55 protein-coding genes and 1 tRNA gene (2 of these 56 cut by a window edge) are annotated in these 57,671 nt (G+C 59.0%); 23 read left to right on the top strand and 33 right to left on the bottom strand.

Features of this window, described 5'->3' with window-relative positions; translation table 11 throughout:
• The 4 genes from J5M72_RS22630 to cmoB form a co-directional block, all read left to right on the top strand.
• Positions 1 to 61: the final stretch of a protease inhibitor I42 family protein gene (locus J5M72_RS22630; protein ID WP_169431761.1), read on the top strand. It extends 332 nt beyond the left edge of the window; 61 of the gene's 393 nt are visible here — the last part of the coding sequence; its start codon lies off the left edge, out of view; the stop codon is at positions 59 to 61.
• A 2-nt stretch (positions 62 to 63) separates the two neighbouring features.
• Positions 64 to 708 (top strand): lysoplasmalogenase, encoded by a 645-nt coding sequence (locus J5M72_RS22625; RefSeq protein WP_207867150.1) that lies wholly within the window; start codon positions 64 to 66, stop codon positions 706 to 708.
• Between the two features lie 121 nt (positions 709 to 829).
• Complete coding sequence (gene cmoA, locus J5M72_RS22620) at positions 830 to 1,537, top strand: carboxy-S-adenosyl-L-methionine synthase CmoA (RefSeq protein ID WP_219737186.1); 708 nt, start codon at positions 830 to 832, stop codon at positions 1,535 to 1,537.
• Positions 1,534 to 2,490, top strand: a complete 957-nt coding sequence (gene cmoB, locus J5M72_RS22615; protein ID WP_007956659.1) for a tRNA 5-methoxyuridine(34)/uridine 5-oxyacetic acid(34) synthase CmoB — start codon at positions 1,534 to 1,536, stop codon at positions 2,488 to 2,490. Before cmoA ends, cmoB begins: the two co-directional genes overlap by 4 nt.
• Positions 2,491 to 2,619: 129 nt before the next feature.
• Here the strand turns inward: cmoB and tadA are convergent, their stop codons facing one another.
• Positions 2,620 to 3,117, bottom strand: coding sequence for a tRNA adenosine(34) deaminase TadA (gene tadA, locus J5M72_RS22610; protein ID WP_207867149.1), 498 nt, complete (start codon positions 3,115 to 3,117; stop codon positions 2,620 to 2,622).
• Positions 3,117 to 4,499, bottom strand: coding sequence for a multicopper oxidase family protein (locus tag J5M72_RS22605; RefSeq protein ID WP_207867148.1), 1,383 nt, complete (start codon positions 4,497 to 4,499; stop codon positions 3,117 to 3,119). Before J5M72_RS22605 ends, tadA begins: the two co-directional genes overlap by 1 nt.
• Before the next feature lie 193 nt (positions 4,500 to 4,692).
• On the opposite strand from J5M72_RS22605, the gene J5M72_RS22600 reads away from it, so the two are divergent.
• Both J5M72_RS22600 and J5M72_RS22590 read left to right on the top strand, forming a co-directional pair.
• On the top strand, positions 4,693 to 7,788 hold the full coding sequence (locus tag J5M72_RS22600) for a membrane-targeted effector domain-containing toxin (protein WP_207867147.1): 3,096 nt from the start codon (positions 4,693 to 4,695) through the stop codon (positions 7,786 to 7,788).
• Between the two features lie 396 nt (positions 7,789 to 8,184).
• The gene (locus J5M72_RS22590; RefSeq protein ID WP_207867146.1) at positions 8,185 to 10,257 is read left to right on the top strand and encodes a TerD family protein; all 2,073 of its coding nucleotides are present in this window, start codon (positions 8,185 to 8,187) and stop codon (positions 10,255 to 10,257) included.
• Positions 10,258 to 10,385: 128 nt separating this feature from the next.
• On the opposite strand, the gene guaA is transcribed toward J5M72_RS22590, so the two are convergent.
• From guaA to J5M72_RS22570, 4 genes are all read right to left on the bottom strand, one after another.
• Positions 10,386 to 11,963 (bottom strand): glutamine-hydrolyzing GMP synthase, encoded by a 1,578-nt coding sequence (gene guaA / locus J5M72_RS22585; RefSeq protein WP_207867145.1) that lies wholly within the window; start codon positions 11,961 to 11,963, stop codon positions 10,386 to 10,388.
• 99 nt (positions 11,964 to 12,062) lie between these two features.
• Entirely contained in the window at positions 12,063 to 13,532 is a 1,470-nt protein-coding gene (guaB, locus tag J5M72_RS22580) for an IMP dehydrogenase (RefSeq protein WP_034156270.1), read from the bottom strand.
• A 115-nt stretch (positions 13,533 to 13,647) separates the two neighbouring features.
• Positions 13,648 to 14,196, bottom strand: a complete 549-nt coding sequence (locus J5M72_RS22575) for a sugar ABC transporter ATPase (protein WP_207867144.1) — start codon at positions 14,194 to 14,196, stop codon at positions 13,648 to 13,650.
• Positions 14,197 to 14,269: 73 nt separating this feature from the next.
• On the bottom strand, positions 14,270 to 15,037 hold the full coding sequence (locus tag J5M72_RS22570; protein ID WP_207867143.1) for a sulfite exporter TauE/SafE family protein: 768 nt from the start codon (positions 15,035 to 15,037) through the stop codon (positions 14,270 to 14,272).
• Positions 15,038 to 15,137: 100 nt separating this feature from the next.
• Here J5M72_RS22570 and J5M72_RS22565 point away from each other — a divergent pair, with 100 nt between their 5' ends.
• The 4 genes from J5M72_RS22565 to leuA all read left to right on the top strand — a co-directional run bounded on the left by J5M72_RS22565 (position 15,138) and on the right by leuA (position 20,262).
• Positions 15,138 to 16,025, top strand: a complete 888-nt coding sequence (locus J5M72_RS22565) for a LysR substrate-binding domain-containing protein (RefSeq protein ID WP_207867142.1) — start codon at positions 15,138 to 15,140, stop codon at positions 16,023 to 16,025.
• A 10-nt stretch (positions 16,026 to 16,035) separates the two neighbouring features.
• On the top strand, positions 16,036 to 17,415 hold the full coding sequence (gene xseA / locus J5M72_RS22560) for an exodeoxyribonuclease VII large subunit (RefSeq protein ID WP_207867141.1): 1,380 nt from the start codon (positions 16,036 to 16,038) through the stop codon (positions 17,413 to 17,415).
• A gap of 3 nt (positions 17,416 to 17,418) precedes the next feature.
• Entirely contained in the window at positions 17,419 to 18,240 is an 822-nt protein-coding gene (locus tag J5M72_RS22555) for a peptidoglycan DD-metalloendopeptidase family protein (protein ID WP_169431770.1), read from the top strand.
• A gap of 342 nt (positions 18,241 to 18,582) precedes the next feature.
• Positions 18,583 to 20,262, top strand: coding sequence for a 2-isopropylmalate synthase (gene leuA / locus J5M72_RS22550; RefSeq protein ID WP_169431771.1), 1,680 nt, complete (start codon positions 18,583 to 18,585; stop codon positions 20,260 to 20,262).
• 202 nt (positions 20,263 to 20,464) lie between these two features.
• Here leuA and J5M72_RS22545 read toward each other — a convergent pair whose 3' ends face one another.
• Both J5M72_RS22545 and J5M72_RS22540 read right to left on the bottom strand, forming a co-directional pair.
• Positions 20,465 to 21,256 carry an amidohydrolase gene (locus J5M72_RS22545; RefSeq protein WP_169431772.1) on the bottom strand — a complete coding sequence of 264 codons (792 nt, stop codon included), beginning with the start codon at positions 21,254 to 21,256 and terminating at the stop codon, positions 20,465 to 20,467.
• Complete coding sequence (locus tag J5M72_RS22540; protein ID WP_169431773.1) at positions 21,244 to 22,392, bottom strand: pyridoxal phosphate-dependent aminotransferase; 1,149 nt, start codon at positions 22,390 to 22,392, stop codon at positions 21,244 to 21,246. Before J5M72_RS22540 ends, J5M72_RS22545 begins: the two co-directional genes overlap by 13 nt.
• A gap of 249 nt (positions 22,393 to 22,641) precedes the next feature.
• Between J5M72_RS22540 and J5M72_RS22535 the strand changes: the two genes are divergently transcribed.
• Positions 22,642 to 23,862 carry a hypothetical protein gene (locus tag J5M72_RS22535; RefSeq protein WP_207867140.1) on the top strand — a complete coding sequence of 407 codons (1,221 nt, stop codon included), beginning with the start codon at positions 22,642 to 22,644 and terminating at the stop codon, positions 23,860 to 23,862.
• Between the two features lie 48 nt (positions 23,863 to 23,910).
• On the opposite strand, the gene der is transcribed toward J5M72_RS22535, so the two are convergent.
• The 19 genes from der to trmJ form a co-directional block, all read right to left on the bottom strand.
• Positions 23,911 to 25,383, bottom strand: coding sequence for a ribosome biogenesis GTPase Der (der, locus tag J5M72_RS22530; protein ID WP_207867139.1), 1,473 nt, complete (start codon positions 25,381 to 25,383; stop codon positions 23,911 to 23,913).
• Positions 25,384 to 25,643: 260 nt separating this feature from the next.
• Complete coding sequence (gene bamB / locus J5M72_RS22525) at positions 25,644 to 26,795, bottom strand: outer membrane protein assembly factor BamB (protein WP_169431776.1); 1,152 nt, start codon at positions 26,793 to 26,795, stop codon at positions 25,644 to 25,646.
• A complete protein-coding gene (locus tag J5M72_RS22520; protein ID WP_085734102.1) occupies positions 26,788 to 27,429 on the bottom strand; it encodes a tetratricopeptide repeat protein in 642 nt (213 codons plus the stop codon). Before J5M72_RS22520 ends, bamB begins: the two co-directional genes overlap by 8 nt.
• Positions 27,430 to 27,470: 41 nt before the next feature.
• Positions 27,471 to 28,760, bottom strand: a complete 1,290-nt coding sequence (hisS, locus tag J5M72_RS22515) for a histidine--tRNA ligase (protein ID WP_169431777.1) — start codon at positions 28,758 to 28,760, stop codon at positions 27,471 to 27,473.
• A gap of 22 nt (positions 28,761 to 28,782) precedes the next feature.
• On the bottom strand, positions 28,783 to 29,892 hold the full coding sequence (gene ispG / locus J5M72_RS22510; protein ID WP_207867138.1) for a flavodoxin-dependent (E)-4-hydroxy-3-methylbut-2-enyl-diphosphate synthase: 1,110 nt from the start codon (positions 29,890 to 29,892) through the stop codon (positions 28,783 to 28,785).
• A gap of 3 nt (positions 29,893 to 29,895) precedes the next feature.
• Complete coding sequence (locus J5M72_RS22505) at positions 29,896 to 30,939, bottom strand: RodZ family helix-turn-helix domain-containing protein (RefSeq protein ID WP_207867137.1); 1,044 nt, start codon at positions 30,937 to 30,939, stop codon at positions 29,896 to 29,898.
• Positions 30,939 to 31,697: a type IV pilus biogenesis/stability protein PilW gene (pilW, locus tag J5M72_RS22500; RefSeq protein WP_169431780.1), complete on the bottom strand. Its 759-nt coding sequence runs from the start codon at positions 31,695 to 31,697 to the stop codon at positions 30,939 to 30,941. Before pilW ends, J5M72_RS22505 begins: the two co-directional genes overlap by 1 nt.
• A 12-nt stretch (positions 31,698 to 31,709) precedes the next feature.
• Positions 31,710 to 32,858, bottom strand: coding sequence for a 23S rRNA (adenine(2503)-C(2))-methyltransferase RlmN (rlmN, locus tag J5M72_RS22495; RefSeq protein ID WP_169431781.1), 1,149 nt, complete (start codon positions 32,856 to 32,858; stop codon positions 31,710 to 31,712).
• Positions 32,859 to 32,886: 28 nt separating this feature from the next.
• Positions 32,887 to 33,312: a nucleoside-diphosphate kinase gene (ndk, locus tag J5M72_RS22490; RefSeq protein WP_039765715.1), complete on the bottom strand. Its 426-nt coding sequence runs from the start codon at positions 33,310 to 33,312 to the stop codon at positions 32,887 to 32,889.
• 88 nt (positions 33,313 to 33,400) lie between these two features.
• Positions 33,401 to 33,601 (bottom strand): Fe-S cluster assembly protein IscX, encoded by a 201-nt coding sequence (gene iscX / locus J5M72_RS22485; protein ID WP_027619659.1) that lies wholly within the window; start codon positions 33,599 to 33,601, stop codon positions 33,401 to 33,403.
• A 14-nt stretch (positions 33,602 to 33,615) separates the two neighbouring features.
• Positions 33,616 to 33,957, bottom strand: coding sequence for an ISC system 2Fe-2S type ferredoxin (gene fdx / locus J5M72_RS22480; protein ID WP_169431782.1), 342 nt, complete (start codon positions 33,955 to 33,957; stop codon positions 33,616 to 33,618).
• On the bottom strand, positions 33,957 to 35,822 hold the full coding sequence (gene hscA / locus J5M72_RS22475; protein ID WP_207867136.1) for a Fe-S protein assembly chaperone HscA: 1,866 nt from the start codon (positions 35,820 to 35,822) through the stop codon (positions 33,957 to 33,959). The genes fdx and hscA overlap by 1 nt, the downstream gene beginning before the upstream one ends.
• Before the next feature lie 51 nt (positions 35,823 to 35,873).
• Entirely contained in the window at positions 35,874 to 36,395 is a 522-nt protein-coding gene (hscB, locus tag J5M72_RS22470; RefSeq protein WP_169431784.1) for a co-chaperone HscB, read from the bottom strand.
• Between the two features lie 8 nt (positions 36,396 to 36,403).
• Positions 36,404 to 36,727 (bottom strand): iron-sulfur cluster assembly protein IscA, encoded by a 324-nt coding sequence (gene iscA / locus J5M72_RS22465; RefSeq protein ID WP_003227904.1) that lies wholly within the window; start codon positions 36,725 to 36,727, stop codon positions 36,404 to 36,406.
• A gap of 28 nt (positions 36,728 to 36,755) precedes the next feature.
• On the bottom strand, positions 36,756 to 37,142 hold the full coding sequence (iscU, locus tag J5M72_RS22460) for a Fe-S cluster assembly scaffold IscU (protein ID WP_027619655.1): 387 nt from the start codon (positions 37,140 to 37,142) through the stop codon (positions 36,756 to 36,758).
• 101 nt (positions 37,143 to 37,243) lie between these two features.
• Positions 37,244 to 38,458, bottom strand: a complete 1,215-nt coding sequence (locus tag J5M72_RS22455) for an IscS subfamily cysteine desulfurase (protein WP_169431785.1) — start codon at positions 38,456 to 38,458, stop codon at positions 37,244 to 37,246.
• 50 nt (positions 38,459 to 38,508) lie between these two features.
• A complete protein-coding gene (gene iscR, locus J5M72_RS22450) occupies positions 38,509 to 39,000 on the bottom strand; it encodes a Fe-S cluster assembly transcriptional regulator IscR (RefSeq protein ID WP_007956690.1) in 492 nt (163 codons plus the stop codon).
• A gap of 168 nt (positions 39,001 to 39,168) precedes the next feature.
• Positions 39,169 to 39,945 (bottom strand): serine O-acetyltransferase, encoded by a 777-nt coding sequence (cysE, locus tag J5M72_RS22445; RefSeq protein WP_085699842.1) that lies wholly within the window; start codon positions 39,943 to 39,945, stop codon positions 39,169 to 39,171.
• 2 nt (positions 39,946 to 39,947) lie between these two features.
• Positions 39,948 to 40,718, bottom strand: coding sequence for a tRNA (cytosine(32)/uridine(32)-2'-O)-methyltransferase TrmJ (trmJ, locus tag J5M72_RS22440; protein WP_207867135.1), 771 nt, complete (start codon positions 40,716 to 40,718; stop codon positions 39,948 to 39,950).
• Between the two features lie 145 nt (positions 40,719 to 40,863).
• Here trmJ and suhB point away from each other — a divergent pair, with 145 nt between their 5' ends.
• Entirely contained in the window at positions 40,864 to 41,682 is an 819-nt protein-coding gene (gene suhB / locus J5M72_RS22435; RefSeq protein WP_085709393.1) for an inositol-phosphate phosphatase, read from the top strand.
• A gap of 95 nt (positions 41,683 to 41,777) precedes the next feature.
• Here the strand turns inward: suhB and J5M72_RS22430 are convergent, their stop codons facing one another.
• The 6 genes from J5M72_RS22430 to queA all read right to left on the bottom strand — a co-directional run bounded on the left by J5M72_RS22430 (position 41,778) and on the right by queA (position 47,863).
• Positions 41,778 to 42,326, bottom strand: coding sequence for a glycine zipper 2TM domain-containing protein (locus J5M72_RS22430; protein ID WP_169431787.1), 549 nt, complete (start codon positions 42,324 to 42,326; stop codon positions 41,778 to 41,780).
• Positions 42,327 to 42,447: 121 nt separating this feature from the next.
• Entirely contained in the window at positions 42,448 to 43,362 is a 915-nt protein-coding gene (secF, locus tag J5M72_RS22425) for a protein translocase subunit SecF (RefSeq protein ID WP_085709391.1), read from the bottom strand.
• A 9-nt stretch (positions 43,363 to 43,371) separates the two neighbouring features.
• On the bottom strand, positions 43,372 to 45,240 hold the full coding sequence (gene secD / locus J5M72_RS22420) for a protein translocase subunit SecD (protein WP_169431789.1): 1,869 nt from the start codon (positions 45,238 to 45,240) through the stop codon (positions 43,372 to 43,374).
• Positions 45,241 to 45,304: 64 nt separating this feature from the next.
• A complete protein-coding gene (yajC, locus tag J5M72_RS22415) occupies positions 45,305 to 45,640 on the bottom strand; it encodes a preprotein translocase subunit YajC (protein WP_007956696.1) in 336 nt (111 codons plus the stop codon).
• 43 nt (positions 45,641 to 45,683) lie between these two features.
• Complete coding sequence (tgt, locus tag J5M72_RS22410) at positions 45,684 to 46,799, bottom strand: tRNA guanosine(34) transglycosylase Tgt (protein ID WP_161794909.1); 1,116 nt, start codon at positions 46,797 to 46,799, stop codon at positions 45,684 to 45,686.
• Between the two features lie 14 nt (positions 46,800 to 46,813).
• On the bottom strand, positions 46,814 to 47,863 hold the full coding sequence (gene queA, locus J5M72_RS22405; RefSeq protein ID WP_169431790.1) for a tRNA preQ1(34) S-adenosylmethionine ribosyltransferase-isomerase QueA: 1,050 nt from the start codon (positions 47,861 to 47,863) through the stop codon (positions 46,814 to 46,816).
• Between the two features lie 108 nt (positions 47,864 to 47,971).
• Between queA and J5M72_RS22400 the strand changes: the two genes are divergently transcribed.
• The 11 genes from J5M72_RS22400 to J5M72_RS22345 form a co-directional block, all read left to right on the top strand.
• Positions 47,972 to 48,056, top strand: a tRNA-Leu gene (locus J5M72_RS22400).
• A gap of 164 nt (positions 48,057 to 48,220) precedes the next feature.
• Positions 48,221 to 49,462 carry a tyrosine-type recombinase/integrase gene (locus J5M72_RS22395; protein ID WP_207867134.1) on the top strand — a complete coding sequence of 414 codons (1,242 nt, stop codon included), beginning with the start codon at positions 48,221 to 48,223 and terminating at the stop codon, positions 49,460 to 49,462.
• Positions 49,463 to 49,733: 271 nt separating this feature from the next.
• Complete coding sequence (locus J5M72_RS22390) at positions 49,734 to 50,606, top strand: hypothetical protein (protein ID WP_207867133.1); 873 nt, start codon at positions 49,734 to 49,736, stop codon at positions 50,604 to 50,606.
• A gap of 166 nt (positions 50,607 to 50,772) precedes the next feature.
• On the top strand, positions 50,773 to 52,125 hold the full coding sequence (locus J5M72_RS22385) for a DUF6161 domain-containing protein (protein WP_207867132.1): 1,353 nt from the start codon (positions 50,773 to 50,775) through the stop codon (positions 52,123 to 52,125).
• A 183-nt stretch (positions 52,126 to 52,308) separates the two neighbouring features.
• Positions 52,309 to 52,557, top strand: a complete 249-nt coding sequence (locus tag J5M72_RS22380; protein WP_207867131.1) for a helix-turn-helix domain-containing protein — start codon at positions 52,309 to 52,311, stop codon at positions 52,555 to 52,557.
• Complete coding sequence (locus J5M72_RS22375) at positions 52,554 to 52,823, top strand: AlpA family phage regulatory protein (protein WP_207867130.1); 270 nt, start codon at positions 52,554 to 52,556, stop codon at positions 52,821 to 52,823. The genes J5M72_RS22380 and J5M72_RS22375 overlap by 4 nt, the downstream gene beginning before the upstream one ends.
• Positions 52,820 to 53,428, top strand: a complete 609-nt coding sequence (locus J5M72_RS22370) for a hypothetical protein (protein ID WP_207867129.1) — start codon at positions 52,820 to 52,822, stop codon at positions 53,426 to 53,428. The genes J5M72_RS22375 and J5M72_RS22370 overlap by 4 nt, the downstream gene beginning before the upstream one ends.
• Positions 53,425 to 53,730 (top strand): hypothetical protein, encoded by a 306-nt coding sequence (locus J5M72_RS22365; RefSeq protein ID WP_207867128.1) that lies wholly within the window; start codon positions 53,425 to 53,427, stop codon positions 53,728 to 53,730. Before J5M72_RS22370 ends, J5M72_RS22365 begins: the two co-directional genes overlap by 4 nt.
• Before the next feature lie 530 nt (positions 53,731 to 54,260).
• Entirely contained in the window at positions 54,261 to 54,545 is a 285-nt protein-coding gene (locus tag J5M72_RS22355; protein WP_207867126.1) for a hypothetical protein, read from the top strand.
• Positions 54,542 to 54,814: a DUF3077 domain-containing protein gene (locus tag J5M72_RS22350; RefSeq protein WP_207867125.1), complete on the top strand. Its 273-nt coding sequence runs from the start codon at positions 54,542 to 54,544 to the stop codon at positions 54,812 to 54,814. Before J5M72_RS22355 ends, J5M72_RS22350 begins: the two co-directional genes overlap by 4 nt.
• Positions 54,811 to 57,671 carry the 5' portion of a DUF927 domain-containing protein gene (locus tag J5M72_RS22345; RefSeq protein WP_207867124.1) on the top strand. It continues 22 nt past the right edge of the window, so only the first 2,861 of its 2,883 coding nucleotides appear in the window; the start codon lies at positions 54,811 to 54,813; the stop codon falls past the right edge of the window. The genes J5M72_RS22350 and J5M72_RS22345 overlap by 4 nt, the downstream gene beginning before the upstream one ends.

The following is a 57,671-nucleotide window of genomic DNA, read 5'->3' as shown; positions in this document are numbered from 1 at the left end:
ACCGTGGGCACCGGAAGTGCTGCCGGTGGAAACCTTTGACTGCGCCATTTCGGTGAACTGACCGTGGGCTGGCTGATCCTCGCACTGATGGGCGCCGTGACCTTCCTCTATGGCGTCAGCACCCATGCGGCGTTGCTTTGTCTGCTGGTCAAACCGCTGCCGGTGTTGGCCTTGCTTGGCTGGCTGCACGATGCGCCGCCCAGTGACTATCGCCGCTGGATCAGTCTCGGTCTGATTTTCTCGTTGATCGGCGATGTGTTGCTGGCGTGGCCGGGAGATCTTTTCGTGTTTGGCCTGGGTGCGTTTCTGGTGGCGCATCTGGCGTATCTCAAGGCTTACCTCAGCGATTGCCGACGCCTGGCCCTGCTGCCGCTGATCCTGGCGCTCAGCGTCGGCGCCGTGCTGTTGGCCATATTGATCGGCAGCGGACTCGGCCCGTTGACCGTGCCAGTGATCGTCTACGGCACAGCCATCAGCGCCATGCTCTGGCGCGCTCTCGCCCGCCTCGGCAGCGACGTACCGCAACATTCGGCACTGCTGGCGGCGGGCGGCGCAGTGGCGTTCGTGTTTTCCGACAGCGTGATCGGCATCAACCGGTTTGTCTCACCGTTCAATGCAGCGCCCTACATCATCATTCTCAGTTACTGGCTGGGGCAGTGGGGGATTGCGGCGTCGGCGTTTTCACAGAGCAAACGTCCGGAGCTTTGAACCAGCGGTTTATCAGACAACCCGCGCATCTGCGCGCCAGTTTGGCTAAAATGCCGGCCTTTTCATCGACACCGCCGGAACCGCCGTGAGCAAAGAACCCGATCGCATTTTCGCCCAGCCGATGGCCCAGGTGCCTGACTTCGCCTTCAACGAAGACGTGGTGCGGGTGTTCCCGGACATGATCAAGCGTTCGGTGCCGGGTTACCCGACCATCGTCGAGAACCTCGGCGTGCTCGCGGCGCAGTTCGCCCAGCCGAACAGCGTGCTCTATGACCTTGGCGCTTCGTTGGGTGCTGTGACCCAGGCCCTGCGCCGCCACGTGCGCACCGACGGTTGCCGGGTGATCGCGGTGGATAACTCGGCGGCGATGGTCGAGCGCTGCCGTGAATACCTCAACGGTCAGGATTCGATGTTCCAGGAGTTGCTGCCGGTCGAGGTGATCGAAGGCGACATCCTCGCCCTCGATTTCAAACCGGCCTCGGTGGTGGCGCTGAACTTCACTCTGCAATTCATCGCCCCGGAGCAGCGCACGGCGCTGCTGTCGCGTATTCGCCAATCGTTGCTGCCGGGCGGCGCACTGATTCTGTCGGAAAAGCTGCGCTTCAACGATGCCGAAGAACACGCGCTGCTGACCGACCTGCACGTCGCGTTCAAACGCGCCAACGGTTACAGCGAACTGGAAATCGCCCAGAAGCGCAGCGCCATCGAAAACGTCATGAAGCCCGACAGCCTCGAAGAACACCGCGAACGCCTGCTGGCCGCCGGGTTCTCGAAAGTCGTGCCGTGGTTCCAGTGTCTTAACTTTGCCTCGTTGATTGCCTTGCCATGATTGATCTGTCCCCCCTCGCCCGCCGTCTGGCCGGCACGCCGCTGGCCGAATGGGCCAACACCCTGCAAGTGCAGCTCGACAAGAAAATGGAGAAGGGTCACGGCGATCTGGAGCGCTGGCAAAGTGCGCTGGACGCCTTGCCGAAGATCCAGCCGACTGAAGTCGACCTGCTCGACGGCCTGAAACTCGACACCGATTGCGACGACGAAACCCGCGCACAAATGCGCACCGCGCTGATGGGTCTGTCGCCGTGGCGCAAGGGGCCGTTCGATCTGTTCGGCGTGCACGTCGACACCGAATGGCGTTCGGACTGGAAGTGGTCGCGGGTCGCTCCGCATCTGGACCTGAAGGGCAAACGCATTCTCGATGTCGGTTGCGGCAACGGTTACTACATGTGGCGCATGCTCGGTGCCGGCGCCGACAGCGTGATCGGCGTCGATCCGAATTGGCTGTTCTTCTGCCAGTTCCAGGCAGTGCAGCGTTATCTGTCAGAGCCGAATGCCTGGCACCTGCCGTTCCCGTTCGAAGACCTGCCGCCGAATCTGGAAGGTTTCGACACGGTGTTTTCCATGGGTGTGTTCTACCACCGTCGCTCGCCGATCGAGCATTTGCTGGCGCTCAAGGATTGCCTGGTGAAGGGTGGCGAGCTGGTGCTGGAGACGCTGGTGGTCGAGGGTGACAAGCACCAAGTGCTGGTGCCGGAAGACCGTTATGCGCAGATGCGTAACGTGTGGTTCCTGCCGTCTGTGCCGGCGCTGGAGCTGTGGCTGCGTCGTGCGGGTTTCACGGATGTGAAATGCGTGGATGTGAGCACCACCACTGTTGAAGAACAGCGCGGGACTGAATGGATGAAGTATCAGTCGTTGAGCGACTTCCTCGATCCGGAAGATCACAGCAAGACGATCGAAGGGTTGCCGGCGCCGATGCGGGCGGTGATTGTCGCGAAGAAATAACCCCGATCTCCAGAAAAAGGAGATCCCCTGTGGGAGCGGGCTTGCTCGCGAAGGCGGTGTGTAAGGTACATCAATATCGACTGACACTCCCTCTTCGCGAGCAAGCCCGCTCCCACATTTGTTTTGTTTTTATTCAGTGGGTTTGGCGCGTCTCGCCCTGAAGAACTCGGTCAACACCGCCCCACACTCCTGCGCCAACACCCCGCCTTCATACAACACTCGATGGTTGAGAAAACCCTGAGTGAAGAACTGCCCCTGACTCTGCACAATTCCGGCCTTGGGCTCCAGCGCGCCGTACACCACGCGAGCAACCCGCGAATGCACGATCAGCCCGGCGCACATGCTGCACGGCTCTAGCGTCACATACAGCGTGCTGCCCGGCAGACGATAGTTATCCACCGCCTGCGCCGCCGCACGGATCGCGACCATTTCCGCGTGGGCACTGGGGTCGCTGGTACTGATCGGGCAATTGAAGCCGCGACCGATGATCTCGCCGTCCTGCACCAGCACCGCGCCTACCGGCACCTCGCCGAGGGCTGCGCCTTGCGCCGCCAATGTCAGGGCTTCGCGCATGAAGTCGCGATCACGGCTGCGGTCGATGATCGCCGCGGGGCGAATCTGGCGCATCACTTCACCTCGATGGCGGCCATCAGGCCGGTTTCCATGTGGTCGATCACGTGACAGTGGAACATCCATACCCCCGGGTTATCCGCCACCAGCGCCACTTGCGCGCGCTCGTTCTTGCCCAGCAGATAAGTGTCGGTGAAGTACGGCACGATCTTGTGCCGATTCGATGCAATCACCTTGAAGCTCATGCCGTGCAGGTGGATCGGGTGCTGGTACTGGGTCATGTTCTTGAGTTCGAAGATATAACTCTGTCCCAGTTTCAGGCTGGCGATCGGCCGGTCGGCGCAGGTCTTGTCGGTGATGTCCCAGGCCTTGCCGTTGATCTGCCACAGGCTCGGCGGCTTGCCGTTGTCGACATTCACCGACACCGAACCGACCCATTCGAAATTGAAGTTGAGTTTCTCGGCATTGGCCAGGTCCGGCTCGGCCACCGGGTTGGCCGGCAGTGCTTTCGGCCAGTCGGTCGGCGCCTCATTGTTGGCCACCGAACGTAAGGTACCGAGGCGAACCGGGCCGTTGCGCAGCGACAGTTCCTCACCGGCCGGCGGTGCCTTGATCGCCAGGCAGATGCGCATGCCCGGGCCGAGCCAGTATTCCTTGCCCAACGGGCGCGGTTCGACCGGATTGCCGTCCAGCGCATAGATCTGCGCTTCGACGCCGGGAATGTTGATGCGATAGGTCAGGGTGTTGTCGAGGTTGAGCAGGCGTACGCGGGTGATCTGGCCGGCGGGCAATTCGATGACCGGCGAAGGCACGCCGTTGATGGTCGACAATCGCCCCGCGGTACCGCCACGGGCCGCTTCGCGTGGAATGCTGAACTCGACGAAGTTACCCTCGTCGTCGATATGCCAGTTTTTCAGGCTCAGGGTCTTTTCGTACCTGAACCCGGTCGGCTCGCGCTCCTCGACAATCAACGGCCCGACCAGGCCGCGACCGAGTTCTTCGCTGCTGCTGACGTGCGGGTGATACCAGTAGCTGCCGGCGTCCGGCACGCGGAATTTGTAATCGAAGTATTCGCCTGGCAGTACCGGCAGTTGCGATACGTAAGGCACGCCGTCCATTTCCAGCGGCAGGCGAATGCCGTGCCAGTGAATGGTCGTTGCGACCGGCAGATGGTTGATGAACCGCACCCGCAGCCACTCGCCCTGACGCACGCGCAATTCAGTGCCCGGCGCCGACGGGCCGAACGCCCAGGCCTGGGTCTTGTGGCCTGGCACAAGTTCTACGTCCAGCGGTGCAGCGATCAGCTCGTAGTCGTGCCCCGCGTTGGCATCCGCCACCTTGCCCAACCAGTAACGCGTCGCACCACCGGCTCCCGCACCAACCACTGCAAGACCGGCCAGACCACCGAGTATCTGTCGACGGGTAAAGGATTTGGACACAACTACCTCACGTATCTGCCGCAGGCCTGGGTGCCCGCAAAAGGCGAATACGATACACCTGCGCCTGCGAAACGGTAAGGGCGGAGCGGCGGATGGCCGCACATCCGGGACAATATCGGGCGGTAATCATGTACCGCACGTCCCTTGAGCGAGTGGATCACCCTTCCCTCCTCTCTCTCAAGGAATAGAGCGAATGAACCCAACAGAACAACGCCCGCTGCCCAACGACACCGACAGAGCTGCACTTCAGGTCATGGCCACACAGGTGGTCACGGCGTGTCCGAGCCTGAACGATACGGCCCGTCAGGTTGCCATCGAAGTGCTCGCCAGACATGGCATTACCGGTCTCGACCCCGATCACGTCTATTACCATCGATTCAGAACAGCTCAGAGTCAGTCCATATCATTCACCGGTTGGCAGCATTATGGTGAGAAGCCCTATGAAAGCCTGACCCTGACGCAATTGGTGATACACCGGTTCCGCGCCACGGATCAGGACAACGCCGACTTGCTCGACGTATACGGCGGGTTTTACAGCGCAGGGCCGGACACCGAAAACTTCGATGCAACCAACGAAGTCCGGCTGCACGGTAACGAGGTACTCAACGACTTCTGGAACATCAACTTCAGCGAGCGTTACCGCAACGAGCTGCACTCGTTCTGGGACCAGCACTCCAGCCAATTCCGCACGCTGGCCAAATGCAACTTCCTCGGCAAAGCCGTTGAAGCCCGGGAGCTCGGCCACCTGAACGACGAGGACTTCCAGACTGCAATCAGCGCGGTCATCGGCCCGCTGACCTGGCCTGTGAGCCTGCACAGTCTGCAAACCGAGTTCATCCCCGGCCATGGCCTGAGGGTTTGCGCGCTGGATATCGACGGTCGCACGGCCACCGATATCCTGCGCATCATCGACTCGTCAGGCCGCCAGATCCTTTACGTGCCCGGCGACAACCAGCCATTTCATGTGCTGGACACTCCCACTGACATGCACTGGTGGGCCTTGCAACAGTTGAACGAGAAAGCGCCGCGCGAACTGTTTCTCAACCATTTCTCGCTGGCAGACCGGCACTGGATGAGCGAACACATCAGCGACCTGATGAACCGATTGGTCAGCACCTGGGGGCATTCGGATCATCATCTGATCAACCGCAACGATCACACCGTCACGGTAGATGCATTCAGCTGGCTGCGTGACTGCACCCACAACGCGATGTTCGACGAAGCAGATCTTTCCCTGATCTCGAACGGTGATCTGCGCAAGAAACTCTGGATCGGCTATCTGAGCGCTGGACTGAAAGTCTTCGGCCCGATGGCCATGGTCGGCTGGCCCGTCGCATTGCCGGTGATTGGCGCCAGCCTCGCCAACATGGGGTTGAATATCGACAAGGCCGTCAACGGCAAAACCTCCGCGCAGCGCAAGGAAGGTGTCCTGGGGGCCATTTTCAGCGGTATCGATGCGCTGTTTAACATTCCGTTTCTCAAGGGCTTCGGTGCACTGGCCGAGTTTGACGTGCCTCCAGAGATCTACGAGGCAGACGAACTGGCAGAAACCGAAACAACAGCGGAGCTGGAACCAGAAGAACCGAACGAGATTCTGCCTGTTCTGCAGGAGCGGCCCTCGCCCTCCTCCGAAACCGTACAAGCCGGACAGATTCCGCAACGCTTTCAATCCAACGAAATACTCGAGGGCCTGAATCCGGTTACCGAGCCAGGCAAATACCAGGGAATCTACAGGCTGAACACCCATCCGCCCCATGCCATCCTGATGAACGACACGGCCTATTGCGTCCGTTACTTCAACGATTCAGAGGGCGGCGGATTCTGGGCAATCATCGATCCGATAAAACCCAACCAGCTGATCCACGCAATACCCGTGCGTTTGAACAGCGAAGGCCTATGGGAGCGTATGACCCAACTGGGACTCAAGGGGGGTGGTCAGTGTCTGGGCAAGCAATGCACTTTAGATGTGGCACTTGAGCTTGATGCGCGCGAGCCTTCGGCCGCAGAGCCAGAGCAGTCCGTAACACCACCTGCCCCATCCAACCCTGCACCCATCGAGCCCCAGCCATCGACCTCGAACAACATCCGGCTGCTCAAGACCCCATACGCGGTAGACCCGCAGCATGAGTTCGAACTGAGGCGGTGGGCCCTGCAACTGCGCGAAACCCACATTCAATTGCGCATTGGCCCTGATGGCGGGTTAGTCGCTCCAAACCGCTATGCGCTGTATTTCGCCGAAAAAGCCCGGGCACTTCAGATCTCCGCCAGACGCTTCTACAAGAACCTTCCTTGGGCGAACTTGCCGCCACGTCCGCCGATACCCGCTATGACCTCTTCAATGACCTTCACGGACTTCGTTGCGCAGGCACTCGAGGAAGCGTCCGGCCTGGTTATCGGCGAAACCCCGGGTCGTATCACAAGCATGCGACTGATCATTGAAAACATGCCTGCTCTGGCGCGCGCAGGGGTCAAGACCCTTTATGTGCGCCGACTGCTCAGCGACTTTGCCCAGGCCGACCTGAATGCATACTTCAAGTCCGGCGTCATGACCGATGACCTGCAGCAGTACCTGAGCCGACTCGGTACCGATCCGGCAGAGCAGTTCGACGAACTGGCACTGGTGAAGAGCGCCCGGGAAAACGGTATTCGAGTCCAGGCGACCGATTGCGCGGCGACTTACAACAAGCCCGTTTCGCTCACACTGCCTGAGGAGCAAATCATGACCAATCACCTGACAGCCGACATCATGTTCATGGACAAAACCCTGAATGACGTGGGTAAGTGGGTGGTTCTGACAGGGGTGGAAAACACCAATACGTTCAGGGGCGTTGCCGGTATCAGCGAACTGGAAGGCGGTATTGGTCTACGGATTGAAGAGGTCGATCCGGGACTGGGGGAACGTGTCTCTCTGGATCCGGGCATCGATATAGAACGGGGTCCACATTCAGGGACGCTGGTACAAGGCGGCACTGTCGATACGCATTACGTCGATGTGCTTTTGCAATTGGAAGCGGCGCCGGTCAGCCGAAGCGAACTGCAAATACACCGACTGCTTTATCGCTCGGGCATGTATGTTTTCGAACGTTCACAAGGCGCCTATCGGTTGTTCCACAGAAGTGTGAGCGGCGAGCTTGTTCAAACCCCTGTCCAGACCTTCGCGGACGGGCGCTATTTCATTGATCGCCCGTCCTGGGGCTCGGTACACCGCGTGCCCTACGATAATCTTGAGCAGTTATCCAACGCACTGAAACAGATGGGGCTGCAACTGCAAAGCCGCCTTCCCCACTGACCTGTCCATGGCGACAGACGAAAAAAACCCTGGCCATAGCCAGGGTTTCTCCTTGCATCAATGCAGCCGGTGTCGCGGGATCATTCCCACTCAATCGTCGCCGGCGGCTTGCTCGACACGTCGTAAGTGACGCGGGAGATGCCTTCGATTTCATTGATGATGTGTGCCTAACGCGCGGTGAAGTAGCTTGTTACGTGTGTAAGACATAACAACCTGACAAAAAGCGAAAACCTTCCGTAGAATGTCGGCGTGGCTATGGAACACCTTCCTTCTAAACCCTATGAACTAGGGGTTCCGCTCTCCACTCAACGCCTGCTCCTAGCAGGCGTTTTCATATCGGCTGTAGACATGACGCTGCAGCTCGCTCACGACGGTGACTCAGGGAGAAAATCAAGCATGAATCAGGAGCTGTTCCTGCGTCGCCGTAGCAAAGTTCACGTCCCGATGGGCACTGGCGGTGCCACGCGCGCTCAGGTCGCGTCGGCTGTCCGGGAAATCGCGGCGTTCCGATGCGTACTGTCAGAAGCTCTGATTGAGCAAATCGGCCTGTTGTCACCGACAGAACTCAAGTACTGGTTGCGTGACATTGTCGGAGTTCTTCGGCGCAGGAGTGGCGCTCATGTGCACCACCGGCCGTTCTATCCTGACTTTCCTGAGCAGGTTCTGACGGCCTCGGAAGCCGAGTTGTACCTCAACGCCGTCGTGCATTACCTCACGCTTCGACGTTTACCCGCGACTGAAGAATCTCGACCTCCACTGCTTGAAGGCAACTTCATCCCCTGTGTTATCGAACCGGGAAGCATCCCTGAGTTCGAGTCACTGCTCGAACCACTGGTTTCATCACGCACCTCGCTCTCCGAAGAGGAAGCGGCCGATGTCATCCGGTTTATCCGCGACTACAAAAATGATGTGTTCCGCCTGCTGCCTGAGGTCGTCCCGTTCCGGGAGATCCGCGCACAGGTTGGCGGCGCACTGATCCTGCATGTAGCTGGCGATGCACGGGTGAATGCATTTCTGGAGCAAAACGTCGAAACGGCGACTGACGTGCTACGACTTGCGATCGCGCTGAATGGTGGAGACGTGTCACTGGCGACCGCTACGACACGTTTCAAAGCGATGAAGCGATCGATGCGCCGTCTGTTGTTGAGTCTGCTCGATCGTATACCCGACGCTACGGAAGACGTGATGCGACAAACCGAGCGATGGAAACGCTTGGCTGAAGTACTTCATCCGGGCGATTACGCCGATAAATACCCAAGAGCGCTGGCCGCCATCAACGCAGCGCGTCGCAACGAAGCGCCTGCCTCATTCGGTTCACGTGTCGAAACATTATTCGCCCAGCGTGATATTACCGAGCTTGTACACGTGCTACAGAGTCGTCCCGGTGAGTTCGCCCGACGGCTGGACGCTACCCTGCGGCGCGCGACGGAACCAGAGCCGGTTCTCGATGCGTTCGAGGCTGTTGCACCACAAGTGTCCTCACCTGTCCTGCTGCAGTTGCTGGCCCAGTCACGTGCACCGCGCCCCCTGCCACTTCGGGCGTTCACACCCAAAGGTTCATTCGCCAAAGTCTATGGCATCAAGGATGACCGAGAGCTTCTCGCACCCGAGGTGCTGGCTCGTGCAGCCCGAATCTGCGAGGTCGCTCTGGTTACGCGTTTTGCGACACTACCGCCATTGGGGCGCTGCTACATCGATCCAGAATTACGCGAATACAGGGTACCGCTGGCACAACGCGCTTCTTCGAAATCGCTACGGACACTGGTGCGGGGCAGTCGATTGCCGATGCCCGACACACGTTTTATTCGCCTTTTTCTGTGGTGGAAAAACGGTCGATCACGCACTGACATCGATTTGTCCTCCGCATTTTTCGATGCCAACTTCGTGTTCAGAGAAACGGTTGCGTACTACAACCTGAGAGATTACGGCGGCTGCCACAGCGGCGACATCGTCGACGCACCCGAAGGGGCTTCGGAGTTCATCGACCTCGATCTTGAAGTCCTCGTCGAGAAAGGCATCCGTTACGTCGTCACGTCTATCAACTCGTTCACCGAACAGCCGTACTGCGATCTTCCAGAATGCTTTGCTGGCTGGATGGCCCGCACCGATACGGCATCGGGCGAAGTATTCGAACCGCGAACCGTGTTCGATCGTATCGATATCGCATCCGATACACAGATCTGCCTGCCATTCGTGATGGACTTGCAGGAGCGGCGCGTGATCTGGGCCGACCTGGGACTGACCTCAGCTCCCCGATGGAACAATGTCGGGAACAACCTCAGCGGAATATCGTTGATGCTGCGGGCTTTGGTACATACGCCGCGGCCTGATCTGGAGACATTATTCGATTTGCATGTACGAGCACGAGGCGAACGAGTGGCTTCGCCGCAGCAGGCACAAGCGGTGTTTGCACCTGATCAAGGGATAACACCGTTCGATACGGATTTGATTCGGTCACAGTTCCTCTAATACCTGCGCCCGCCTCCACACTTTCCGCCCAAAAAAAATGCCAGTCAGATTAACTGACTGGCATTTTCTATAACCCCTTTTATGCCTCTGCGAATCCAACCTTGAATTCTAGAGGGCGCGACGCGGGATCATTCCCACTCAATCGTCGCCGGCGGCTTGCTCGACACGTCGTAAGTGACGCGGGAGATGCCTTCGATTTCATTGATGATGCGGCCGGAAACGGTTTCCAGCAATTCGTAAGGCAGGTGTGCCCAACGTGCGGTCATGAAGTCGATGGTTTCCACGGCACGCAGGGCCACGACCCAGGCGTAACGACGGCCATCTCCCACCACACCCACCGATTTCACCGGCTGGAACACGACGAAGGCCTGGCTGACCTTGTGGTACCAGTCGGCCTTGCGCAGTTCTTCGATGAAGATGTGGTCGGCGCGACGCAGCAGGTCGGCGTATTCCTTCTTCACTTCACCAAGGATCCGCACGCCCAGGCCCGGGCCCGGGAACGGGTGACGGTAGACCATGTCGTACGGCAGGCCCAGTTCCAGCCCCAGACGACGGACTTCGTCCTTGAACAGTTCGCGCAGTGGCTCGACCAGTTTCAGGTTCATCTCTTCCGGCAGGCCGCCCACGTTGTGGTGCGACTTGATCACGTGGGCCTTGCCGCTTTTCGCGCCAGCCGACTCGATCACGTCCGGGTAAATGGTGCCCTGGGCCAGGTACTTGATGTTGTCCAGTTTGCAGGATTCGGCATCGAACACGTCGATGAAGGTACGGCCGATGATCTTGCGCTTCTTCTCCGGATCGGCTTCGCCGGCCAGATTGTTCAGGAACTGGTCTTCGGCGTTGGCACGGATCACCTTGACGCCCATGTTCTCGGCGAACATGGCCATCACTTGCTCGCCTTCGTGCAGACGCAGCAGGCCGTTGTCGACGAAGACGCAGGTCAGCTGATCGCCGATGGCCTTGTGCAGCAGCGCCGCAACTACCGAGGAGTCCACACCACCGGACAGCCCCAGCAGCACGTTATCGGTACCGACCTGCGCGCGAATGTTGGCGATGGCGTCTTCGGCAATCTTCGACGGAGTCCACAGGGCTTCACAGCCGCAGATGTCGAGAACGAAACGCGACAGGATGCGACCGCCCTGCTTGGTGTGGGTCACTTCCGGGTGGAACTGCACGCCGTAGTAAGCGCGCTCGTCGTTGAACATGCCGGCGATCGGGCAGCTCGGGGTGCTGGCCAGGATGTGGAAATCGGTCGGCATTTTGGTGACCTTGTCACCGTGGCTCATCCATACGTCGAGGCCGAACAGGCCGTCGGCGTCGATGTGGTCTTCGATACCGTCGAGCAGACGGCTCTTGCCGACCACGTCAACACGGGCATAACCGAACTCACGCAGCTCGGAGCCTTCAACCTTGCCGCCCAGTTGTTCGGCCATGGTCTGCATGCCGTAGCAGATGCCGAAGACCGGTACGCCCAGATCGAACACCGCTTGCGGGCAGCGTGGGCTGTTGGCTTCGTGCACAGACTCGGGACCGCCAGCGAGGATCACGCCTTTCGGAGCGAATTCGCGGATCGCATCTTCGTCCATGTCGAACGGATGCAGTTCGCAGTACACACCGATCTCGCGCACGCGGCGAGCGATCAATTGGGTGTATTGCGAACCGAAGTCGAGGATCAGGATGCGGTGAGCGTGAATGTCGAGGGCCATGATTCAGTCTCGTCTAAGTAATTCAGAAACAGTCTTGATTCAGAAACGACTCGGGGCTGAATAAAACAGCCCCGGTCATTTAACGTTTTGCTTGAAGCCTCAACCTACGCGGTAGTTTGGCGCTTCCTTGGTGATCTGCACGTCGTGGACGTGGGATTCGGCCATGCCGGCACCGGTGATCCGCACGAACTCAGGCTTGGTGCGCATTTCTTCGATGTTGGCGCTGCCGGTGTAACCCATCGAGGAACGCAGACCGCCCATCAACTGGTGAATGATCGCGCTCAGGGTGCCCTTGTAAGGAACACGGCCTTCGATGCCTTCCGGAACGAGTTTCTCGGCACCTGCCGAGGAGTCCTGGAAGTAACGGTCGGAGGAACCTTGAGCCTGGGACATGGCGCCCAGCGAACCCATGCCGCGATAAGCCTTGTACGAACGGCCCTGGAACAGTTCGATCTCGCCCGGTGCTTCTTCGGTACCGGCGAACATCGAGCCCATCATCACGCAGGACGCACCGGCCACGATGGCCTTGGACAGGTCACCGGAGAAACGGATGCCGCCGTCGGCGATCAACGGAACACCGGTGCCTTCAAGGGCAGCGGCAACGTTGGCGATGGCACTGATTTGCGGAACGCCGACACCGGCGACGATACGGGTGGTGCAGATCGAGCCAGGGCCGATACCGACCTTGACTGCGTCGGCGCCAGCTTCGGCCAGGGCCTTGGCGGCTGCGCCGGTGGCGATGTTGCCGCCGATCACCTGCACTTCAGGGAAGTTCTCTTTGACCCAGCGAACGCGGTCGATCACGCCTTTGGAGTGACCGTGTGCGGTGTCGACCACCACCACGTCCACACCGGCATTGACCAGGGCTGCAACGCGGTCACCGGTGTCTTTACCGGTACCGACCGCTGCGCCGACGCGCAGACGACCTTGGTCATCTTTGCTGGCCAGCGGGTAGGCCTTGGCTTTTTCGATGTCTTTGACGGTCATCATGCCTTTGAGGGCAAACTTGTCGTCGACGATCAGGACTTTTTCCAGACGGTGCTTGTGCAGCAGCTCGCGGACTTCGTTCTTGTCGGCGCCTTCGCGAACAGTGACCAGACGCTCTTTGGGCGTCATCACTTCACGAACGGTGGCTTCCAGACGGGTTTCGAAACGCACGTCACGGGAGGTGACGATGCCGACCAGGTCGCCATCGTGCAGGACCGGAACGCCGGAAATATTGTGCATGCGGGTCAGTTCGAACAAATCACGAACCGTGGCGTCAGCCTCGATGGTGATCGGATCCTTGACCACACCGGCTTCGAACTTCTTGACCTTGCGAACTTCGGCAGCTTGCTGCTCGATGGTCATGTTCTTGTGGATAATGCCGATGCCACCTTCCTGAGCCATGGCGATTGCCAGACGGGCTTCGGTGACGGTGTCCATGGCGGCAGAAACCAGAGGAATGTTCAGCTCGATGCCACGGGTAAGGCGGGTCTTCAGACTGACTTCGTTAGGAAGCACCTCGGAATAACCGGGCACTAGGAGAATGTCGTCGAATGTCAGAGCTTCTTGGCTGATACGCAGCATCGCGGGGGCTCCCGAGCGGGAAAATGGAAGCGCGCCATTATAGTCAGACACCCCTTCGGGTTCAATGTAAAACTTGTCTTATATCAATGTTGCTGATGTACGGAAAAAGCGGCCCCTAAAGCTCGACCTTGACCCAGCTCACCGGTTGATCCAGCCAGTCCGCGAATTCGTCGATGAAACTCTGCTTGAACCCCGCCTCCAGCCAGTTGTTGAAGATGAACCCGAGGTTGGAAAACGCGCACTCCTGCAAATACAGAAATCCATTGATGTCATCTTCATGCCCGCACTCGGGGCAGGTGAAGTTGTCGGTGCGCCCCGGCATCCAGTCTTCCAGGCTTTCGAACAGCGCTTCGCCGATCTCCTGGCGGCACTCGGCACATCCGGCCTCCTCGAGAAAGCCTTTGGCCGGGGTGAAGATGCAGCGCTTGGTGACAATTTCCAGACCATTGATCGGTTCACCGAACGGCAGCGCCTCGGGGTGCAGCACCACTGCGCGGGCGCCATCGGCGATGGCGTAGGCCATGCGGTTGCCGGTACGTCCGCAGGTGCTCAGCTCTTCCTTGACGATGTTCTTGCGCACCAGCCAGCGCAGGATCGCCCGGGCCCGGGGTTCGTGCACCGGCAGGTTGGAGATTTTCGGGACGATGATGCTTTGGGAATTCATGGTGCAAGCCTGCTGCGTCAAAGGATGTTCGGCGACGAACGCGGCCGGCAGCTTAATCCCTGACAAAATCCGGTCAAGTGCTTAAATAGCGGCCGATCAGCGCCAGACCGCTGGCCAGCACCAGCCAGGTCACCAGCCGCACGAAGGCCTCGCGGGACAGGCGCATGGTCAAACGCCGCCCGATCCACAAGCCCAGCGCCATGGCCGGCAACAGGCACAGCGCAAGCATCAACAAGGGTAGCTCGGCATACACCCCGGCGATGGCGAACAGACTCAAACGCACCACCGTGCTGCAACTGATCAGCGCACTTTGCGTGGCCCGCGCCGCGTCTTTGGGGAGTCGGCTGTTGAGGTAGATCGCATAAAGAAAGCCGCCACTGCCGAACAACGCTCCGAACAGCCCGCCCACGGTGCCCATCGGCAACGCCCACACGGCGGATAACTGCGCCGGCCGGGCCTTGATCCACAAGCTGTAAACCGCATAGGCACTGATGAACAACCCCATCAGCAGCAACAGCAGATCGGACTTGAGGTTAAGCAGAAAAATCACCCCCAGCGTGCACCCCACCGCCATGCATGGCAGCAGCCGCAGCAATTCCGGTTTCGCCACGTCGCGCCGCGATGGCAGCAGGTTGCCGAACGCCGCGACGAAATCCAGCAGCACCAGCAACGGCACGATCTTCGACAGCGGCATGAACAGAATCAGGATCGGCCCGGCCACCAGCGCAGTGCCGAAACCGGCAATCCCGAACACGATGTAGGCCAGCGCGATGGCCAGTCCGATCACCACCCAGCCCTGCGCGCCCCACGACCATTCGCTCAACAACCCCGCCACACTCATTCGCTCGCTTCCTTTATAAGCCTGCGATGACTTTAGCCAGCGCCGAGGGTTGCGACTAATATCATCGAAACCGCCAAGTCATCTCGAAAAGGCATGTCTCGTGCTTTCAACCCGTCAATTGCGCTACTTCGTGGAAATCGCCGAGTGCGGCAGCTTCAGCGCCGCGGCCGAACGGCTGTTCATCGCTCAATCGGCGTTAAGCCGGCAGATCAAGGACATGGAAACCCGCCTGCAAACGCCGCTGTTCGAACGCACCGCGCGCCAGCCCCGGCTCACCGCCGCTGGCGAAGCGTTCCTGCCCCGGGCGAGAAACCTGCTGAATGAATTGAACAAGGCCAGCACTTTGGCCACGGAAATTGGCCAAGGGCAGCGCGGTACTTTGCGCGTGTGTCACTCCAGCACCGTACCGATCAGCGGCCGACTGTTGCGCGACATGAGTACTTACCTGGAGCAACAACCCGGGGTTTCGCTGGACATCGGCACGCTCTCCTCGGAGGCACAGCTCGAAGAACTGGCAGAGGGCCGGCTCGACATCGGCTTGCTGCGCCTTCCAGTTCTGCGCCAGCGCGAGGATGTTCAGGTTGTGCCGCTCTATACCGAACGTTTGCTGCTTGCCGTGCCGGAGGATCATCGACTGGGGTTGGCGGAGGTCGTCGATTTGGCGCAATTGAAGGGCGAAGCCTTCATCTCCATCCCCCACCCGCAACGCGGCGGGCTGAGTTATTTGTGCGCCGACCTGTGCATGCGCCACGGCTTTTTCCCCCAGGCTGCGCGGGTGATGTCACGCAAGACCACGCAGTTGCAATTGATCCAGGCCGGATTCGGCATCGCTTTGCTGCCGGAATCGATGCAGGACATCGCTCCGCCCGGTGTGCGATTTCTGCCGCTGACCGGCGATTGCCGAAGTACCGTCGCCCTCGCTTCTCGGCAAAATCCCACACCTCTGGTGCAACACTTCCTCCAGACATTCATCGGCGAAAGCCTTTAAACTGCGCCCCATGATTAAAGATCCCTTTGCAAGACTCGGCCTGGACCGCGAAGTCCTGACCGTCAGCCAGCTCAACGGCCGCGCGCGGGTGTTGCTCGAAGACGTGTTCAGCAACATCTGGGTCGAAGGCGAAATCTCCAACCTCGCCCGCCCGGCGTCCGGCCACGTGTATTTCACGCTCAAGGACAGCGGCGCGCAGGTGCGTTGCGCACTGTTCCGCCAGAATGCTGCGCGGGTGCGTCAGGCGCTGAAGGATGGCCTGGCGGTGAAGGTGCGCGGCAAGGTCTCGCTGTTCGAAGGGCGTGGCGACTATCAGCTGATCCTCGATACCGTGGAGCCGGCCGGTGACGGTGCGCTGCGCCTGGCCTTCGATTCCTTGAAGGAAAAGCTCAGCGCCGAAGGCCTGTTCAGTGCCGAGCGCAAGGTGCCGCTGCCGGCGCATCCGCAGCGCATCGGCATCATCAGTTCACCGACCGGTGCGGTGATCCGCGACATCATCAGCGTGTTCCGCCGCCGCGCGCCGCAAGTGCAACTGACGCTGATTCCGACCGCCGTTCAGGGCCGCGAAGCCACCGCGCAGATCGTCCGCGCCCTGAAGCTGGCGGATGCCCGTGGCTTCGACGCGCTGATCCTGGCCCGTGGCGGCGGCTCGCTGGAAGACCTCTGGTGCTTCAACGAAGAGGCCGTGGCCCGGGCGGTCGATGCCTGTGTTACGCCAATTGTCAGCGCAGTCGGCCATGAAACCGACGTGTCGATCAGCGACTTCGTGGCGGACGTGCGCGCACCGACACCGTCCGCTGCTGCTGAACTGCTTGCCCCGGATTCCAGCCACCTGATCCGTCAGGTCGAAAGCCTGCATCGCCGACTGGTGATGCGCATGCGTGACCGCCTGATGCGTGATCGGCTGCGTCTTGAGGGCATGGCCCGTCGTCTGCGTCATCCCGGCGAACGTCTGCGCCAGCAGGCACAGCGTCTGGATGACCTGGACATGCGCATGCGCCGTGCCTTCGAGCGCCAGCTCAACACCCGTCGCGAACGCCTGATCCGCCTGGAAACCCGTCTCGCCGGGCAACATCCGGGACGCCAGTTGGCCCTGTTGCGCCAGCGCCTCGACAGTCTCGCCGAGCGCCTGCCCCGCGCCATGAACGAAGGCCTGAAACGACGCCGTTTACAGTTGCAGAGCCAGATGCAGACCCTGCACGTGGTCAGCCCCCTGGCGACCCTCGGCCGTGGCTACAGCATCCTGCTGGATGAGCGCGGCAACGCAATCCGCAACGCCGCGCAGACCCACACCGGCCAGCGTCTGAAGGCCAGACTGGGCGAAGGCGAACTGCAAGTGCGCGTCGAGGACAATCACCTGACGCCTGTCACACTCTCTCTACTGGACTGATCCATGCCGCGTTTTCTTGCTCCGCTGCTGTTGCTGTGCCTGACCTTCAACGCCCATGCCGACAGTTACATCACCCGCCTGCTGAACAAACCGGTGCCGGGCGGCGTGGCTGTCGTCGATCTGGGGACCGCTGCGCAAGCGCCGAAAGCCACGTATCAGGGCAAACCGGTGCTGGTGGTCAAGGAACAGAACAACTGGCTGGCGATTGTCGGCGTTCCGTTGACCGTCAAACCCGGTGCGCAACAGATCAGCAGTGGCGGCCGTAACCTCAGCTTCAGTGTCGGCAACAAGAAATACCCGGAACAACACATCACCCTGAAGAACACCCAGCAGGTCAATCCGAACCCGGCGAATCTGAAGCGCATCGAGGGCGAACTGGCCGAACAGATCAAAGCCTATCGCAGCTTCAGCCCGAACACGCCGAGCAATCTGCTGCTGGACAAACCGGTCAACGGACCGCTGTCGAGCAAGTTCGGCGTGCGCCGTTTCTTCAACGGTGAAGAGCGTAATCCGCACGCAGGCCTCGACTTTGCGGTGCCGGCCGGCACACCGATCAAGACTCCGGCGGCGGGCAAAGTGATCCTGATCGGTAATTACTTCTTCAATGGCAACACCGTGTTCGTCGACCACGGCCAGGGCTTCATCAGCATGTTCTGCCACATGTCGAAGATCGATGTGCAGAACGGTCAGCAACTGGCGCGCGGTGCAGTGGTGGGCAAGGTGGGCGCTACAGGTCGGGCGACCGGGCCGCACATGCACTGGAACGTCAGCCTGAACGATGCGCGGGTCGATCCGGCGATTTTCATTGGCGCATTCCAGCCTTGATTCCAGGCTGAACACCCTCCAGCAGGGATTGCGCACGACGAATGGTCCGCGCAATCCCCGCCAACAATTACCGCCATATCGAGAATAAAATCTCGGAAAAAACCGCTTTCCGGGTATTCCTCTCAATTTTTTTCGACTGCTTGCCATCCTCATCCCCCGCGGTTAGGGTTGAAGGCATGAAAACCTCTCACACCCTCATTCAGCTTCGCCAGCACCGCAGCCTGTGCCTCGTCAGCGCACGACTGCCGGGCTGAATCGCTGCGCCTCGTCCCACGCTTTTCCAAGAACGTTCGTCCACCGGCAGGCCGCCTCTTTTCGGCCCAGACAATAAGGAATTTCCCGATGAGCATGCTCAAAGACCCGTCTTCGAAATACCGCGCGTTTCCTGTGATCAATCTGCCGGATCGTACCTGGCCATCGAAAACCATCGATGCCGCGCCGATCTGGTGCAGCTCCGACCTGCGTGACGGCAACCAGTCGCTGATCGAGCCGATGGACGCGGTGAAAAAGCTGCGCTTCTGGAAAACCCTGGTGCAGGTAGGTGTGAAAGAAATCGAGGCGTCGTTCCCGGCCGCTTCGCAAACCGACTTCGACTTCGTGCGTACCCTGATCGAAGACGGCCACATCCCGGACGACACCACCATTCAGGTGTTGACTCAAGGCCGTGAAGACCTGATCGAGCGCACCTTCGAATCCCTGCGTGGGGCAAAGAAAGCGATTGTTCACCTGTACAACGCGACCTCCCCTTCTTTCCGTCGCATCGTGTTCAACCAGGACAAGGACGGGATCAAGGCCATCGCCGTGAACGCCGCCAAGCTGTTCGTCAAATATGCTGCCATGCAGCCGGACACCGAGTGGACCTTCGAATACTCGCCGGAAACCTTCAGCGCCACCGAGCTGGAATTCGCCAAGGAAGTCTGTGACGCGGTAATCGAGGTCTGGAACCCGACCCCCGAGCACAAGATCATCCTCAACCTGCCGGCCACCGTTGAATGCGCGACCCCGAACGTCTACGCCGACCAGATCGAGTGGTTCCACCGCAACATCAACCGTCGTGACAGCGTGATCATCAGCCTGCACACCCACAACGACCGTGGCACTGGCGTGGCCGCCACCGAGCTGGGCCTGATGGCCGGCGCCGACCGCGTCGAAGGTTGCCTGTTCGGCAATGGCGAGCGCACCGGTAACGTCGATCTCGTCACCGTGGCACTGAACATGTACACCCAGGGTCTCGACCCGCAACTGGACTTCTCCGACATCGACGGCGTGCGCAAAGTCGTCGAAGAGTGCAACCAGATCCAGGTTCACCCGCGTCACCCGTACGTCGGCGATCTGGTGCACACCGCGTTCTCCGGCTCCCACCAGGACGCGATCCGCAAGGGCTTCGCCCAGCAGAAACCGGACACCCTGTGGGAAGTGCCGTATCTGCCGATCGACCCGGCCGACATCGGCCGCAGCTACGAGGCGGTGATCCGCGTCAACAGCCAGTCGGGCAAGGGCGGCATCGCCTACCTGCTGGAGCAGGAATACGGCATCAGCCTGCCGCGTCGCATGCAGATCGAATTCAGCCAGGTGGTGCAGCGTGAAACCGATCGGCTGGGCCTGGAGATGACCGCGCAGCAAATCCACGCGCTGCTGCACAGCGAGTACCTGCAAGCCAACACCCCGTACGCGCTGGTCAGCCATCGCCTGCAGGAAGAAAACGGCAACAGCGCCGTCGAAGTGGAAGTGGCGAGCAAGGGTCAGGGCGAAACCAACCTGCACTGGCGCGGCAAGGGCAACGGCGCGCTGGAAGCACTGGTGGCCGGCCTGCCGATTCCGGTGGAGATCATGGACTACAACGAACACGCCATCGGCGCGGGCACCAACGCCAAGGCTGCGGCGTACATCGAATTGCGTGTGAACGGTGAACGTGCGGTACACGGCGTGGGCATCGATGAAAACATCACCACCGCCAGCTTCAAGGCCCTGTTCAGCGCGCTGAACCGCTCGCTGAGCCAGCCGGAAGCGAAAGCGGCGTAACTTCACCGCTGAAATGCAAAAGGCCCCGGAGTGCGAACTCCGGGGCCTTTTTTACCTGCCATTCTGGTGCTGTCTGTAATGACCCCTTCGCGGGCAAGCCCGCTCCCACAGGGGACGCTGGTGCACCCCAGACTCATGTACACCATAGAACACTGTGGGAGCGGGCTTGCCCGCGAAAAGGCCCTTGTAGACGCTGCAGATGTCAGGTGAACTCGAAGGTGTCCGCATCCAGATTCGCCGGGAACCGCTCCCGGTAAGCCGCCAGCGAAGCCGCTTCCAGAACCACCTTGAACACCCCGTCAGCCTCCCCTGCCGCCAGCAAGGTCTCGCCCTGGAAATCCAGCACCTGACTGTCGCCGGTATAAGCGAAGCCCTTGCCATCGGTGCCAATCCGGTTGACCGCCGCCACATAGCAAAGATTTTCGATCGCCCGGGCCGGCAACAACCGGTTCCAATGCTGACGCCGCGCCCCCGGCCAGTTGGCGGTGTACAGCAGCAAATCAGTGTCCTGTGCGTCGCGGCTCCACACCGGGAAGCGCAGGTCGTAACAGATCAGCGGACGAACCCGCCAACCCTTGAGTTCGAACTGCACCTGGCGTTCGCCGGGCGTGTAGTGATTGTGTTCGCCAGCCATGCGGAACAGATGGCGCTTGTCGTAATGCAGCACTTCGCCGTCCGGCCGTGCCCACAACAAGCGATTGCGGTGGCTGCCATCGGCGGCCTGGATAATCACGCTGCCTGTGACGACTGCATTCAGTTTCGCTGCCTGGGCCCGAAGCCACTTGCTGGTCGGACCGTTTTCGGCTTCGGCCAGGGTTTTGGACTCCATGGAAAATCCGGTGGTGAACATCTCCGGCAGAATGATCAGATCCGCACCACGCGCCTGCTCCAGCAACGCGTCGAAATGCTCGAGGTTGGCCTGACGGTCATGCCAGACCAGGCTGGTCTGGATCAGCGCCAGGTTGAGATCGGGCAACGCACTCAGATCACGCATAGTTTCCCCGCCGCTTCCCGCAGCGTCTCCTCGCGCTTGGCAAAGCACAGGCGCACCAGGCGCTGGCCTTCAGGTGGGTTCTGGTAGAACACCGACACCGGGATGCTCGCCACACCATGTTCGCGAGTCATCCACATCGCCATCTCGACGTCGTTCAGGTCGGGACGGATCTGCGAGTAATCGACCAGTTGGAAATAGGTGCCGGTGACCCGGGTGAAGCTGAATCGGGACGGCGCCAGCAGATCACAGAACAGATCACGCTTGGCCTGATAGAAGCCCGGCAGTTCTTCGACGTGTTCCGGATGCTCGGCCATGTAGTCGGCTAGCGCATATTGCAGCGGCGTCACGCCGCAGAAACTGACGTATTGATGCACCTTGCGCAGTTCGGCGGTCAGCGCCGGCGGCGCCACCACGTAGCCGGTTTTCCAGCCTGTGACGTGATAGGTCTTGCCGAACGAGCTGACCACGAATGCACGCTGATACAGCTCTTCATGGGCCAGTACGCTGACATGTGAAACGCCGTCGAACACCAGGTGTTCGTAGACTTCGTCGCTGATCACATAGATGTCGCGATCACGGATCAGCGCCGCCAACTGATCAAGCTCTGCGCGACTGATCAGGGCGCCGCTCGGGTTGTGCGGGGTGTTGAGGATGATCATCCGCGTGCGCGGGCTCAGGGCTGCACTGAGCTTGTCGAAGTCGATGGAGAAATCCTTCAGCCCCAACTGCACATGCACGCAACGCCCGCCAGCCAGTTCCACCGATGGCTCGTAGCTGTCGTAGGCCGGATCGAACACGATGACTTCATCGCCGCTGTGGATAACCGCCTGGATTGCACAGAAGATCGCCTGGGTCGCACCCGGGGTGACAGTCACCTCATGATCTGCATCGACGTTCACGCCATAGCTGCGGGCGATTTTTGCCGCGATCTGCTGGCGCAGGACCGGCAGGCCGGTCATCGGCGAATACTGGTTATGGCCGCTGGCGATGTGCCGACCGACCGCATCGCGCAGTGCCTGCGGGCCGTCGAAATCGGGAAAACCCTGGGACAGGTTGATGGCTCCGGTCTGCGCCGCGAGCTGAGACATCTGCGTGAAAATAGTGATGCCGACATTCGGCAGCTTGCTGTTGATCATCGGGGTTCCCTGCTCTGCCCCGGCACTGACGACGGCGCGGGAGAGCCCGAGGATAGCCCATCCGGCGCCCATAAAAAAAGGGATTGGCGCAACACAGAATGCCGCGTCACGCCTTTGATTAGACCGATCGGGCCGTATCTCGGATGCCGGCCAACAGTAGAATAATGACGAGCTACCTGTTACTTCTGACAGTTGTCGAAATACCCATCGAGGCGTTCACTGTCCGGACTCCGATCAGAGGTCAAAATCATGAGAAAACTCAAGGCGGGTGAACTCGATCCCGGGTTTGGTAATGATGGTATTCATCCATTGGAACCACACGGAGACTTTTTTCAGGCCTTTGGCCTGAGCCGATCAGACAATGGAGAATTGTTCGTTGCCGGCAGCAGTGACGGTTCAGAACGCAACTTTACGAACTTCGTATTGATCAAATTTGATCCGCGGGGAGAACGAGAAAAATCCTTCGCTACGAATGGAGTCCTGGAGGCTCGATTTTCCCCCGATGCCAGTCTTTCCTCCGTCGGACTGAAGGCGTTCCCCCTCGAAAACTCAAATATTGTTCTGATCGGTCAGTTCAACAATGGCACCAATGCGCCCTTGCCCGGTCTAGCACAAGTTCGTCCCGACGGGACGTTCGATACGGACTTTGCTGACCAGGGAACCCACGTTGTTCGCACTTCCCTGATACCGGAATACGGCGCACCGAGCGGAACGGTCATTGACGGCAGCCGTCAATCCAGCGGCGCATGGGTGACGATAAATCCTCACGTTGCGGGTCCTGAACTGACCATGACGCTGATCGTAATGACCCGCGCCAACGGCACGCCAGCCACCGAATTCAATGACGGCAAAGGCTATGTCGAACTCCCGCTCAGGGGTGGCGAGGAAACAAGGCTGAACGCCATCGCAGTAGACCAACGGGATGCAATACTGGTGTGTGGTCATACCACGGATGTTCGAGGCATAAAGACAGGCATTGTCATGCGCTTTCAGCCAGACGGGATGGAAGACAAGAGCTTTGCAAATAACGGAGCACTGCAAAGTACAGAACTGTACTTTGATAATTTGCTTCCTTGCGATGACCGAATTTTGTGTTGTGGCTCAACCCGCTCAGGTGAGGCCCTGATTGCGCAACTGGACCGGGACGGTAATCCACTGCACTCCCCCAGCATTTCGCCTGCTGAAGTGAGTACTCGCTGGATCAAGGTCGCATGGCACGACAACCATATTCTTGCACTCGGCGAGCAGCAATTTCCTTTCGGAACCGGAACGGTGGTTGCCCGTTTCAACGAGCGTGGAATTCTCGACCCTTCATTTGGCAGAGATGAGGGCTGGACTTCCATTCTTTTCAACGGACAACCCGCAGAACCTCGGGATATCGTGATCGACTCGTCGGGGATTTTAGTACTGGCATCAGCGAAAGATCTGACCGGATCGCAAACACACTTTCTGGCCCGACTACTGAACTGATCTGACAGCCACAAAAAAGGGCGTCATGGACGCCCTTTCCCGATTGCATCAGCGCTTGTCGCGGCGCTTCTTCTCGCTCTTCTTGTGGTGCGACATCAAGCGGCGCTTCTTGTTGACCTGGCGGTCGGTCAGCGTGTTCTTGTTGCCTTCGTACGGGTTCTCGCCGCCCTTGAACTCGATACGGATCGGCGTACCGACCAGTTTGAGCACGCGGCGGTAAGTGTTTTCCAGATAGCGCACGTACGACTTCGGCACTTTCTCGACCTGGTTGCCGTGGATCACGATGATCGGCGGGTTCGCCCCCCCCAGGTGAGCGTATCGCAGCTTGATCCGGCGGCTGTTGACCATCGGCGGCTGGTGCTCGCTGACCGCGTCTTCGAGAATCTGCGTCAGGCGGCTGGTCGGCCAGCGGGTGACCGCGGACTTGAACGAGTTCTGCACCGAAGCGTAGAGGTTGCCCACGCCAGTGCCGTGCAGTGCCGAGATGAAGTGGATATCGGCGAAGTCAACGAAGAACAACCGACGCTGCAACTCGACCTTCACGAAGTCGCGCTCGCTCGGCGTCATTCCGTCCCACTTGTTGATCGCGATCACCAGCGCGCGACCCGCCTCAAGGGCGAAGCCCAGCAGGTTGAGGTCGTGATCGACCACACCTTCGCGGGCGTCCATCACAAAGATCACCACGTTGGCGTCTTTGATCGCCTGCAGGGTTTTGACCACGGAGAACTTTTCGACTTCTTCGTGGATCTTGCCGCGCTTGCGCACACCGGCGGTGTCGATCAGCGTGTACTTCTCGTCGTTACGCTCGAACGGGATGTAGATACTGTCGCGGGTGGTGCCGGGCTGGTCGTAGACGATTACCCGGTCTTCACCGAGCATGCGGTTGACCAGGGTCGACTTGCCGACGTTCGGACGGCCGATGATGGCGATCTTGATCCCGTCTTTTTCGCTCGGACCAGGAATGCGCTTTGCTTCCTCGCCTTCGGCGACCACTTCTTCCTCTTCACCTTCCGCCGGCTCGTCATCATCACGCGGGAAGTCGCTCAGGGCGGCTTCCAGCAGTTGAGTGATGCCGCGACCGTGGGCACCGGCGATCGGGATCGCGTGGCCCATGCCCAGCGGGGCGAATTCGGCGCGGGCCATTTCCGGGTCGATGTTGTCGACCTTGTTGGCGACCACGTGAGAACGCTTGTTACGTTTGCGCAAGTGTTCGGCGATCATCTGGTCGGCGGCGGTGAAACCGGCCTTGGCATCTACCAGGAACAGAACGACATCCGCTTCTTCGATGGCCAGCAGCGACTGCTCGGCCATTTTTTCGTCCATACCATGCTCGTCACCGGAGATACCGCCGGTGTCGATCAGAATGTAGGAACGCCCTTGCCACTTGGCCTCACCGTACTGGCGATCACGGGTCAGACCGGACAAGTCGCCGACGATGGCGTCGCGAGTCCTGGTCAGGCGGTTGAACAAGGTGGACTTGCCGACGTTCGGTCGGCCCACCAGGGCGATTACGGGAACCATGCGGCTCTCCACTTCGTTATTTCAGAAAATACAAAAGCCGCTGCGAGGCAGCGGCTGGTGCTCGGGGCAACGCCCAAAAGCGCTGCAAGCCCCGGTATACCGGGGCCGCCTGGGGGTTTAACCCCAAGCATAGCTAAAGGGCCTGCGTTCGATCATGCGGCGTTAAAAATCAGCTCGGGATGCTCATTGACTGAAGTCAACTCCGCGCCCTCGCTGATTTTTGCCTTGCCTGATCTTCGCTCGGCTCCTTCAGTGAATTGTTACTTGATGGTCAGGGCTTCCAGTTTGCCGCTGTTGCCATACACATAAATCGTGTCACCCACCACCAGCGGACGGGCACGCAGGCCGTCGCTGTCGATGCGCTCGCGGCCGACGAAACGACCGTCCACCTGACTCAGCAGATGCAGGTAACCTTCCAGGTCACCGACTGCAACGTAGCTGGAGAACACTTCCGGTGCCGACAGTTGACGGCGGGCCAGCGAATCGTTGCTCCACAGTGCAGTGGTGGAACGCTCGTCGACGCCTTCAACGGTACCCGAAGACAGGCTCACATAGACGTTGCCGAAACCCTGTGCGATACCGGCGTAGCTGGACGCATCGCGCTGCCAGAGTTGACGGCCGCTTTCCAGGTCCAGTGCCGCAACGCGACCCTGATAGCTGGCAACGTACAGCGTACCGCCGGACAGCAGCAGCCCGCCGTCGATGTCAACCACACGTTCCAGTTCCGAACGACCCTGTGGAATCGCGATCCGCTGTTCCCAGACCGGCACGCCGTTGGAAATGTCCAGAGCGACCACTTTACCGGTCGACAGTCCGGCCACCGCAAGGCGGTTGGTCGCGAGCGGCGCACTGGTACCACGCAGGGTCAGTACGGCAGGGGTGCTGTCATACACCCAGCGCTGGTGACCGGTGGATGCATCCAGACCGATCAGACGATCGTCCTGGGTCTGTACAACCACGATGTCGCCGTTGCTGGCAGGTGGCGCCAGCACTTCGCTGGTCACCCGGGCGCGCCATTTCTCTTCACCATTGATGGTGTCGAGGGCGATGACATCACCACGCAGAGTACCGATCAGAACCAGACCGTAGCCTACGCCGACGGCACCGGAGACAGGCACATCCAGTTCTTTCTTCCACTTCACGTCGCCGTTGCTGCGATCCATGGCCATCACGATGCCAGTAACGTCGGCGGCGTAGATGGTGTCACCATCAATCGCCGGCACCAGCATGTTGTAGGTTTCGCCCTGACCGTCACCGATCGAACGACTCCACACTTTGTGCAGAACCACTTCTTCCTTGAAGGAAGTCAGTTCGGCCGGTGGCAGTTCCTTGGTGCTGTTGCTGCTGCAACCCGTGGCCAGAATGGCCAGAGCCAGCAATGCTGCATGCTTCCAACCGATCACGTCACGCATCCCCTTTGGCCAGGTCGTCCAGCTTGATTTGAAGGCCACCGACCGCCGCTTCATCCGACAGTGCCGCCTTGGCTTTTTGATACGCCGCGTTCGCTTCGTCAGTGCGGCCCAGCTGTACCAGCAGGTCGCCCTTGAGTTCTTCGCGAGTGGCCAGGAACGACTTGTCGGCATCGCCTTCAAGCAGTTTCAGGGCCTCGTCAGCCTTGTTCTGTGCACCCAGCACCTGCGCCAGACGCTGACGGGCGATTTCGCCCAACGCCGCGTTGGCCGGTTTGGCAACGATTGCCTTGAGCTCGGTCGCCGCGTCGTCCAGCTTGCCGCTGTCGACCGCAACCTTGGCCACGAACAGGCTGCCGTACTGCGCGTAGGCAGTACCGCCGAATTCGCTGTTGAGCTTGCCGGCCAGATCCGCAACGCGCGCGGCGTCAGGCTTGCCATCCGGAGTCAGCGTGGTTTCCAGCAATTGCTGATAGAGCACCGAGGCGCCTTGCGACTGGTTGCTCTGATACTTGTGAAATGCCTGCCAGCCGAACACGATGACCAGCGCCAACAGGCCGCCAGTGACCAGAGGTTTGCCGTTGCGTGTCCACCAGTCTTTCAAATCCGCCAACTGTTCGTCTTCGGTACTCGACACCCCAATACTCCTTAATCGCTAAATCGGCTGTTTGGACAGCTTCAACCCTGCACGACGCAGGTGGCCAGGTGAGCGGCAAGCGCATCCCAGGCAATGCTTTGTTGTTCGCCCTGGCCACGCAGGGGTTTGAAACCTACCACTTGCTGGGCCATTTCGTCGTCACCCAGGATCAGTGCGTACAACGCACCGCTCTTGTCGGCTTTCTTGAACTGGCTCTTGAAGCTGCCGGCACCGGCATTGACTTGCAGACGCAGGTTAGGCAACTGGTCGCGTACACGCTCGGCCAGGGCCAGACCGGCCAGCTCCGCCTCTTCGCCGAAGGCGCAGAGGTAGACGTCAACCTGACGGGAAAGCTCTTGCGGGATCTGCTCCAGGGTTTCCAGCATCAGCACCAGACGCTCGATGCCCATGGCGAATCCGACGCCCGGCGTCGGCTTGCCGCCCATCTGCTCGACCAGACCGTCGTAACGGCCGCCCGCACAAACAGTGCCCTGGGCGCCGAGCTTGTCGGTGACCCATTCGAATACGGTTTTGCTGTAGTAATCGAGACCGCGTACCAGTTTCGGGTTGAGCACGTAAGGAATGCCGACAGCATCCAGACGGGCCTTCAGACCTTCGAAGTGGGCACGGGACTCGTCGTCCAGGTAGTCAGCCATCTTCGGCGCATCGACCAGGACGGCTTGCGTGTCGGCGTTCTTGGTATCGAGCACGCGCAGCGGGTTGGTCTTCAGGCGACGCTGGCTGTCTTCGTCCAGTTTGTCGTGGTGCGCCGAGAGGTACTCGACCAGCGCTTCACGATAACGGCCTCGGGACTCGCTGGTGCCCAGGCTGTTGAGTTCGAGCTTGACGGCATCACGGATACCCAGCTCGCCCCACAGGCGCCAGGTCATGATGATCAACTCGGCGTCGATGTCCGGACCGTCGAGGTTGAAGACTTCCAGACCGATCTGGTGAAACTGGCGATAACGGCCTTTCTGCGGACGCTCGTGACGGAACATCGGACCGATGTACCAGAGCTTCTGTACCTGGCCACCGCCGGTGATGCCATGCTCGAGCACGGCACGCACGCACGCAGCGGTGCCTTCCGGACGCAGGGTCAGGGAGTCGCCGTTGCGGTCGTCGAAGGTGTACATCTCTTTTTCGACGATGTCGGTCACTTCACCGATCGAGCGCTTGAACAGCTCGGTGAATTCGACGATCGGCATGCGGATCTGCTTGTAACCGTAGTTATCCAGCAAACGCGAAACGGTGCCTTCGAAGTAGCGCCATACCGGGGTCTGTTCCGGCAGGATGTCGTTCATGCCACGAATGGCTTGCAGGGACTTGCTCACAGAAATTCCTTAATTCGTTCGATCAGCCGCGCGCGATGACCGCTGCGTCGGCTTCGACCTTCTCGGCCGCCTTCTCGCGGATCAGCTTTTCCAGCTCGTCCACCAGATTGTCATTCGTCAGCTTATGCGACGGCTTGCCGTCGATGTAAATCAGGTTTGGCGAGCCGCCGGTCAAGCCGATATGGGCTTCCTTGGCTTCACCCGGGCCATTGACCACACAACCGATCACCGCGACATCCAGCGGCACCAGCAGGTCTTCAAGGCGCCCTTCCAGCTCGTTCATGGTCTTGACCACATCGAAGTTCTGCCGCGAGCAGCTCGGGCAGGCGATGAAGTTGATGCCACGGGAACGCAAATGCAAAGACTTGAGAATGTCGTAACCGACCTTCACTTCCTCGACCGGGTCGGCGGCCAGCGAGATGCGGATGGTATCGCCAATCCCCTCGGCGAGCAGCATACCTAGGCCCACGGCGGATTTCACTGTACCGGAGCGCAATCCACCGGCTTCGGTGATGCCCAGGTGCAGCGGCTGAACGATTTCCCTGGCGAGCAGGCGATAGGCTTCGACGGCCATGAACACGTCGGAGGCCTTCACACTGACCTTGTAGTCCTGGAAATTCAGGCGCTCAAGGTGCTCGACATGACGCAATGCCGACTCGACCAGCGCAGCCGGTGTCGGCTCGCCGTATTTTTTCTGCAGGTCTTTTTCCAGTGAACCGGCGTTGACGCCGATGCGGATCGGAATCCCGCGATCACGGGCGGCATCGACCACGGCGCGTACGCGATCCGGGCTACCGATGTTGCCCGGATTGATGCGCAGGCAGTCCACACCCAGTTCGGCCACGCGCAAGGCGATCTTGTGGTCGAAGTGGATGTCGGCAACCAGCGGCACTTTGACCAGTTGCTTGATCTTGCCGAACGCCTCGGCGGCGTCCATGTCCGGCACCGAAACGCGGACGATGTCGACGCCGGCAGCTTCCAGACGGTTGATCTGTGCGACGGTGGCCGCGACGTCGTTGGTGTCGCTGTTGGTCATGCTCTGCACCGCGATAGGTGCATCGCCGCCCACAGGCACGTTACCGACCCAGATCTTGCGTGATTCGCGACGTTTGATTGGAGATTCGCCGTGCATGACTTATTGACCCAACTTCAGGCGAGCAGTCTCGCCACTGGTGAACGGAGCCACATCGACCGATTGGCCGTTGTAGCTGACCTGGGCGCCACGGGCATAACCCAGGCGCACGGCAAACGGTGGCTTGCCGGCGACGGACAGGCTGTCGCCCTTGCGCTTCAGACCACTGAACAGCACTTTGCCGCTGCCATCGGTCACTTGTGTCCAGCAATCGGCGATGAACTGAACCTGCACCTGGCCTTGACCGGCAACCGGGGCAGCCGCAACGGCAGGGGCTGGAGTCGGTGCAGCAACGCTTGGCGTTACCGGCGCGGTAACAACGGGTGCAGGCGCGGCTGGAACGGTTGCCGGCACAGTCGCCGCCGGAGCCGCAACCACTGGCGCCGGGACGTGGGCCGTCGCGGCCGGGGCCGGTGCCACGGGTGCAACGGCTGCCGGAGCGGCAGTTTCGGCAACCGTCGATTCAGCGGTGGATTGCGATTGAGGCAGTGCCAGGGCCGTTGCGCCCTCAGCCTCGCCTTCCGCAACAGCCTGGTCTTCCGGCTCGTCCAGCGGGTGGATCTGGGTAGTGCCGTCCGCGCCTTCGACTTCCACGTGCTCGGGAGCCAGCGTGGTCAGGTCCTTGGTGCGCAACGAGGTCTGATCCTGCCACCAGACGAAACCGCCGCCGATGACCCCGATCAGTAACAGCAGGCTGACGATCCGCAAAATGGTGTGGGAAACCCGAACCGGTTCTTCGATGCGCCCCAGCGCGTGCACATTGCTGCCCTGGGAGTCGGTGCCGGTGGACTGATCGAACTGCTGGACCAGAACAGCCTGATCCATGCCGAGCAATTTGGCATAGGCGCGAATATAGCCGCGAGCAAAGGTATGCCCCGGCAGCTTGTCGAACGCACCGGCTTCGAGGTTGGACAGGGAAGTCACGGTGAGGTTGAGCTTGAGGGCCACTTCGGCCAGCGACCAGCCATTGCTTTCGCGGGCCTGGCGCAAGGTTTCACCGGGGTTAACGCGATTCGCTGCTACAACTTCGGGATGCGCCGCTTTCATCATTGCTCCGACAGGTATTGCTGATATTCCGGCGTACCGGGATAGAGTCGTTTTAATTGCAGGCCCGCACTGGCGGCCTTGTCGCGATCTTCAAATACTTTTGCCAATCGAACGGCGAGCAACAGACTACGTGCATTTTGCTCGGAGAGCTGGCTGAAACGGTCGTAATAGTCACGCGCGGGCACATAATGCCTGTCTTCGAATGACAACTCAGCCATTTCCAGCAAGGCCCGTGGTTGTTGCTGGTTCAAACGCAGCGCCTTTTCCAGTTGCTGCTGCGCCAGCTCACGCTGACCAAGCTTCGATGCCGTCATGCCGAGATTCTCGAACACGCGTGAACGCTCAGGATACAGGGTATCGGCGGCGGCCTGCTCAAAACGCTCGTAGGCCTCCTTGTAACGCTTCTCTTCGTAGAGAAAACTGCCGTAATTGTTGAGGATGCGGGCATCGGCGGGACGGGAGGACAGCGCCTTGCGAAAGTGTTCGTCGGCCAGCTTCGGCTCCATTTCCGCCTGGAACACCAGCCCGAGGGCGGCGTTCGCATCAGGATCCGAGCTATCCAGCTCGAGGGCCTTTTTCAACGGCACCTTGGCCCGTTCGGTCATGCCTTGCTGCAAGTATCCCAGCCCCAGCTGCACATAGGCAGCCCGCGCCTCGTCGCGGCCCTTGCTGGTCTTCATCGGGTTGTAATCACCCGACAGGACACAGCCAGCACACAGGCTGGCCAACAGCAACAGCAGCGCAAAGCGCAGGGACATAGAGATCCTCTCTTAATTAGTGTTCGCGGCGTTCTGTGCCAGATCGCTGTCGGCGCTCAATTCGCGCACGGCGATGTAACGTTCACTGCGACGGGTGCGATCCAGCACCTGCCCTACCAATTGACCGCAAGCCGCGTCGATGTCTTCACCACGGGTGGTGCGGACGGTGACGTTGAAGCCTGCCTGATGAAGCTGATCCTGGAATCGGCGAATCGCGTTGTTGCTTGGCCGCTCGTAACCGGAGTGCGGGAACGGGTTGAACGGAATCAGGTTGATCTTGCAGGGAATATCCTTGAGCAACTCGATCATTTCCACAGCGTGCTCAAGCTTGTCGTTGATGTCCTTGAGCAAGGTGTACTCGATGGTCAGCACACGTTTCTCGCCCAGGGCGGACATATAGCGCACGCACGAATCGAGGAGCATCTTAAGCGGATATTTCTTGTTGATCGGCACCAATTGGTTACGCAATGCGTCATTCGGTGCGTGCAGGGACAACGCCAGGGATACGTCGATGTGCTTGGCCAGCTCATCGATCATCGGCACCACACCCGACGTGGACAGGGTCACGCGGCGCTTGGAGATCCCGTAGCCCAGATCATCCATCATCAGATGCATGGCGGCCACGACGTTGTCGAAGTTCAGCAGCGGTTCGCCCATGCCCATCATCACCACGTTGGTGATGGCGCGGTCGATGGTTGCCGGAACACTGCCGAAGGATTTGTTGGCAATCCACACCTGGCCGATGACTTCGGCGGCGGTGAGGTTGCTGTTGAAGCCTTGCTTGCCGGTGGAGCAGAAACTGCAGTCCAGGGCACAGCCTGCCTGGGACGAAACGCACAGAGTGCCGCGTTTGCCCTGGGGAATGTAAACGGTCTCGACGCAGCTGCCGGACGCCACGCGCACCACCCATTTACGGGTGCCGTCGCTGGAGATGTCCTCGCTGACCACTTCGGGACCACGGACCTCGGCAACCGCCTTGAGCTTTTCGCGCAAGGCCTTGCTGACGTTCGTCATGGCGTCGAAATCATCGACGCCAAAGTGGTGAATCCATTTCATTACCTGACCGGCACGGAAACGCTTCTCCCCGATTGAGTCGAAGAATTTTTCCATTTCCGGCTGGGTCAGACCCAGCAGGTTGGTTTTAACAGTCGATGTCGTCATGGATTCACCTTCACTCTTAAGCCAATGCTTAGCGAGTGGTTACTTCAGTAGCTGCGAAGAAGTAAGCGATTTCGCGAGCAGCAGCGGCTTCGGAGTCCGAACCGTGAACGGCGTTGGCGTCGATCGATTCAGCGAAGTCAGCACGGATGGTGCCTGGAGCAGCTTCTTTAGGGTTGGTAGCGCCCATCAGCTCACGGTTGCGAGCGATGGCGTTTTCGCCTTCCAGAACCTGAACGACAACTGGACCCGAAGTCATGAAGGCAACCAGGTCGCCGAAGAAACCACGAGCGCTGTGCTCAGCGTAGAAGCCTTCGGCTTCGGCTTTGGACAGTTGCTTCAGTTTCGAAGCTACAACGCGCAGGCCAGCGTCTTCGAAGCGAGTGGTGATCTTGCCGATCACGTTTTTAGCAACGGCGTCAGGCTTGATGATGGAGAAAGTACGTTGAACAGCCATGGTGTAACTCCAGAAACAGTAATTTGCGAAAAATTAAACCCGCGAATTATACGCGGGTTCTTGGGTATTGCCTAACCTGCAAGGACGATCAGTCTACTTCTTCGATCCAGAGCGCCTGAACCGCTTCCAACACCTTCTCACCGACTCGGCCAGAGGTATTGTCGAAATCAGGCAGTTCCATGATCCATCGCTGCAAGTCGACGAAATTGACAGAGAGCGGATCGACGTCCGGCTTGGCTTCGGCCAGCTCTTCTGCAATACGTTGAACATCATTCCAACCGTAGCTCATGACAGTCTTACCAGTCAGTGCGGCGCTTCGGCCGCATGGTTAAGCGAATATTTCGGAATTTCGACGGTGATGTCTTCTTCACCGACGATGGCCTGACAGGCCAGGCGCGAATGCGCTTCAAGACCCCATGCGCGATCAAGGAAATCTTCCTCCAACTCGTCGGCTTCTTCCAGCGAGTCAAAACCCTCGCGAATGATGCAGTGACAGGTGGTGCAGGCGCAGACGCCGCCGCAGGCGCTTTCCATCTCGATGTGGTGTTCGTGGGCCAGATCGAGAATCGATGTGCCGGGCTCAGCCTCGACCACCATGCCCTCAGGGCAGAACTTCTCGTGGGGCAGAAAAATGACCTGCGGCATCAGATATCCTCGATTTCATTCAGATTGCGCCCGGACAGAGCGGCTTTCACCGTCTGATCCATACGACGGGCAGCAAAGGCGTCGGTCACTTGCGACAGACGTTTGGTCTGCTGCTCGATGGCGTAACCATCGGTACCTTTCATCAGTTCGGTCAGTTCCTGCACCTGCAGATCGATGACCATGCGCTCTTCGGCGTCGAGCAAACGCTCGCCATCCGCCTCCAGAGCCCCCTGCACCGCCTCGATCAGGCGCTGGGCATCGACTTGCTGCTCACGCAGAACGCGGGCGACCTTGTCGTCATTGGCATGCTGGAACGAATCCTTGAGCATTTTGGCGATCTCGCCATCGGTCAGACCATACGATGGCTTGACCTGAATGCTGGCCTCAACGCCCGAACCCAGTTCGCGGGCAGAAACGCTGAGCAGACCGTCGGCATCGACCTGGAAGGTGACGCGAATCTTGGCTGCACCGGCGACCATTGCCGGTATGCCGCGCAATTCGAAGCGAGCCAGGGAGCGGCAGTCGCTGATCAGCTCGCGCTCGCCCTGCAACACGTGAATGGCCATGGCCGACTGGCCATCTTTATAAGTGGTGAAGTCCTGGGCGCGGGCAACCGGAATGGTGGTGTTGCGCGGAATCACCTTCTCCATCAGGCCGCCCATGGTTTCCAGCCCCAGGGACAGCGGAATCACGTCGAGCAGCAGCAGCTCGCCACCATCGCGCTTGTTGCCGGCCAGTGTATCGGCCTGGATCGCAGCCCCGATGGCCACCACCTGATCCGGGTCGATTTCAGTCAGCGGTTGGCGACCGAAGGCTTCGGCGACAGCTTCGCGAACACGTGGAACGCGGGTAGAACCACCCACCATCACCACGGCGTGCACGTCTTCCAGCTCGACGCCGGAATCGCGAACGGCACGGCGACAGGCTTTCAGGCTGCGAGCAACCATCGGCTCAATCAGCGCATCAAAGGCTTCGCGGGTCAGCTGTGCTTTCCAGTTACCATAAGCAACTTCAACACTGTCGGCATTCGTCAGGGCTTCTTTGGCCGCACAGGCGGTTTGCAGCAGATTGCGCTGCGCACCCGGATCGAGATCGGCGGACAGGCCCGCGCTCTCGATGATCCAGCCGGCAATCGCGTGGTCGAAGTCATCGCCACCCAGCGCGCTGTCGCCGCCGGTTGCCAGAACTTCGAAGACACCGCCGGTCAGGCGCAGAATCGAAATATCGAAAGTACCGCCGCCCAGGTCATAAATGGCGACCAGGCCTTCGGCATGCTGATCCAGACCATAAGCCACGGCAGCAGCAGTCGGCTCGTTAAGCAGACGCAGCACGTTCAGGCCTGCGAGTTTCGCTGCATCTTTAGTGGCCTGACGCTGAGCGTCGTCGAAATATGCAGGAACGGTGATCACTGCGCCAACCAGCTCGCCGCCCAAGGTCGCTTCAGCGCGCTGGCGCAGCACTTTCAGGATATCGGCGGAGACTTCGACCGGGCTTTTCGGACCCTGCACGGTGTCGATGAACGGCATGTGCGATTCGCCGCCGACAAAGCGGTACGGCAGTTGCTCGCCCAATTGCTTGACGTCGGACAGACCACGGCCCATCAGGCGCTTGACCGACAGCACGGTATTCAGGGGATCGGAGGACGCGGCCAGCTTGGCCGACTCGCCGACTTCGACGCGATCGGCGTGATAACGCACGGCGGAAGGCAGGATGACCCGCCCTTCAGCATCGGCCAGCGGCTCGGAAAGACCACTGCGCAACGCAGCGACCAGCGAATTGGTAGTGCCCAAGTCGATCCCCACAGCCAGACGACGCTGGTGCGGTTGAGGACTTTGGCCGGGTTCGGCGATCTGCAGTAGGGCCATCGTGATCAGGACTTATCTGTATATCAGGCGTGCGACCGGAGCGGCACTGGGTTAATCGTCGAGGCGCTCTTCTAACTGGCGCACTTCGTAGGTGAGCTTGTCGAGGAACTGCATGCGCCGCATCAGGCGTTCGGCCTGTTCGCGCTGCGCCGCATCATCCCAACAGGCTGCGAAGCTTTCGTTCAGCTGTTCCTGGGCAGTTTTCAGGCGACGCTTGAAGGCTGCAACGCCCGCCAGGTCGGCACTGTCCTGCAGATCTTCGAGTTCTTCGCGCCATTGCATCTGCTGCAACAGAAACTCGGGATCATGGACCGTGACTTCCATCGGCACTTCATGACCGCTGATCGTCAGCAGGTAACGCGCACGCTGGGCCGGACTCTTGAGCGTCTGGTAAGCATCGTTGAGCCGAGCGGACTGTTCGAGCGCCGAGCGCTGCTCACGCTCGGAAGCGTCGGCAAAACGATCGGGATGAACGCCGCGCGCCAACTCGCGATAGCGCGTGGCCAACTGCTCGAGATCCAGACGAAAGCCCGGTTGCAGCTCGAATAAAGCGAAATGACAAGGAGTTCCCACGACCAGCCTCAGATGTTGAAGCTTTCGCCGCAGCCACACTCACCGCGCACGTTGGGATTGTTGAACTTGAAGCCTTCGTTCAACCCTTCCTTGACGAAATCGAGCTCGGTGCCGTCAAGGTAGGCCAGGCTCTTGGGGTCGATAATCACTTTTTCGCCGTGACTCTCGAACACCTGATCTTCTGCAACCACCTCGTCGACAAACTCCAGCACGTAGGCAAGGCCGGAACAGCCCGTGGTGCGAACACCCAGACGAATCCCTTCACCCTTGCCGCGCCCGTCGAGGGAGCGTCGCACGTGTCGAGCAGCCGCTTCTGTCATGCTGATAGCCATCGTTGACTCCTTACTCGTCGCCCAATGCTTAGATCAAGCCTTTCTTCTGCTTGTAGTCGCGAACGGCCGCCTTGATGGCGTCTTCAGCGAGAACCGAGCAGTGGATTTTCACCGGCGGCAGGGCCAGTTCTTCGGCCAGCTGAGTGTTCTTGATGGTTTCCGCTTCGTCCAGGGTCTTGCCCTTCATCCACTCAGTGGCGAGGGAGCTGGAAGCGATAGCCGAACCGCAGCCGTAGGTCTTGAACTTGGCGTCTTCGATAACGCCCTGCTCGTTGACCTTGATTTGCAGACGCATCACGTCGCCGCACGCCGGAGCGCCGACCATACCAGTGCCGACATCTGGATCTTCCGCGTCCATCTTGCCGACGTTACGCGGGTTTTCGTAGTGGTCGATGACCTTTTCGCTGTAAGCCATGATTCTCAATCCTCACTCATCAGGGCCGCTCTTGAGACCCTGCAACTGCGCTGCGCAAACCGCCGCGTCGCTACAGGATCTGTATCCGGCGGCTTCTATATTTAGTGTGCCGCCCACTCGATCTTCGAGATATCGACGCCGTCTTTGTACATGTCCCACAGCGGCGACAGAGCGCGCAGCTTGGTAACGGCCTCGCAGACTTTCTGCGCGGCGTAATCGATTTCTTCTTCGGTGGTGAAGCGGCCGAAGGTGAAGCGAATCGAGCTGTGTGCCAGTTCGTCGTTGCGGCCCAGGGCGCGCAGTACGTACGAAGGCTCAAGCGACGCCGAGGTGCAGGCCGAACCGGACGAAACCGCCAGATCCTTGAGCGCCATGATCAGCGACTCGCCTTCAACGTAGTTGAAGCTCAGGTTCAGGTTGTGCGGAACGCGGGCGGTCAGGCTACCGTTGACGTACAGCTCTTCCAGATGCTCGACCTGCTTGTAGAAACGGTCGCTCAACGCCTTGATACGCACGTTTTCGGCAGCCATGTCTTCCTTGGCCACACGGAACGCTTCGCCCATGCCGACGATCTGGTGAGTCGCCAGGGTGCCGGAACGCATGCCACGCTCGTGACCGCCGCCGTGCATGGTCGCTTCGATGCGCACACGCGGCTTGCGGCTGACGTACAGCGCACCGATGCCTTTAGGGCCGTAGGTCTTGTGGGCAGAGAACGACATCATGTCGACTTTCAGCTTCTGCAGATCGATATCGACCTTGCCAGTGGACTGAGCGGCGTCGACGTGGAACAGGATGCCTTTGGAACGAGTCAGCTCGCCGATGGCGGCGATGTCGTTGACCGTGCCGATTTCGTTGTTCACGTGCATCACCGACACCAGGATGGTGTCTTCGCGCAGTGCGGCTTCGATCATGGCCGGCGTGATCAGACCGTCTTCGGTCGGCTCGAGGTAGGTCACTTCGAAACCTTCACGCTCCAGCTGGCGCATGGTGTCGAGGACAGCCTTGTGCTCGATCTTGGAGGTGATCAGGTGCTTGCCCTTGGAGGCGTAGAAATGTGCCGCACCCTTGATTGCCAGGTTGTCGGACTCGGTGGCACCGGAGGTCCAGACGATTTCGCGCGGGTCGGCGTTGACCAGGTCGGCCACCTGACGACGGGCGTTTTCGACGGACTCTTCGGCCTTCCAGCCGAACACGTGGGAACGGGACGCCGGGTTACCGAAGTTTCCGTCGACCAGCAGGCATTCACTCATCTTTTGCGCAACGCGCGGATCGACCGGGGTGGTCGCAGAGTAATCAAGGTAAATCGGCAATTTCATGGACTATCTCCTAAATCAGGCTGGCTGGCGTGCCGCTAGCTCTCTGGCTGTCATTCGACGGCGGACGCTTCAATCTTGTCCAGGCGCGGCGCCTTGCCATTGCAACGACGCTGATCCTGACGCTGGGCCACTTCCTGTACCTCACGGCGAGTTACGAGGTCGGCCAAGCTGATACCGCTGAGAAATTCGTGAATCTGCAGGCTCAGGTCGCACCACAGGTGATGGGTCAGACAGGTGTCGCCGGAATGGCAATCGCCCTGGCCCTGGCATTTGGTGGCATCGACCGATTCGTTCACCGCATCGATCACCTGGGCGACCTGAATGCCCTGCATGTCGCGGGACAACTGGTAACCACCGCCCGGACCGCGAACACTGGAAACCAGGTTACTGCGGCGCAGCTTGGCGAAAAGCTGTTCGAGATAGGACAGGGAGATGCCTTGGCGCTCGGAGATATCGGCCAGGGACACCGGCCCGTGTTGCGCGTGCAACGCCAGGTCAAGCATGGCGGTCACGGCGTATCGGCCTTTTGTAGTCAGTCGCATGGACAATTACCACGGAGTTCGGAATGGACGGGAGTATGCAATTCCCGAGCATTTAAGTCAACTATAAGACCTAGTGCTTTAGTCGGGTTTACCCGCAAAAGAGCGCGCGAATGATAGCAGGGTCTGCGGCCTAATGGCACACCGGTCGGCAGCAGCCCTGCAGGGGCATCAGTGGAGCTTGGATTCGTCCTTGCCCTTGACGCAGGCGAAGTCTTCTTCACGCAGCTCGGGCAGGTCTTTCGCACAGTAATTACTGCCCAGATCCTTAAGCGCGCCGCACATTCCTTCCAGACGTCCGTCCACCGCTTGCAGGTGATCGAGCAACTGGCCAATGGCACGCGCCACCGGATCGGGCATGTCTTCGCTGACGCCGTAGGCATCGAAGCCGATCTTCTCGGCCATCGCCTTGCGCTTGGCGTCGACCTCATCATCGGACTTGACGATGATCCGGCCCGGGATCCCGACCACTGTGGCGCCCGGAGGCACTTCCTTGGTGACCACGGCGTTAGAACCGACCTTGGCGCCAGCGCCGACAGTGAACGGACCGAGCACCTTCGCGCCCGCCCCCACCACCACGCCATCGCCGAGCGTCGGGTGACGCTTGCCCTTGTTCCAGCTGGTACCCCCCAGGGTCACGCCCTGATAGATCGTCACGTCGTCGCCGATTTCAGCGGTTTCGCCGATCACGATACCCATGCCATGGTCGATGAAGAAGCGTCGACCGACCTTGGCACCCGGATGAATCTCGATTCCGGTCAGCCAGCGACCGAAGTTCGACACCAGCCGCGCCAGCCATTTCAGATCATTGCGCCAGAGCATGCCGGCCAGTCGATGAATCCAGATTGCATGCATGCCGGGGTAGCAGGTCAGGACTTCAAAAGCGTTACGCGCCGCCGGGTCTCGGTGGAATACGCTCTGGATATCTTCACGCAAACGCTCGAACATCATTAATCCTTCCGCTTAAGGAGCTCGCCACGGGCCGCTTTTTGGGTTTCCGTGAGGATGCCACGCAAAATATTCATTTCCGCTCGGCTGACCGAGCTGCGTCCGTACAACCGGCGCAGGCGCGCCATCAAGTGCCGAGGCTTTTCCGGATCGAGGAATTCGATCGCAACCAGCGTCTGTTCCAGGTGCTCATAGAAGCGCTCCAGCTCATCCATGGTCGCAAGCTCTGCGCTTTTCACGGAGGCCACTTCTTCCTTCTCGATCTTGGTCGGCCGTCCCTGTGCGGCCAGCCAGGCCATGCGCACTTCATAACTCAACACCTGCACCGCCGCCCCGAGGTTCAGCGAACTGAACTCAGGATCGGAGGGGATGTGCACGTGATAGTGACATCGCTGCAGCTCTTCATTGGTCAGCCCGGAATCTTCACGACCGAACACCAGCGCGATTTCCGCGCCCTGCCCGGCCTCCTCGACCACTTTGGTCCCGCACTCGCGCGGATCCAGCAATGGCCAGGGAATGCGCCGGTCACGGGCACTGGTGCCGAGCACCAGATTGCAACCGACCAGGGCGTCTTCCAAGGTGGCGACGACTTGCGCGTTTTCAAGGATGTCACCGGCACCGGAAGCACGGGCATCGGCTTCGTGATGCGGAAAGACTCGCGGATCAACCAGCACCAGACGCGACAGGCCCATGTTTTTCATGGCGCGCGCGGTCCCGCCGATGTTTCCCGGATGGCTGGTGTTGACCAGGACGACACGAATATTCTGCAGCACGGCGGGCGCTCTCGGACTCGGCAAAGGGGTGCAAATCTTACAGAACAGCCTACCGTTAAGCTATGAAAGCGAACAGCGACCTTCACCTGAAGAAAAGTTCTGATAGAATGCGCGGCTTTCTTTAACAACCTTAGGTGACACATCCATGCAGCCCATGCTGAATATCGCGCTGCGCGCCGCCCGCAGCGCCAGTGAACTGATCTTCCGCTCCATCGAGCGCCTGGATACCATCAAGGTCGACGAAAAAGACGCCAAGGATTATGTATCCGAGGTGGATCGCGCCGCCGAACAGAAAATCATCGACGCTCTGCGCAAGGCTTACCCGAATCACTCGATCATGGGTGAAGAGACCGGCATGCACGCCGGTAGCGGTATCGAAGGTGAAGAATACCTGTGGATCATTGATCCGCTGGACGGCACCACCAACTTCCTGCGCGGCATTCCTCACTTCGCTGTCAGCATTGCCTGCAAATACCGTGGTCGCCTGGAACACGCCGTTGTTCTGGATCCGGTTCGCCAGGAAGAATTCACCGCCAGCCGTGGTCGCGGCGCTCAACTGAACGGTCGCCGTCTGCGTGTCAGCGGTCGCACCAGCCTGGACGGCGCTCTGCTGGGTACCGGTTTCCCGTTCCGTGACGACCAGATGGACAACCTCGACAACTACCTGGGCATGTTCCGCGCCCTGGTTGGCCAGACTGCCGGCATCCGCCGCGCCGGTTCGGCGAGCCTGGATCTGGCTTACGTTGCTGCCGGTCGTTTCGATGCTTTCTGGGAGTCGGGTCTGTCCGAGTGGGACATGGCGGCTGGCGCCCTGCTGATTCAGGAAGCCGGCGGCCTGGTGAGCGACTTCACCGGCGGTCACGACTTCCTTGAAAAAGGCCACGTTGTCGCCGGCAACACCAAATGCTTCAAGGCAGTTCTGACGGCGATCCAGCCGCACCTGCCAGCCTCGCTGAAGCGCTAAGCGTTCCGCGAAATCAAAAAACACCCTTCGGGGTGTTTTTTTATGGGCATGAAAAAGCACCCCGAAGGGTGCTTTTCTTATAAGCCTTCAGCCAGTTACTGGCCTGGCGCGTTCTGCGACAGGATCAGCTTGCCTTCCTTGTCGACCGGAATCTGGTTGCCCGGATCACGATCCATCCGCACCTTGCCTTCCTTGCCGTCCAGCGAATACCGGACGTCATAGCCCACGACCTTGTCGCTGATGTCATTCACCGTGTTACAGCGAGTCTGAGTCGTGGTGTAGGTATCACGCTCCTGCATACCCTCCTGAACCTTGTTACCGGCGTAACCACCACCGACCGCACCGGCCACCGTGGCAATCTTCTTGCCGGTGCCGCCGCCGATCTGGTTACCCAGCAGACCACCCGCCAGCGCACCGACCACGGTGCCGGCGATCTGGTGCTGATCTTTCACCGGCGCCTGCCGGGTCACCGTCACATCCTTGCACACTTCACGTGGAGTCTTGATTTGTGTCTTGACCGGCTCGACGGCCAATACCTGCGCATACTCAGGGCCGCTTTTCACCAGGCTGTAGGTGGCAACAGCGCCCCCGGCAGTCACACCGACAGCACCCAGTACCGCACCAACCAGCAACGACTTGTTCACATGAACCTCCTGACCATCACATGCGGGACGCGCCCGCGCTTCTCCCAGCCTTGGAGCAATAAAAAAGGCGCGAGTTCAACTCGCGCCTTTTTTTGGCTGACAACCGGGGTAACGATGGCCGTTATGGACGGTCGTCGACTTCCTTCTCGGTATTGGCCGGCGGAATCAGGTCTTCCGAAGACAGGTTCAGCCAGATCAGCACCACGTTGGCGATGTAAATCGACGAGTAGGTACCCGCCAGAACACCGATGAACAGGGCGATGGAGAAGCCGAACAGGTTGTCGCCACCGAAGAACAGCAGCGCCGCGATCGCCAGCAAGGTGGAGATCGAAGTCGCCATGGTGCGCAGCAGGGTCTGAGTGGTCGAGATGTTGATGTTCTCGATCAGCGAAGCCTTGCGCAGCACGCGGAAGTTCTCACGCACCCGGTCGAACACGACGATGGTGTCGTTCAGCGAGTAACCGATGATCGCCAGCACCGCCGCCAGCACCGTCAGGTCGAAGGTGATCTGGAAGAACGACAGGATCCCCACGGTCACGATCACGTCGTGAATCAGCGAAACGATGGCACCGACCGCGAATTTCCACTGAAAGCGGAAAGCCAGATAGATCAGGATACCGCCGAGCGCCAGCAGCATGCCGAGGCCGCCCTGGTCGCGCAGCTCTTCACCGACCTGCGGGCCGACGAACTCGACGCGCTTGACCGTCGCCGGGTTCTCACCGCCGACCTTCTGCAGCGCTTCCGCTACCTGATGGCCCAGCTGCGGGTCTTCACCCGGCATGCGCACCAGCAGGTCGGTGGTCGCACCGAAGTTCTGCACGACCGCTTCGTGATAACCGGCGGTAACCAGTTGCTCACGCACCTTGGTGACGTCGGCCGGACGCTCGTAGGTCAGCTCGATGAGCGTACCGCCGGTGAAGTCCAGGCCCCAGTTCATGCCCTTGTGGAACACGCTGAACAAGGCCAGCACGGTAAGGAACAATGTGACGCCGAACGCGAAGTTGCGAACGCCCATGAAGTTGATTGTACGTAACATGGCAGCCCCTTAAATCCACAACTTCTTGAAGTCACGACCGCCGAAGATCAGGTTGACCATCGCGCGGGTCACCATGATGGCCGTGAACATCGAGGTAAAGATCCCGAGGGACATGGTCACTGCGAAACCCTTCACCGGGCCGGTGCCCATGGCGAAGAGGATGCCGCCGACCAGCAAGGTGGTCAGGTTGGCGTCGAGAATCGCAGTGAATGCCCGGCCGAAGCCTTCGTTGATTGCACGCTGCACGGTCATGCCGGCGGCGATCTCTTCGCGGATCCGCGAGAAGATCAGCACGTTGGCGTCGACCGCCATACCCATGGTCAACACGATACCGGCGATACCTGGCAGGGTCAGCGTTGCACCCAGCAGCGACATCAACGCCAGCAGCAGCACCATGTTCACCGCCAGTGCGACAGTGGCGATCAGACCGAAGAAGCGGTAGATGGCGATGATGAACAGCGAGACAAACAGCATGCCCCACAGCGATGCATCGATACCCTTGGTGATGTTGTCCGCACCCAGGCTCGGGCCAATAGTACGTTCTTCAGCGAAGTACATCGGAGCCGCCAGACCACCGGCACGCAGCAGCAGCGCCAGCTCGGACGACTCGCCCTGGCCGTTCAGGCCGGTGATACGGAATTGCGCACCCAGCGGCGACTGAATGGTCGCCAGGCTGATGATTTTCTTCTCTTCCTTGAAGGTCTGCACGGCAACGTCTTTCTCGACGCCGTCGACCATCTGCTTGACGTAGGTGGTCACCGGACGCTGCTCGATGAAGATCACCGCCATGCTGCGACCGACGTTGCTGCGGGTCGCACGACTCATCAGCTCGCCACCGTGGCCATCCAGACGGATGTTCACTTCAGGCGTGCCGTGCTCGCCGAAACCGGCCTTGGCGTCAGTCACCTGGTCACCGGTGATGATCAGGCCACGCTCGATCTGGGCAGGAGGACGCTTGCCTTCGCGGAATTCGAAGGTTTCGGAAGTGGCTTTCGAAGCGCCCGGCTCTGCAGCCAGACGGAACTCCAGGTTGGCCGTCTTGCCGAGGATACGCTTGGCTTCGGCAGTGTCCTGCACGCCCGGCAGCTCAACCACGATACGGTTGGCGCCCTGACGCTGGACGATCGGCTCGGCAACACCCAGCTCGTTGACGCGGTTACGTACCGTGGTCAAGTTCTGCTTGATGGAATATTCACGGATTTCCGCCAGCTTGGCCGGGGTCATCGCCAGACGCAGCACCGGTTGCCCGTTGAGGTCAGCCGGAACAATGTCGAAATCGTTGAAGTTCTTGCGGATCAGCACGCGGGCCTGTTCGCGGGAGTCAGCATCGCTGAAGCCCAGCTGAATGGCACCATTGAGCTGCGGCAGGCTGCGATAGCGCAGTTTCTCTTTGCGCAGCAGGCTCTTGACGTCGCCTTCGTAGACTTTCAGGCGTGCGTCGAGGGCTTTGTCCATGTCCACTTCCAGCAGGAAGTGCACACCACCGGACAAGTCCAGACCCAGCTTCATCGGGTGCGCGCCCAGGCTGCGCAGCCATTGCGGAGTGGTCTGTGCCAGGTTCAGCGCGACGACGTAGTCATCACCCAATGCCTTGCGTACAACGTCCTTGGCCGGCAACTGGTCTTCAGCCTTGGTCAGACGGATCAGACCGCCCTTGCCGTTCGCTGCCAGACTCGAAGCCTTGACGTTGATCCCGGACTCCTTGAGCGCGGTGCTCACGCGGTCCAGGTCGGCCTGGTTGACCTGCAGGGCCGTGCTGGCGCCGCTGATCTGGATGGCCGGGTCATCGGGGTACAGATTGGGAGCGGAATAAATCAGACCGATCGCCAGCACCGCCAGGATCAGAATGTATTTCCACAGAGGATATTTGTTCAGCATCACGCCGCCCGTTATGAACGCGGGGCGCCTTGCGCGCCCCGTCGATTGAGTAGAAGTTGGAACCTTAGATCGCTTTCAGCGTGCCTTTTGGCAGCGTGGCGGCGATGGCGCCCTTCTGGAACTTCATTTCCACGGTGTCGGAAACTTCCAGAACCACGAAGTCATCGGCCACTTTGGTGATCTTGCCGGCGATGCCGCCGGTGGTGACCACTTCGTCGCCCTTCTGCAGGCTGCTCAGCAGGTTCTTCTGCTCTTTGGCGCGCTTGGCCTGTGGACGCCAGATCATCAGGTAGAAGATGACCAGGAAGCCGACCAGGAAAATCCACTCGAAGCCGCCGCCCATAGGCGCTGCAGCCGGTGCAGCCGCGTCAGCCATGGCATTAGAGATAAAAAAGCTCATTTAGCACTCCAGTTGCAAATGTTGAATCTTGGGGTCAGAAAACTCAGTCCAAAGGCGGAACGGGGAGCCCGCGTTTGGCGTAGAAGGCATCGACAAAGGCGGCCAATGTACCCTGTTGAATAGCCTCGCGCAAACCAGCCATCAGCACCTGATAATGGCGCAAGTTATGGATGGTATTGAGCATGCTTCCCAGCATTTCGCCGCACTTGTCCAGGTGATGCAGATAGGCGCGGGAGAAGTTCTGGCAGGTATAGCAATCGCAGGTCGGATCCAGCGGCGAATCATCATGGCGATGGAACGCGTTACGGATCTTCAGCACGCCTGTATCAATGAACAGATGCCCGTTGCGGGCATTACGGGTTGGCATCACGCAATCGAACATGTCCACACCGCGGCGCACACCCTCAACCAGATCTTCCGGTTTGCCAACGCCCATAAGGTAACGAGGTTTGTCAGCCGGCATCATGCCCGGCAGGTAATCGAGCACCTTGATCATTTCGTGCTTCGGCTCGCCCACCGACAGACCGCCGATGGCCAGGCCATCGAAACCGATCTTGTCCAGACCTTCCAGCGAGCGCATGCGCAGGTCCTGGTGCATGCCACCCTGAACGATGCCGAACAGCGCCGCCGTGTTGTCGCCATGGGCATTCTTCGAACGCTGAGCCCAGCGCAGCGACAGCTCCATGGACACGCGGGCGACGTCTTCGTCAGCCGGGTACGGCGTGCATTCGTCGAAGATCATCACAATGTCGGAACCCAGATCGCGCTGGACCTGCATCGATTCTTCCGGGCCCATGAACACTTTCGAGCCGTCGACCGGGGAGGCGAAGGTCACGCCCTCCTCCTTGATCTTGCGCATGGCGCCGAGGCTGAACACCTGGAAACCGCCGGAGTCGGTCAGGATCGGGCCTTTCCACTGCATGAAATCGTGCAGGTCGCCGTGCTCCTTGATCACTTCGGTACCCGGGCGCAGCCACAGGTGGAAGGTGTTGCCCAGAATGATCTCCGCGCCGGTGGCGACGATGTCACGCGGCAACATGCCCTTGACCGTGCCGTAGGTGCCCACCGGCATGAAGGCCGGGGTCTCGACGGTGCCACGGGGGAAAGTCAGACGACCACGACGAGCCTTGCCATCGGTGGCAAGCAACTCGAAAGACATACGACAGGTGCGACTCATACGGATTCCTCTGGGCCGCGGGGGGCGGGATTACGGGTGATGAACATCGCATCACCGTAGCTGAAAAAGCGGTAACCGTTGTCCACGGCAGCTTTATAGGCGGCCATGGTTTCCGGGTAACCGGCAAACGCCGAAACCAGCATCAACAGCGTGGATTCGGGCAAATGGAAATTGGTCACCAGGGCATCGACCACGTGGAACGGCCGGCCCGGGTAGATAAAGATATCGGTATCGCCGCTGAAAGGTTTGAGCACGCCATCGCGGGCGGCGCTTTCCAGCGAACGCACGCTGGTGGTGCCGACAGCGATGACTCGACCGCCGCGCTCACGGCAAGCGGCGACGGCATCAACCACGTCCTGACCGACTTCCAGCCACTCGCTGTGCATGTGGTGATCTTCGATCTTCTCGACGCGCACCGGCTGGAACGTGCCAGCGCCGACGTGCAACGTGACGAACGCAGTCTCGACGCCCTTGGCGGCGATCGCTTCCATCAGCGTCTGGTCGAAGTGCAGCCCGGCGGTCGGTGCAGCCACCGCGCCCAGCTTCTCGGCGTAAACCGTCTGATAACGCTCGCGATCCGAACCCTCGTCCGGGCGGTCTATATAAGGAGGCAACGGCATGTGCCCGACACGGTCGAGCAACGGCAGCACTTCCTCGGAGAAGCCCAGCTCGAACAGCGCATCGTGACGCGCCAGCATCTCGGCTTCGCCACCACCGTCGATAAGGATCTTCGAACCCGGTTTCGGCGACTTGCTGGAACGCACATGGGCCAGCACGCGGTGCGTATCGAGCACCCGCTCGATGAGGATTTCCAGCTTGCCGCCGGAGGCTTTCTGCCCGAACAGCCGCGCCGGAATCACCCGGGTATTGTTGAACACCATCAGATCGCCGGGGCGCAAATGCTCAAGCAGATCAGTGAATTGACGGTGTGCCAGGGCGCCGCTGACCCCATCCAGGGTCAACAGGCGACTACCGCGACGCTCGGCCAAAGGGTGGCGGGCGATCAGCGAATCAGGAAGCTCGAAGGTAAAGTCAGCAACGCGCATGATGGGGTTCGTCTAGCAGGGCCGGAAAGTCTAGCGGAAATATCGAAAATTGACCATGAAACGTGATTGACCAACGGTAGGCACCTCTCTATACTTCGCCGCCATTGAGCCCTGATGGCGGAATTGGTAGACGCGGCGGATTCAAAATCCGTTTTCGAAAGGAGTGGGAGTTCGAGTCTCCCTCGGGGCACCACATAGCAGTATCTGAGAGTCTCTACCAACCTCTCAGAGCCAGAGAAACCGGCCATTTGGCCGGTTTTTTTGTGCCTGCCTGTTTATCCCTATCTCCCCTTATCCGTTGTATCCCTGTATCCCTGCTTGTATCCTGACGAAATCACCGAACTTTGGGATACAAGGATGAAACGCGCAGACATCAAGCGCCGCCCTCTCGCCGATACCACACTTGCCGGGCTAGAGCCTGAATCAAAGGAATACCGAGAACTGGATGGAAACGGCTTGTACTTCCGGGTCAAGCCAGACGGGGGCAAGTCATGGCAACTCCGGTACAAGCGCCCTGCAGGTAACTGGGCATGGATGGGCCTCGGCGGTTATCCAGAAGTTAGCGGCGCGCTTGCCCGTGAAAAAGCAGCCGATCTACGAAAGGTTGTCAGTAGCGGTGCCGACCCTCTTGAACAAAAGCGCTCCGCAAAAGCGGCAATCGATGCCGCCCGAACTCGAACCTTCAGAGCGGCTGCGGAAGCTTGGCTCAAGGCAAAAGAGGAAAAAGGTCTCGCCTCCTCTACTCTCAACAAAATCCGCACCTACCTCGACAAAGACATCCTTCCGGCGCTGGGTAATAAACCTCTGGACGAAATAACACGAACCGATTGTGCAAATCTCCAAGCATCCCTCGAAGCTCGGGAGGCGCATAACGTAGCGGAAAAGTGTCGGACGTGGGTAAACCAGATCTTTGGCAGAGCAATCGGCTTGGGACTGACAGAAAACGATCCTGGTAGCCGTCTACGCGACATCGCGGCTCAAGCACCGAAGACTCAACAACACCCTCATTTGCTAGAGCCCGAACTCGGCGATTTTCTCAACGCTTTAAAACACACCCCTAGCAGACTCACCGCTCGGACCGCGGCATGGCTTTGCATTTGGACAGCCTCGAGGCCGGGAATGATTCGTCTAGCGGAGTGGAAAGAATTTGATCTCGATAAAGCTCTGTGGACTACACCGGCATCGAAGATGAAGATGCGCCGAGATTTCGTGTGCCCCCTTCCGCGCCAAGCACTAGTCGCACTGAGAGAGCTGCACTCTTTAACCGGGCGTAGCCGCTGGTTGTTTCCTGGAGTTGGTGCCAAGAACCCGACTATCAGTGAAAACACGATAAATAAGGTATTCGCGACCATTGGCTATAAAGGACGTCTTGTTGGCCACGGCACACGGCATACGGCTAGCACCCTGCTGCGTGAACACGGATGGCCAAAGGAACATGTGGAGGCCCAATTAGCCCACAAAGAAGAGGGTATCTCGGGGGTCTATAACAAAGCTCAGTACCTCGAGCAACGGACAGCAATGATGCAGTGGTATGCCGATCATCTGGACAAACTACAGAACGGGATCGTCGCGTCGGGCGAGCTTGGAAAGGCGATTTGACCTTGCAGACTCCGAAACCTCAAAAAAGCGGTGTTCCGCGTGTTCCGCGTGTTCCGCGTGTTCCAAAGTTGCTGAAAGCTTTTAATTTCAAGGCGCTCAGCGGTGGAACACGAATAGTGCTGAACTGGAACACGTGGGCAAAGACACAAAAAATGTGTTCCACAGCCGAGAAGAGGTACCCACGAATTCCCCCGTTCTCGCTGACGGCATCACAGCTCTGCCGGGCGCAAGCGCTCGCTTTTTTCGATCACGGAAACGGGGCGAGGGGTGAATGTTGAAAGAAAAATTTTACTTGAGCGCTCCTCTCGACATCGAAGGTTGGGAGGTTGCCGAGATGTTCGAGGGATTCACGCTCTATGACGAGTTTTCCTATCGCATTGATGATGCTCTCGAACTCATCCGCCAAGGTCAGGAGCACTGGGGAAGTCATCAGCAACATGGAGAGTGGTCTGTTGAGTCCGTCCGGGTACTAACGAATGTAAGAAGGCTTGCATCCAACATAAGCCAACAATTTGAACGTTCCACGGACGATTTGCCTCGCTGCATCAGTTGGACGATAGGTGAATCATCCAATTCGAATATCACTGATAGCCAGTTCATCGCCGCGCTAGCGATTGATCGCGCCTGTCGAGCAATAGAGACGCTGGAGAGGTGGTTGAGAGGTTTTGATACAGATCTGAGCTCTGGGAATCTTGAGCTTCTGCCAGCGTTGATTGCAGAAATACCGGAGGATTTTGCTGCGCTCGTGGAAGAGCTACGCCATGAACAAGCGTATCTGGAAATAGAAACCCGAGAGAATGTAGCAGACTTGACGGGTACAGCTCGCCATTACATGACATTGGCGAACATCTACGCCTCTCCAGTTTTGAGTACCGCCGATAGAGCCCGAATCAGCGCAATCGCGCGCAAGGCGGGAAAGAGTTCGGCGGCGATACGTCGCGAGGCCTCCATAGATCGCAATCAAAGCATTTGCGCCCACGCTAGACGTTTACTATGTGATGGTCGATCGGAAAGAGAGATCGTAGGAATTATTGCTGGCACCGACTCTGCGCTTAAAGCCTTGGGAGGCACGGTTAAGCTCTCCACAAAGCAAATTCGCAACATCCTGATTACAGAAGGTGTGCTCTGCTCAACAGAACGATAGCCCATGCGGATGCTCTTGCTTATATCGCAACTGAACGTATTTATAGGCGAAGCGGCTTCCAAAACGCAGTGAGTCTCATATGCGTCCTTAACGCAAGACTCTCTGCTAAAAATGGCATGTAAATCAGCTATCATCCATGGACTACAATCAGGGAAGAGAACGACCTATGGCACAGCCTTCGGTAAAACCTCTAATAAATGATAAAGAGAAAAAATTTAAAGACAGCGCAACCTTTCAGGCTTACATCAACAATGAAATAGCTCATTGGAAATGGCTCCAAGAAATCCAAGGCAACAACCGTGGCTACACTGCCGAGATATACAATATTTTTTTCTTTTCAAAACTAAGACCGCTACTCGATAGATTTGAAGAAAGCCACCCGAACTTCGGGGAATTTTCTCTAGGCTCCGCGAGCGAACCCTACATCGAAAGTACAAGCAAAGAAGGACTGCTAATTCAAAAAACTCGTGAGAGCTACGGCGATATTACAGCGGCATTTTTGATAATTTACATAACACAAAAAAACAGAAACATAATTTTTGCGAACGGTAATCTTCGCACCTTCACAGAGGTTTCAGGACTTGCGTACGAAAAAGCTGTGGCAATTCAAATTGCCGTTTCAAATGACGACACCACCGGACTAATAAAAAACTCTAAAATTCAAGCCCTAAATAAGGTGCTTGAAAAATTTACGGAGGACGCAGAATCCTCATTAGAAAATATAAATGATCAACAAATAGAAATAGAAAACCACATTAAATCCGTAAAAGAAAATATCAATCACGAAGCGAATGGAATTCAAAGATCCTTCAAACGCAGAAATAAGGTTTATAGGCGCTATGCAAGTAAATTTAAAAATGAAGCGGCGCAATCACTTGACGACGCCAAACACCGCTTAGATTCTGCCAAAGCGGCTTATGACGATCAAGTCGATCTCGATGCATCCGTACAGTACTGGATCAATCGCAAAAAAAATCACTCAAAATTCAAGTTTCTTTGGTTTCTAGCAATTATAGCTTCCATGACGTTCACATTTTCGTCGCTCCTCACATACTATAGCTTTGGTGGAGCCGCCGGCATTTCAAAATATATACATACTCAAGCCGATTCGATAGCACCTAACCCTGAAGCCAAAAACCCAACTCCGAGTTCTGTCGCCGCACCTACGACTGCCACCCCTTTACTTCTTGGCCAAACAAAATCTGAACTCTCTTTAGCTATAGCCGACATCGCTGGCGCAGCGCTACTGATTACCCTACTTGGCGTACTAATACGAATAACCTTACGTCAATTTAATACTCACTCACACTTCGCACTTGACGCCGCCGAGCGCATCACATTCACAAAAACCTATTTGGCACTATTAAGTGAGGGAAAATTAAAAGCTGACGAGGATAGACGCTTAATTCTAGAAAGTTTGTTTAGATCATCCCAACCAGGCAGCTTAGTTGAAATCCCCTTTTCAAGCCCCATAGAACTAATACTTAAAACTCTATCAGATAAAAAACCTTCATCGTGAACAATTCATAAAAAACTAGACAATTGGATGAGGGGACGCTGACGACTGATACCTAGCCTCACCAAGACCAGCACGGACGGTGAGCAATTTAAATACTCCAAAAAAGGAAGTGAACCGCCGTTCGTTTCCCTTTTCCGATTTAGCGTTAGCCCTGTAACTCTCCATGACTACAGGAAACGCTGAATGACCGTCGCAACGCCTCAATCCCTTACCCCGCTTTCGCCTTCAGCCACTGATCTGCTCACCCCGGATCAAGTGGCCGCCACTCTAGGATTATCGCATCGCACACTCGCAGCCTGGCGTAGTTCGCGCCGCAATCCGCTGCCGTACGTAAAAGTCGGAAGCCGCGTGCGTTATCGACCTAAAGATGTGTCAACGTGGCTGGAAAGCCGCACACACAGCGCTGAAGCAACTGCGAGGAACGAGAAATGAAAACCTCTCGCCTCCGCTCCTCTGCAAACGATTCCACGCCAATCGATCCATCGCTGACGTTCATCCGTATTAGCGAGGTCATGAGTATCGTCGGTCTCGCCCGCCCGACTATCTACAAGCTGATGAATGAGCCTGAAAGTGGTTTTCCAAAAACCGTAAAGCTCACAAACAGCAACGCTCGCGGCGCCCCAGTCGCCTGGGTTTTGTCCGAAGTCCAAGCGTGGGCACGTGGTCGCATTGAAGCCCGTGATGAGGTGGCCGCATGAAGCGTATTTACTGCCCATTCAAAGGGCCCTTCCACGACTCCTACAGCGTCGGCTTTCAGCTCTACGATCAAGGCGGCATCAATTGGCGGCATCGCACCATCGCCGGCGTAAGCTGGAACGGTGAAGAAAAAGAGGCGTTCTTTTTCAATCCTGACGGCCTCGTTTTGCCGCTCACTCCCAATGCCTGGGAACTGCCAGAGATCATCCGCAAACACGCTATACGCCGCGAGTTTTCCAGCGTTCATGGCCATGGTCATTTCGCGATGAAAGAAGGCCGCCGTGCTGGGCTAAGTCAATTCGCACTCAACAACTGGGTCACCTACTGGCTGATCGATCAGAAGGACGGCTACTCGAATGACCCTCAAGTCTGGAGCCAGCTCGTTGAAAAGGACATTGAGCAAGAGAAGATCATAAACGAACGGCTCTACACAGACCTACGAATCACGTCCGATCTCACCCAATACATGCAAACGTGCCTGAACGAGAGGCGCAATGTGCTCGCCGAGCGGCACCGTCGCCGCTGCGCAGAAGACAGCAAGATCGCCGCGTGGCTCAAAGGTGAAACTCCGCCCCCATTGTTTGCCAACGTGCAGGAGGCAGCATGAGCCGATCTGTTGCCACTCAAGCGTTGATGCATCCCTTTTCAGTTCTGCGCCGCATTGGTTTTTCATCCGCCATGATGCAGCACCTCGAACGCCATCGCAGCCGACAGGAAAAACAGGGCCGCGTTGTCAGCGTACTTAGCTGGGCCGACGGCACCTGGTGCGCCCTCACGCTCCACTGCGAAAACATCGGTGCGGTGATCGTCGACGAAGGCCAGCAAACGGAAGCCTACGAAGACGCCCGCTCGATGCTCGATGACGGCTTCCTGCCCCTGCTCAACCTGCGTTGGGAAGCCCACGCCTGAAACGAAAACGCCCCCGGCGGCAACCGGGGGCGTTTGAGATCAATCTTTATGCCCGGTCAATTTATGTCGCATCAAAAAAATGCGCAAGGCTTCGTGCTGGTTGCGCTCGTAAAAACTCGGAGTTATCCTGCCGCCGTCGCTGCAAATTCAGCGACCGGGCGTAGGAACCCGAGAATTAGTAGGCGCATCAGCGCCCAGATCACAACTGCAGGCGTTTTTTTTCGCCCGCAGTATCGTGTTATGGCGGCTGTGTGTGGGCAGGCTTCGGCCTGGCCGGGTGCCTACTATCCCGGTATTCCTACCCCGCGCACAGCTGCCACCCAATCCCGTAGGAAGGACGGTGGCGGCTCCAGTCTGAAAGTAGGAGCCTCACCCATGCACGCCCTCATTCCGTCCAAAAATCGCGCCGCTGCACACCGTGCAATGGCTCTCGCCGCTCTACACGCCAACTCCAGTCTTGCTACTCGTCTCGCACGCTATAACGCACACATGGCCAAAGCTCGCGCTCTCGAAGCCGCAGGCGGTGCCCAATGAATAACGCTCTGAGTTTTGCCCTGCCCGAAGATCTGCTCTGCGTGAATCCAACCGCTGAAGCCGGCGTGCCCATCGATGCTATTACTTGCGCCATCGACCGCGCTGACTCGGTACTCACGCTGCTTGAGGATCACTTCGAAAACGATTCCTCGCGCCTTGCAAATCACGTCATCGCCGCTGTCCTCTGGGACGTGCGTGGCACCCTCGGCCTGATCAAAACGCTGGCCATGCACGGCGACACCACCTCAACACCTGCGGTGCAGAAAGGCGGTGCGCTATGACCACCTCCACCACCCTGGGTCACGCCACCTTTTCCCGCGTTAACACCACTGACCTGAAGCTGTTTCGCGTCAATGCCGGTGTTCCGGTCGAAGACGCACTAGAGATGGTGTCGTTGCTTCAGCATCACGCGAATCAACTCAATTTCGACGCCGCCATGAGTGATAACGGCGAGCGCTTCAGCTGGCCCGCCCTATACCTGGGCGAGATGGCCAAAGCGCTGATCGACGACATCAACGACGCGCTGTTTCTGCCGAGGGCTGAGCCATGAGTCAGCGATCGAACAACGCTAAACGCCCAAGCTTTGCCGACGTGAAAACCGCCGCGCTGAAAGATATTGAGCGTGTCTTGTCGAACTGGCTGCCCAACGGCAAGCGCGTGGATGGCGGCAAGGAATACACCGCCCCCAATCCAACCCGCAGCGACAAGCGCGCCGGATCGCTCAAGGTAAATTTAAGCAAGGGCACCTGGGCCGACTTCGCCACCGGCGACAAAGGCGGCGACATGATCGATTTGGTGCGCTATCTGGACGGCGGCACCGACGTTGAAGCCTGCCACAAACTAGCGGACTGGCTGAACGTTGCGCCCGGAGCCGCCAAGACCAAGACCATCCCAAGCAAGCCTAAGGCCCCGGCATGGAATGCCATCCAGCCGATCCCCACCGAGGCCATGAACAAATGCCCGGTAAAGCACCGTGAACACGGCGTGCCCTCCAAGGTGTGGATCTACCGAGACGAGCAGGCGCAACCCCTTATGGCGCTGTATCGCTTTGATCTCGGCCCCGATGAAGACGGCAAGCCGAAGAAAGTCTTCGCGCCCCTCACGTGGTGTCAGCGCGCTGATAGCCAAACCAAGCAATGGCGCTGGCAGGGTCTCCCGGATCCGCGCCCGCTGCTGCACCTTGATGAACTGGCCCTGCGCGCTGACGCACCGGTGATCCTGTGCGAAGGCGAGAAAGCGGCCGATGCCGCCGCCGAGCTGTTGCCGAACTACGTGGCCACCTGCTGGCCGAACGGATCCAACTCTTGGCACAAAGCTGATCTGACAACACTCAAGGGCCGCACGGTCGTGTTGTGGCCCGACAACGACAGCAGCGGCACATCGTGCATGGAAGACGTCGCCAAAAAGCTGCACGAGATCGGTGCGGAATCGGTACGGCTCGTTGCGCTGACTGTGTTCAAGCGAAAACCCACGTTGAAGGACGATCAAGCAGCGTTTGCCAAAGGTGGCAGGTGGGACGACGGGGACGATGCTGCCGACGCGCTCGTTAAGGGCTGGACGGCGGCGCACGTCGCGGAGCTGGAGCGTGACGGCAGTCTTTTCGTCTCTCCTACTAATGAATCGTTTGACGAGCCCGCAGAACCGAAAGTCGCAGCCAAGCAACCGGCAAAATCAAAAACCGACTTGCTGCCCGGCGGCTTTAGATTGGCCCCCGAAGGCGTGTTCTATACCGGGGATGATGGTGAGTCGCGACCGGTTTGCTCATCCTTGGAGATCCTCGCTCGTACCCGTGACGATAAGGGCCACAACTGGGGTTTGCTGGTTGAGTTCGACGACCCAGACGGAGCGAAAAAGCGCTGGAATATTCCCGCCCGCAACATGACCGGAGACTTTGGCAAGGATGTTTTAGGGCCACTTGTGGACATGGGATTGCGCTTACCCGGTACTCGATCAGGCCGTAACGCGCGCAACGATCTCCAAAGCTATCTGCAAGGTTTCGACAGCAACGAGCGGGCGCGTTTGGTCACTCGCCTTGGATGGCATGGACCTGCGTACCTGCTGCCTGATCAGCAGATCGGCAACAGTCACGAACACCTGTTTTTCTGCGACTCCGGTGCTCAGCTTCCTCCGATCAGCGAGGCCGGGACGCTGGAGCAATGGCAGCAACAAATCGGAGCGCTGTGCGTTGGCAACCATCGCTTGGCGTTCGTCGTCAGCGTGGCCTTCGCCGGGCCGCTGTTGCACTTGCTGGGTCACGAATCAGGCGGCTTCCACCTTTATGGCGATAGCTCCGGCGGTAAGACGACACACCTGCAAGTCGCCGCGTCGATTTACGGCGGGCCTCGATTGGTCCGGTCATGGCGTTCGACAGATAACGCTTTGGAGTCCATTGCCGCTGCGCACTCAGACGGCGTACTGGTACTCGACGAAATCGGTATGTGCGATCCGCGCATCATCGGAGAAACGGTGTACATGCTCGGCAATGGCACGGGCAAGGCTCGCGCTAATGACAGAGGACAAGCAGGCCGACAGGTGCAGGAATGGCGGTTGTTATTCCTCTCGACCGGTGAGAAGACGCTCGCGCAGCACATGGCCGACGCCAATAAAGAGCTCAAAGCGGGGATGGAGATCCGAATGCTGGCCGTGCCTGCGGACGCGAGCAAAGGCCTGGGAATGTTCGACGTATTGAGCGGTTTCGAAGACGCCGCCGCCCTGTCAGACGCCCTCAAGGCTCGCGTAGCCAAGTACTACGGCACGCCACTGACTGCTTTCCTGTCGGCGCTGTGTAAGCCCGGCGAAATGCTCGGCTGGACAGCCATCTTGCGTCGCACTGTTGAGCGCTTTATCGCCAAGGCGCTACCTGAGTCGGCCAGTGGACAAGCACACCGAGCTGCTGCTCGTTTCGGCCTTGCCGCTGCCGCTGGTGAGCTGGCGACAGCACTGGGCGTGACCGGCTGGCCGGAAGGCACCGCCACCACAGCAGCTCAGGTTTGCCTGAACGCTTGGCTCGAAGAACGAGGTGGCGCCGGAAACATGGAAGGTGACGCCATCGTGAGCCGACTACAACAGGTCATTGAGCGATTCGGTGAAAGCCGCTTCACCCGATGGGACGGGCTCGCGGCCAAAACCGACGATCACGCTCCACGAACCGCCGACCGACTCGGCTTCCGGCGTACGGTTGAACACGGTATGGGCGACGGTGTTTACACGCTTGTTACCTACTACTTCCTACCAACCGCGTGGAGAGCGGAAGTTTTCAAGGGCATGAGCCTCACCTTGGTCAATCGTGAACTGATCGAACGCGGAATTTTGGAAGCCAGTGCAGAAGGCCGTGCTGCGCAGTCTGTGCGGCTTCCCGGCTTGGCCAGAACTAGAGCCTACGTAGTACATGCCAACGCTCTCCTCAC

Source organism: Pseudomonas sp. 58(2021) (assembly GCF_017491585.1).
In the GTDB taxonomy this organism is placed as follows: Bacteria; Pseudomonadota; Gammaproteobacteria; order Pseudomonadales; family Pseudomonadaceae; genus Aquipseudomonas; species Aquipseudomonas fluorescens_BT.
This window is presented reverse-complemented; position numbering and strand designations above follow the sequence as displayed.

Coding starts and splice junctions, on each gene's coding strand:
- cmoA (WP_219737186.1), top strand. CDS start 830: ATGGCCCAGGTGCCTGACTTCGCCTTCAACGAAGACGTGGTGCGGGTG.
- cmoB (WP_007956659.1), top strand. CDS start 1,534: ATGATTGATCTGTCCCCCCTCGCCCGCCGTCTGGCCGGCACGCCGCTG.
- tadA (WP_207867149.1), bottom strand. CDS start 3,117: ATGCGCCAGATTCGCCCCGCGGCGATCATCGACCGCAGCCGTGATCGC.
- J5M72_RS22600 (WP_207867147.1), top strand. CDS start 4,693: ATGAACCCAACAGAACAACGCCCGCTGCCCAACGACACCGACAGAGCT.
- J5M72_RS22590 (WP_207867146.1), top strand. CDS start 8,185: ATGAATCAGGAGCTGTTCCTGCGTCGCCGTAGCAAAGTTCACGTCCCG.
- guaA (WP_207867145.1), bottom strand. CDS start 11,963: ATGGCCCTCGACATTCACGCTCACCGCATCCTGATCCTCGACTTCGGT.
- guaB (WP_034156270.1), bottom strand. CDS start 13,532: ATGCTGCGTATCAGCCAAGAAGCTCTGACATTCGACGACATTCTCCTA.
- J5M72_RS22575 (WP_207867144.1), bottom strand. CDS start 14,196: ATGAATTCCCAAAGCATCATCGTCCCGAAAATCTCCAACCTGCCGGTG.
- J5M72_RS22570 (WP_207867143.1), bottom strand. CDS start 15,037: ATGAGTGTGGCGGGGTTGTTGAGCGAATGGTCGTGGGGCGCGCAGGGC.
- xseA (WP_207867141.1), top strand. CDS start 16,036: ATGATTAAAGATCCCTTTGCAAGACTCGGCCTGGACCGCGAAGTCCTG.
- J5M72_RS22555 (WP_169431770.1), top strand. CDS start 17,419: ATGCCGCGTTTTCTTGCTCCGCTGCTGTTGCTGTGCCTGACCTTCAAC.
- leuA (WP_169431771.1), top strand. CDS start 18,583: ATGAGCATGCTCAAAGACCCGTCTTCGAAATACCGCGCGTTTCCTGTG.
- J5M72_RS22545 (WP_169431772.1), bottom strand. CDS start 21,256: ATGCGTGATCTGAGTGCGTTGCCCGATCTCAACCTGGCGCTGATCCAG.
- J5M72_RS22540 (WP_169431773.1), bottom strand. CDS start 22,392: ATGATCAACAGCAAGCTGCCGAATGTCGGCATCACTATTTTCACGCAG.
- J5M72_RS22535 (WP_207867140.1), top strand. CDS start 22,642: ATGAGAAAACTCAAGGCGGGTGAACTCGATCCCGGGTTTGGTAATGAT.
- der (WP_207867139.1), bottom strand. CDS start 25,383: ATGGTTCCCGTAATCGCCCTGGTGGGCCGACCGAACGTCGGCAAGTCC.
- bamB (WP_169431776.1), bottom strand. CDS start 26,795: ATGCGTGACGTGATCGGTTGGAAGCATGCAGCATTGCTGGCTCTGGCC.
- ispG (WP_207867138.1), bottom strand. CDS start 29,892: ATGCACGGCGAATCTCCAATCAAACGTCGCGAATCACGCAAGATCTGG.
- J5M72_RS22505 (WP_207867137.1), bottom strand. CDS start 30,939: ATGAAAGCGGCGCATCCCGAAGTTGTAGCAGCGAATCGCGTTAACCCC.
- pilW (WP_169431780.1), bottom strand. CDS start 31,697: ATGTCCCTGCGCTTTGCGCTGCTGTTGCTGTTGGCCAGCCTGTGTGCT.
- rlmN (WP_169431781.1), bottom strand. CDS start 32,858: ATGACGACATCGACTGTTAAAACCAACCTGCTGGGTCTGACCCAGCCG.
- ndk (WP_039765715.1), bottom strand. CDS start 33,312: ATGGCTGTTCAACGTACTTTCTCCATCATCAAGCCTGACGCCGTTGCT.
- iscX (WP_027619659.1), bottom strand. CDS start 33,601: ATGAGCTACGGTTGGAATGATGTTCAACGTATTGCAGAAGAGCTGGCC.
- fdx (WP_169431782.1), bottom strand. CDS start 33,957: ATGCCGCAGGTCATTTTTCTGCCCCACGAGAAGTTCTGCCCTGAGGGC.
- hscA (WP_207867136.1), bottom strand. CDS start 35,822: ATGGCCCTACTGCAGATCGCCGAACCCGGCCAAAGTCCTCAACCGCAC.
- iscA (WP_003227904.1), bottom strand. CDS start 36,727: ATGGCTATCAGCATGACAGAAGCGGCTGCTCGACACGTGCGACGCTCC.
- iscU (WP_027619655.1), bottom strand. CDS start 37,142: ATGGCTTACAGCGAAAAGGTCATCGACCACTACGAAAACCCGCGTAAC.
- J5M72_RS22455 (WP_169431785.1), bottom strand. CDS start 38,458: ATGAAATTGCCGATTTACCTTGATTACTCTGCGACCACCCCGGTCGAT.
- iscR (WP_007956690.1), bottom strand. CDS start 39,000: ATGCGACTGACTACAAAAGGCCGATACGCCGTGACCGCCATGCTTGAC.
- cysE (WP_085699842.1), bottom strand. CDS start 39,945: ATGTTCGAGCGTTTGCGTGAAGATATCCAGAGCGTATTCCACCGAGAC.
- suhB (WP_085709393.1), top strand. CDS start 40,864: ATGCAGCCCATGCTGAATATCGCGCTGCGCGCCGCCCGCAGCGCCAGT.
- secF (WP_085709391.1), bottom strand. CDS start 43,362: ATGTTACGTACAATCAACTTCATGGGCGTTCGCAACTTCGCGTTCGGC.
- secD (WP_169431789.1), bottom strand. CDS start 45,240: ATGCTGAACAAATATCCTCTGTGGAAATACATTCTGATCCTGGCGGTG.
- yajC (WP_007956696.1), bottom strand. CDS start 45,640: ATGAGCTTTTTTATCTCTAATGCCATGGCTGACGCGGCTGCACCGGCT.
- tgt (WP_161794909.1), bottom strand. CDS start 46,799: ATGTCTTTCGAGTTGCTTGCCACCGATGGCAAGGCTCGTCGTGGTCGT.
- queA (WP_169431790.1), bottom strand. CDS start 47,863: ATGCGCGTTGCTGACTTTACCTTCGAGCTTCCTGATTCGCTGATCGCC.
- J5M72_RS22395 (WP_207867134.1), top strand. CDS start 48,221: ATGAAACGCGCAGACATCAAGCGCCGCCCTCTCGCCGATACCACACTT.
- J5M72_RS22390 (WP_207867133.1), top strand. CDS start 49,734: ATGTTGAAAGAAAAATTTTACTTGAGCGCTCCTCTCGACATCGAAGGT.
- J5M72_RS22385 (WP_207867132.1), top strand. CDS start 50,773: ATGGCACAGCCTTCGGTAAAACCTCTAATAAATGATAAAGAGAAAAAA.
- J5M72_RS22380 (WP_207867131.1), top strand. CDS start 52,309: ATGACCGTCGCAACGCCTCAATCCCTTACCCCGCTTTCGCCTTCAGCC.
- J5M72_RS22375 (WP_207867130.1), top strand. CDS start 52,554: ATGAAAACCTCTCGCCTCCGCTCCTCTGCAAACGATTCCACGCCAATC.
- J5M72_RS22370 (WP_207867129.1), top strand. CDS start 52,820: ATGAAGCGTATTTACTGCCCATTCAAAGGGCCCTTCCACGACTCCTAC.
- J5M72_RS22365 (WP_207867128.1), top strand. CDS start 53,425: ATGAGCCGATCTGTTGCCACTCAAGCGTTGATGCATCCCTTTTCAGTT.
- J5M72_RS22355 (WP_207867126.1), top strand. CDS start 54,261: ATGAATAACGCTCTGAGTTTTGCCCTGCCCGAAGATCTGCTCTGCGTG.
- J5M72_RS22350 (WP_207867125.1), top strand. CDS start 54,542: ATGACCACCTCCACCACCCTGGGTCACGCCACCTTTTCCCGCGTTAAC.